General features: G+C 40.9%; 52 protein-coding genes and 1 pseudogene (2 of these 53 cut by a window edge). 21 read left to right on the top strand and 32 right to left on the bottom strand.

From position 1 onward, the window contains the following. Positions 1 to 1,006 carry the 5' portion of an NADPH-dependent 2,4-dienoyl-CoA reductase gene (locus tag QTA56_RS02245; RefSeq protein ID WP_267979332.1) on the bottom strand. It extends 1,019 nt beyond the left edge of the window, so 1,006 of the gene's 2,025 nt are visible here — the first part of the coding sequence; its start codon is at positions 1,004 to 1,006; its stop codon lies off the left edge, out of view. A 124-nt stretch (positions 1,007 to 1,130) separates the two neighbouring features. On the opposite strand from QTA56_RS02245, the gene QTA56_RS02240 reads away from it, so the two are divergent. The 3 genes from QTA56_RS02240 (at position 1,131) to QTA56_RS02230 (ending at position 3,477) form a co-directional block, all read left to right on the top strand. Then, complete coding sequence (locus QTA56_RS02240) at positions 1,131 to 1,691, top strand: PadR family transcriptional regulator (protein WP_267979331.1); 561 nt, start codon at positions 1,131 to 1,133, stop codon at positions 1,689 to 1,691. Then, positions 1,691 to 2,602 (top strand): alpha/beta fold hydrolase, encoded by a 912-nt coding sequence (locus QTA56_RS02235; RefSeq protein ID WP_267979330.1) that lies wholly within the window; start codon positions 1,691 to 1,693, stop codon positions 2,600 to 2,602. Before QTA56_RS02240 ends, QTA56_RS02235 begins: the two co-directional genes overlap by 1 nt. Before the next feature lie 86 nt (positions 2,603 to 2,688). After that, complete coding sequence (locus QTA56_RS02230; protein ID WP_267979329.1) at positions 2,689 to 3,477, top strand: HAD-IIA family hydrolase; 789 nt, start codon at positions 2,689 to 2,691, stop codon at positions 3,475 to 3,477. Between the two features lie 131 nt (positions 3,478 to 3,608). Here QTA56_RS02230 and QTA56_RS02225 read toward each other — a convergent pair whose 3' ends face one another. The 4 genes from QTA56_RS02225 to QTA56_RS02210 form a co-directional block, all read right to left on the bottom strand. Then, entirely contained in the window at positions 3,609 to 3,908 is a 300-nt protein-coding gene (locus tag QTA56_RS02225) for an alpha/beta hydrolase family protein (protein ID WP_267979328.1), read from the bottom strand. Beyond that, on the bottom strand, positions 3,887 to 4,651 hold the full coding sequence (locus QTA56_RS02220; protein WP_267979327.1) for an alpha/beta hydrolase: 765 nt from the start codon (positions 4,649 to 4,651) through the stop codon (positions 3,887 to 3,889). Before QTA56_RS02220 ends, QTA56_RS02225 begins: the two co-directional genes overlap by 22 nt. A gap of 64 nt (positions 4,652 to 4,715) precedes the next feature. Beyond that, positions 4,716 to 5,852 carry a cupin domain-containing carboxymuconolactone decarboxylase family protein gene (locus QTA56_RS02215; protein ID WP_267979326.1) on the bottom strand — a complete coding sequence of 379 codons (1,137 nt, stop codon included), beginning with the start codon at positions 5,850 to 5,852 and terminating at the stop codon, positions 4,716 to 4,718. 89 nt (positions 5,853 to 5,941) lie between these two features. Beyond that, on the bottom strand, positions 5,942 to 6,991 hold the full coding sequence (locus QTA56_RS02210; protein WP_267979325.1) for an alpha/beta hydrolase: 1,050 nt from the start codon (positions 6,989 to 6,991) through the stop codon (positions 5,942 to 5,944). A 155-nt stretch (positions 6,992 to 7,146) separates the two neighbouring features. Here QTA56_RS02210 and QTA56_RS02205 point away from each other — a divergent pair, with 155 nt between their 5' ends. After that, positions 7,147 to 8,037, top strand: coding sequence for a LysR family transcriptional regulator (locus QTA56_RS02205; RefSeq protein ID WP_267979323.1), 891 nt, complete (start codon positions 7,147 to 7,149; stop codon positions 8,035 to 8,037). Positions 8,038 to 8,206: 169 nt separating this feature from the next. Here the strand turns inward: QTA56_RS02205 and QTA56_RS02200 are convergent, their stop codons facing one another. Beyond that, positions 8,207 to 9,247 carry a 3-deoxy-7-phosphoheptulonate synthase gene (locus QTA56_RS02200; protein WP_267979321.1) on the bottom strand — a complete coding sequence of 347 codons (1,041 nt, stop codon included), beginning with the start codon at positions 9,245 to 9,247 and terminating at the stop codon, positions 8,207 to 8,209. A gap of 607 nt (positions 9,248 to 9,854) precedes the next feature. Here QTA56_RS02200 and QTA56_RS02195 point away from each other — a divergent pair. After that, the gene (locus QTA56_RS02195; RefSeq protein ID WP_267979319.1) at positions 9,855 to 11,429 is read left to right on the top strand and encodes an ATP-binding cassette domain-containing protein; all 1,575 of its coding nucleotides are present in this window, start codon (positions 9,855 to 9,857) and stop codon (positions 11,427 to 11,429) included. Positions 11,430 to 11,736: 307 nt separating this feature from the next. Here QTA56_RS02195 and QTA56_RS02190 read toward each other — a convergent pair whose 3' ends face one another. From QTA56_RS02190 to argC, 6 genes and pseudogenes are all read right to left on the bottom strand, one after another. Then, on the bottom strand, positions 11,737 to 12,099 hold the full coding sequence (locus QTA56_RS02190; RefSeq protein ID WP_267979318.1) for a YnfA family protein: 363 nt from the start codon (positions 12,097 to 12,099) through the stop codon (positions 11,737 to 11,739). 92 nt (positions 12,100 to 12,191) lie between these two features. Beyond that, the gene (gene clpA / locus QTA56_RS02185) at positions 12,192 to 14,477 is read right to left on the bottom strand and encodes an ATP-dependent Clp protease ATP-binding subunit ClpA (protein ID WP_267979317.1); all 2,286 of its coding nucleotides are present in this window, start codon (positions 14,475 to 14,477) and stop codon (positions 12,192 to 12,194) included. A 45-nt stretch (positions 14,478 to 14,522) separates the two neighbouring features. Then, positions 14,523 to 14,684 (bottom strand): annotated as a pseudogene (locus QTA56_RS18295) (ATP-dependent Clp protease adaptor ClpS); the annotation flags it as partial. 305 nt (positions 14,685 to 14,989) lie between these two features. Continuing rightward, complete coding sequence (gene clpS, locus QTA56_RS02180; protein ID WP_267979315.1) at positions 14,990 to 15,403, bottom strand: ATP-dependent Clp protease adapter ClpS; 414 nt, start codon at positions 15,401 to 15,403, stop codon at positions 14,990 to 14,992. Positions 15,404 to 15,425: 22 nt separating this feature from the next. Next, entirely contained in the window at positions 15,426 to 16,175 is a 750-nt protein-coding gene (locus QTA56_RS02175) for a DUF6776 family protein (protein ID WP_411956074.1), read from the bottom strand. A gap of 81 nt (positions 16,176 to 16,256) precedes the next feature. Continuing rightward, positions 16,257 to 17,306 (bottom strand): N-acetyl-gamma-glutamyl-phosphate reductase, encoded by a 1,050-nt coding sequence (gene argC / locus QTA56_RS02170; protein WP_267979313.1) that lies wholly within the window; start codon positions 17,304 to 17,306, stop codon positions 16,257 to 16,259. A 333-nt stretch (positions 17,307 to 17,639) separates the two neighbouring features. On the opposite strand from argC, the gene QTA56_RS02165 reads away from it, so the two are divergent. Then, the gene (locus QTA56_RS02165) at positions 17,640 to 19,163 is read left to right on the top strand and encodes a hypothetical protein (RefSeq protein WP_267979312.1); all 1,524 of its coding nucleotides are present in this window, start codon (positions 17,640 to 17,642) and stop codon (positions 19,161 to 19,163) included. Here the strand turns inward: QTA56_RS02165 and QTA56_RS02160 are convergent. Next, positions 19,160 to 19,849, bottom strand: a complete 690-nt coding sequence (locus QTA56_RS02160; RefSeq protein WP_267979311.1) for a YgjP family zinc-dependent metalloprotease — start codon at positions 19,847 to 19,849, stop codon at positions 19,160 to 19,162. The genes QTA56_RS02165 and QTA56_RS02160 overlap by 4 nt on opposite strands. Continuing rightward, positions 19,849 to 20,520, bottom strand: coding sequence for a ribose-5-phosphate isomerase RpiA (gene rpiA / locus QTA56_RS02155; RefSeq protein WP_267979310.1), 672 nt, complete (start codon positions 20,518 to 20,520; stop codon positions 19,849 to 19,851). Before rpiA ends, QTA56_RS02160 begins: the two co-directional genes overlap by 1 nt. Positions 20,521 to 20,618: 98 nt before the next feature. Between rpiA and ilvA the strand changes: the two genes are divergently transcribed. The 3 genes from ilvA (at position 20,619) to QTA56_RS02140 (ending at position 24,379) form a co-directional block, all read left to right on the top strand. Then, positions 20,619 to 22,163, top strand: a complete 1,545-nt coding sequence (ilvA, locus tag QTA56_RS02150; protein ID WP_267979309.1) for a threonine ammonia-lyase, biosynthetic — start codon at positions 20,619 to 20,621, stop codon at positions 22,161 to 22,163. Between the two features lie 227 nt (positions 22,164 to 22,390). After that, positions 22,391 to 23,041, top strand: coding sequence for a potassium channel family protein (locus tag QTA56_RS02145; RefSeq protein ID WP_267979308.1), 651 nt, complete (start codon positions 22,391 to 22,393; stop codon positions 23,039 to 23,041). Beyond that, positions 23,042 to 24,379: a TrkH family potassium uptake protein gene (locus QTA56_RS02140; RefSeq protein WP_267979307.1), complete on the top strand. Its 1,338-nt coding sequence runs from the start codon at positions 23,042 to 23,044 to the stop codon at positions 24,377 to 24,379. A gap of 22 nt (positions 24,380 to 24,401) precedes the next feature. On the opposite strand, the gene QTA56_RS02135 is transcribed toward QTA56_RS02140, so the two are convergent. The 4 genes from QTA56_RS02135 to QTA56_RS02120 all read right to left on the bottom strand — a co-directional run bounded on the left by QTA56_RS02135 (position 24,402) and on the right by QTA56_RS02120 (position 29,638). After that, positions 24,402 to 24,926 (bottom strand): cysteine peptidase family C39 domain-containing protein, encoded by a 525-nt coding sequence (locus QTA56_RS02135; RefSeq protein WP_267979306.1) that lies wholly within the window; start codon positions 24,924 to 24,926, stop codon positions 24,402 to 24,404. Continuing rightward, the gene (locus QTA56_RS02130) at positions 24,927 to 26,096 is read right to left on the bottom strand and encodes a phospholipase A (protein WP_267979305.1); all 1,170 of its coding nucleotides are present in this window, start codon (positions 26,094 to 26,096) and stop codon (positions 24,927 to 24,929) included. Between the two features lie 20 nt (positions 26,097 to 26,116). Next, positions 26,117 to 29,056 (bottom strand): insulinase family protein, encoded by a 2,940-nt coding sequence (locus QTA56_RS02125; RefSeq protein ID WP_267979303.1) that lies wholly within the window; start codon positions 29,054 to 29,056, stop codon positions 26,117 to 26,119. 129 nt (positions 29,057 to 29,185) lie between these two features. Continuing rightward, on the bottom strand, positions 29,186 to 29,638 hold the full coding sequence (locus tag QTA56_RS02120) for a GNAT family N-acetyltransferase (RefSeq protein ID WP_267979302.1): 453 nt from the start codon (positions 29,636 to 29,638) through the stop codon (positions 29,186 to 29,188). Between the two features lie 115 nt (positions 29,639 to 29,753). Here QTA56_RS02120 and QTA56_RS02115 point away from each other — a divergent pair, with 115 nt between their 5' ends. The 8 genes from QTA56_RS02115 (at position 29,754) to QTA56_RS02080 (ending at position 35,623) form a co-directional block, all read left to right on the top strand. Further along, positions 29,754 to 30,767, top strand: a complete 1,014-nt coding sequence (locus QTA56_RS02115; RefSeq protein ID WP_267979301.1) for an adenosine kinase — start codon at positions 29,754 to 29,756, stop codon at positions 30,765 to 30,767. Between the two features lie 16 nt (positions 30,768 to 30,783). Continuing rightward, positions 30,784 to 31,089 (top strand): Rieske (2Fe-2S) protein, encoded by a 306-nt coding sequence (locus QTA56_RS02110; RefSeq protein ID WP_267979300.1) that lies wholly within the window; start codon positions 30,784 to 30,786, stop codon positions 31,087 to 31,089. 22 nt (positions 31,090 to 31,111) lie between these two features. Next, the gene (locus QTA56_RS02105) at positions 31,112 to 31,723 is read left to right on the top strand and encodes an OB-fold-containig protein (RefSeq protein WP_267979299.1); all 612 of its coding nucleotides are present in this window, start codon (positions 31,112 to 31,114) and stop codon (positions 31,721 to 31,723) included. Positions 31,724 to 32,296: 573 nt separating this feature from the next. Beyond that, on the top strand, positions 32,297 to 32,488 hold the full coding sequence (gene cydP / locus QTA56_RS02100; RefSeq protein ID WP_004799125.1) for a cytochrome oxidase putative small subunit CydP: 192 nt from the start codon (positions 32,297 to 32,299) through the stop codon (positions 32,486 to 32,488). Then, positions 32,488 to 34,065, top strand: coding sequence for a cytochrome ubiquinol oxidase subunit I (locus QTA56_RS02095; protein WP_267979298.1), 1,578 nt, complete (start codon positions 32,488 to 32,490; stop codon positions 34,063 to 34,065). Before cydP ends, QTA56_RS02095 begins: the two co-directional genes overlap by 1 nt. After that, positions 34,062 to 35,207: a cytochrome d ubiquinol oxidase subunit II gene (cydB, locus tag QTA56_RS02090; RefSeq protein WP_267979297.1), complete on the top strand. Its 1,146-nt coding sequence runs from the start codon at positions 34,062 to 34,064 to the stop codon at positions 35,205 to 35,207. Before QTA56_RS02095 ends, cydB begins: the two co-directional genes overlap by 4 nt. Before the next feature lie 14 nt (positions 35,208 to 35,221). Then, positions 35,222 to 35,323 carry a cytochrome bd-I oxidase subunit CydX gene (gene cydX, locus QTA56_RS02085; RefSeq protein ID WP_002120988.1) on the top strand — a complete coding sequence of 34 codons (102 nt, stop codon included), beginning with the start codon at positions 35,222 to 35,224 and terminating at the stop codon, positions 35,321 to 35,323. Between the two features lie 3 nt (positions 35,324 to 35,326). Further along, on the top strand, positions 35,327 to 35,623 hold the full coding sequence (locus tag QTA56_RS02080; RefSeq protein WP_267979296.1) for a cyd operon YbgE family protein: 297 nt from the start codon (positions 35,327 to 35,329) through the stop codon (positions 35,621 to 35,623). Between the two features lie 64 nt (positions 35,624 to 35,687). Here the strand turns inward: QTA56_RS02080 and QTA56_RS02075 are convergent, their stop codons facing one another. Then, entirely contained in the window at positions 35,688 to 37,835 is a 2,148-nt protein-coding gene (locus QTA56_RS02075) for a TonB-dependent siderophore receptor (RefSeq protein WP_267979294.1), read from the bottom strand. 209 nt (positions 37,836 to 38,044) lie between these two features. Here QTA56_RS02075 and QTA56_RS02070 point away from each other — a divergent pair, with 209 nt between their 5' ends. Genes QTA56_RS02070 through QTA56_RS02060 form a run of 3 tightly spaced genes read left to right on the top strand, consistent with a single transcriptional unit; the run spans position 38,045 to position 40,249 of the window. Then, the gene (locus QTA56_RS02070) at positions 38,045 to 38,308 is read left to right on the top strand and encodes a hypothetical protein (protein WP_267979292.1); all 264 of its coding nucleotides are present in this window, start codon (positions 38,045 to 38,047) and stop codon (positions 38,306 to 38,308) included. Beyond that, positions 38,305 to 38,592 (top strand): hypothetical protein, encoded by a 288-nt coding sequence (locus tag QTA56_RS02065; RefSeq protein WP_267979291.1) that lies wholly within the window; start codon positions 38,305 to 38,307, stop codon positions 38,590 to 38,592. The genes QTA56_RS02070 and QTA56_RS02065 overlap by 4 nt, the downstream gene beginning before the upstream one ends. 1 nt (position 38,593) lies before the next feature. Then, positions 38,594 to 40,249, top strand: a complete 1,656-nt coding sequence (locus QTA56_RS02060; RefSeq protein WP_267979290.1) for a PepSY-associated TM helix domain-containing protein — start codon at positions 38,594 to 38,596, stop codon at positions 40,247 to 40,249. A 47-nt stretch (positions 40,250 to 40,296) separates the two neighbouring features. Here the strand turns inward: QTA56_RS02060 and QTA56_RS02055 are convergent, their stop codons facing one another. The 4 genes from QTA56_RS02055 to QTA56_RS02040 all read right to left on the bottom strand — a co-directional run bounded on the left by QTA56_RS02055 (position 40,297) and on the right by QTA56_RS02040 (position 43,094). Further along, positions 40,297 to 40,827: a GNAT family N-acetyltransferase gene (locus tag QTA56_RS02055; protein ID WP_267979289.1), complete on the bottom strand. Its 531-nt coding sequence runs from the start codon at positions 40,825 to 40,827 to the stop codon at positions 40,297 to 40,299. A 64-nt stretch (positions 40,828 to 40,891) separates the two neighbouring features. After that, positions 40,892 to 41,569, bottom strand: a complete 678-nt coding sequence (locus tag QTA56_RS02050; RefSeq protein WP_267979288.1) for a YccT family protein — start codon at positions 41,567 to 41,569, stop codon at positions 40,892 to 40,894. A gap of 438 nt (positions 41,570 to 42,007) precedes the next feature. Then, positions 42,008 to 42,169, bottom strand: a complete 162-nt coding sequence (locus QTA56_RS02045; RefSeq protein ID WP_267979287.1) for a hypothetical protein — start codon at positions 42,167 to 42,169, stop codon at positions 42,008 to 42,010. Between the two features lie 133 nt (positions 42,170 to 42,302). Further along, on the bottom strand, positions 42,303 to 43,094 hold the full coding sequence (locus QTA56_RS02040; RefSeq protein WP_267979286.1) for a DUF4198 domain-containing protein: 792 nt from the start codon (positions 43,092 to 43,094) through the stop codon (positions 42,303 to 42,305). A gap of 237 nt (positions 43,095 to 43,331) precedes the next feature. On the opposite strand from QTA56_RS02040, the gene QTA56_RS02035 reads away from it, so the two are divergent. Next, entirely contained in the window at positions 43,332 to 44,552 is a 1,221-nt protein-coding gene (locus tag QTA56_RS02035) for an MFS transporter (protein WP_267979285.1), read from the top strand. Positions 44,553 to 44,577: 25 nt separating this feature from the next. Here the strand turns inward: QTA56_RS02035 and QTA56_RS02030 are convergent, their stop codons facing one another. The 9 genes from QTA56_RS02030 to QTA56_RS01990 form a co-directional block, all read right to left on the bottom strand. Further along, positions 44,578 to 45,189 carry a DUF2238 domain-containing protein gene (locus QTA56_RS02030; protein WP_267979284.1) on the bottom strand — a complete coding sequence of 204 codons (612 nt, stop codon included), beginning with the start codon at positions 45,187 to 45,189 and terminating at the stop codon, positions 44,578 to 44,580. A gap of 101 nt (positions 45,190 to 45,290) precedes the next feature. After that, positions 45,291 to 46,274, bottom strand: a complete 984-nt coding sequence (locus QTA56_RS02025; RefSeq protein WP_267979283.1) for an ion transporter — start codon at positions 46,272 to 46,274, stop codon at positions 45,291 to 45,293. Between the two features lie 200 nt (positions 46,275 to 46,474). Continuing rightward, positions 46,475 to 46,819, bottom strand: a complete 345-nt coding sequence (locus QTA56_RS02020) for a hypothetical protein (protein ID WP_267979282.1) — start codon at positions 46,817 to 46,819, stop codon at positions 46,475 to 46,477. Next, positions 46,816 to 48,096 carry a PDDEXK-like family protein gene (locus QTA56_RS02015; RefSeq protein WP_267979281.1) on the bottom strand — a complete coding sequence of 427 codons (1,281 nt, stop codon included), beginning with the start codon at positions 48,094 to 48,096 and terminating at the stop codon, positions 46,816 to 46,818. Before QTA56_RS02015 ends, QTA56_RS02020 begins: the two co-directional genes overlap by 4 nt. A 59-nt stretch (positions 48,097 to 48,155) precedes the next feature. Next, entirely contained in the window at positions 48,156 to 50,795 is a 2,640-nt protein-coding gene (locus QTA56_RS02010; RefSeq protein WP_267979280.1) for a bifunctional aconitate hydratase 2/2-methylisocitrate dehydratase, read from the bottom strand. Positions 50,796 to 51,053: 258 nt separating this feature from the next. Next, the gene (locus QTA56_RS02005; protein ID WP_409333652.1) at positions 51,054 to 51,416 is read right to left on the bottom strand and encodes a hypothetical protein; all 363 of its coding nucleotides are present in this window, start codon (positions 51,414 to 51,416) and stop codon (positions 51,054 to 51,056) included. Positions 51,417 to 51,515: 99 nt separating this feature from the next. Continuing rightward, positions 51,516 to 52,037, bottom strand: a complete 522-nt coding sequence (locus QTA56_RS02000; protein WP_267979278.1) for a DUF4124 domain-containing protein — start codon at positions 52,035 to 52,037, stop codon at positions 51,516 to 51,518. A gap of 136 nt (positions 52,038 to 52,173) precedes the next feature. Further along, the gene (locus tag QTA56_RS01995; protein ID WP_267979277.1) at positions 52,174 to 56,676 is read right to left on the bottom strand and encodes a translocation/assembly module TamB domain-containing protein; all 4,503 of its coding nucleotides are present in this window, start codon (positions 56,674 to 56,676) and stop codon (positions 52,174 to 52,176) included. A gap of 45 nt (positions 56,677 to 56,721) precedes the next feature. Next, positions 56,722 to 57,671, bottom strand: the 3' end of a protein-coding gene (locus QTA56_RS01990; protein WP_267979276.1) for an autotransporter assembly complex protein TamA. It continues 1,774 nt past the right edge of the window; 950 of the gene's 2,724 nt are visible here — the last part of the coding sequence; its start codon lies beyond the right edge, outside the window; it ends in the stop codon at positions 56,722 to 56,724.

Genomic DNA, 57,671 nt, shown 5'->3' with positions numbered 1-57,671 from the left:
AGGTATTGATTTCATCACTGCGCCCCTCACTGGCTTTGAGGACAAACTCTGAATCTGCCAGCATTGGACGGGCCATCGAAATCATATCGGCATGACCAGATGCTAATACATGCTCTGCCATTTCAGGCGTATTAATACGGTTCGAGGTAATCAACGGAACTGAAACAGTGCCTTTTAGTTTCTCTGTCACCCAAGTAAAGGCTGCACGAGGTACTTTGGTGGCAATGGTTGGGATACGAGCTTCATGCCAGCCAATGCCTGTATTGATAATGGTTGCGCCTGCTTTCTCAATTTCTTTGGCAAGCTGAATCACTTCTTCCAGACTTGAACCACCCTCAACCAAATCCAGCATGGATAAACGGTAAATGATAATAAAGTTTTCACCGACATTGGCACGAGTACGTTTTACAATCTCAATCGGAAAACGAATACGGTTTTCATAGCTACCACCCCATTCATCATCACGGTGATTGGTACGGGCTGCAATAAACTCATTGATCAGATAACCCTCTGATCCCATGATTTCAACGCCATCATAGCCTGCATATTGGGCAAGCTTGGCACAGTTGGCAAAATCATCAATAGTTTGCTGAACTTCGGCTGAACTGAGTGCTTTAGGCTTAATTGGATTAATCGGTGCCTGAATTGCTGACGGCGCAACATTATTGGCCTGATAAGAATAGCGACCTGTATGTAAAATCTGCATGGCGATCTTACCGCCCGCATCATGTACCGCTTGGGTAATCACTTTATGTTTTTCAGCTTCTTCAACTGTATCCAGCTTGGTGCCATGCGAAAAAACCACACCATCATCATTTGGAGAAACACCACCTGTTATGATTAGGCCAACCCCACCTTGAGCACGTTCTGCATAAAACGCAGCCATCCGTTCATAACCTTGAGGGGCTTCTTCTAGGCCAATATGCATCGACCCCATCAATACACGGTTTTTTAATGTGGTAAAGCCCAAATCAAGTGGGGCTAATAAATGTGGATAAGCTGACATTGTTTCTCCTTTGGCTAGCAATCTGCTTGCTAATGCAACTTGTTGCATAAAGTTATAAACAAGATTTGATTTTTATGCAACATATTGCATAATCTAAACAGTCATTTTTTATTTCTGGATGGTTATGTCACTTGCCCATGTTTTATTAACCAGCTTACTGGAAAAACCCAGTACAGGCTTTGAATTGGCTCGTCGCTTTGACCGTTCAATGGGCTTCTTCTGGAATGCAACGCATCAGCAAATCTATCGTGAACTCAATGGGATGCTTAAAAAAGGCTGGATTTCTACATTAGAAGAACAGGCTGCAAACAGCCGAAAAAAAACCTATCAGGTGGAACAACTTGGCAGAATACAACTCGCTGCATGGATTGAACAACAAAGTGAACCTGCCCAATTGCGTGATGACCTGATGGTCAGATTAAGGGCCGAAGCACAACTTGGCGGTAACAATATCTTGCCTGAATTAGAGCGGCACTTGGTCTTACATAAGGAAAAATTAGGTCTTTATCAAGCCATTCATGATAAGGATTTTAAAAATAATCAACCAACCAACCGTGTTTTGTTTATCCATAAAATGATTCTTGAACTTGGTATCATTAAGGAAAATGAATGGATAAAATGGTTGGAACAAATGATTCCACAACTTAAAAAGTTTGAAGAAGCCAACGGAACTGGAGAAAAATAATGCCGTTTTATACCATGCCTGATCAGGAAAAATTGTTTGTCAGACGTGTTGGTGAGGGCGAACCTGTACTTGTCCTGTCAGGATTGGGCATGCAAAGCTGGCAATGGCTTCCCTTTTTATTTGCAAGCCGTAAAAAATATGAATTTATCATTCCTGACTGGCGTGGTTTTGGCGGTTCAAAGGACTGTGCCATTCCTGAAACCGATGCGATCTCAAGTCACTGGAATGATGTTGATTCTTTGATCAAGCAACTCAAGCTAGACCAGTTTATCCTGATTGGCTATTCAATGGGCGCAACCACAGCCATGCATGGCTTTAAACATGGCGGTCTGGCACACAAAATAAAAGCTTATCTTCATATTGATCAAACACCAAAAATTCCTGTGGATGATTCCTGGCAATATGGTTTATTTGGGCAAAAGCATTCCCAATTTAAATCGCTGCTACTGGATATTCAAAATGTCCTTTCAGAAAACAGACAGGCGATAAAACTTGAAGATTTAGCTGTATCCGCCCGTGATAAACTGGTCAACGCATGGGGAAATTTTCTTGAGCTACAGAGTAGTAATTCTTATAGCCCAAAACTATTTAAAGCAGCACTCAACCGCCCTTTTCTACAAAAATATTTAATGCCAATTCAGCGCCTGGATTACCTGCTTTGGTATGTGGAAAATTATTTAAACCATCATGAAGACTATAGAGAAGCCATTAGTCAGGTAAATTGCCCAACGACCTTTTTTATTGGTCGTGGCTCAACACTTTATCCTGAAACTGGACAAACCATTGTTGCCCAAAGTCTGACGAATGCCAAAGCAGTTTATTTTGAACGTTCTGGACATACGCCATTGATTACGGAACCTAGAAAATTTAGTCAGGAAATTGGCAAGTTTTTAGAAAATCAAAGCTTGTAGATTGCCTTATTGATTTTAGACAGCCTAGTTACTTAGGCTATTTTTAATTCGATAACCCACACTTCTCTATCAAAACCAAGATTTTTATGAATAACAATCACAAAATTAAAGGCATCATTTTTGATATTGATGGCACATTAATCTTAAATGGTCAGCCTCTTTCTGGAGCAGTCGAAACCATCACTCTACTTCGTAAAGCTAACATATTGTTGCGCTTTATCACAAATACCACAGCCAAAACTGCTGAGCAATTGGGTTTATCCTTAAGAACATTGGGCTTTGATATTCAAGATAATGAAATCATGACTTCAGTCACCGCATGTCTCCAGTTTATTGATAAAAACTACCCTGATCAGGCAGGATTTTTAGCCATTCCAGCAACACTTGCCCCTCAACTTATCAAGATAGAGCAAACAAAAGACAATCCAGCCTTCGTTGTGTTAGGGGATTTAGATGAAGCTTTTGACTATGCCATTTTAAATCAGGTTTTTAACTATATAAGAGCTGGTGCTCAACTGATTACATTTCATCGTAATCTCTATTTTTTCCGTGAAAATAATATTTGGCTAGACAGTGGTGCATTTACTTTTGCATTGGAACAAGCCACTGGTCAAAAAGTATTGGTTACGGGTAAACCTGCTCCAGCAATGTTCGATATTGCAGTCGCTTCTATGGAATTAAGCAAAAATGAAGTAATTGTGGTTGGTGATGATGTATTAACGGATATACAAGGCGCAAAAAATGCAGGCTTAACGGGATATTTGGTTGCCACTGGAAAATTTAAACCAGAACAGTTAAGTGAATATCATATCAGCTCTGAGCATCATCTTCACAGCATCGAAGATATTTGGAATATTCTAGGAATAGATAAGTAGAATAACTGGCAATACTCAGAAAAATCGTATCATGCCCATAATAAAAATCAGCCAACTTGCGTCACAAATTGGCTAATAGTTTTATCTTTTGATGACTTCTCATTTGTTTAGTCATATTGAGCAACAATTATTTAGTCCAATTTATTTTTATGCAACCATTGCGAAAGTAGTTCGGCAATCTGCTGATTGTTTAAATCAGAAATCGGAAAATGCGTATTACCGTAAATCCCAATATCAGGCAAATGCACCAACTGGGCTTTACCGCCATGCTGATTAATTTTATTCACCCAAAGCTGTGCCATTTTCAGACGTACACGCCAGTTGTCCTGTCCCGCATTTTGCTGTCCAGCATAGCCATTTTTTTCAGTGGGAATATTATCGCCATAATATATAATGATTGGTATTTTAGTCAGCTTCTGAAAATCTGCCATTTTGACTGAAGTTGCTGACAGTGTTCCTGTTGCACTTGGCATGGGTTCAGGCAGTTCATTTTCAGGAAAGACAAAACCACTGCCAGGTTCATACGCCACAATGCCTTTGATTTGATTGCTGTCCACCAACCTGGCCCTCCACCCTGTGAATGGGTAATCAGTACCGCATCACCTGATTTTTTCAGGACTTCAACCATCGCATCACTTATCACCTGTTCATCATAGGCCCCTGTATTCGGTGTCATTTGACGGAAATACTGACTTAAAGCGGTTGGCTCTTGTGAAAACTGTACCCCTTTAAAAAAGTTGGGATACTGTCCTAAACGAAACATATTGAACCATGCCTGATCATTGGTGGTGGCTGGTACTTCTGCGGCCACAGTCGATTGGCCTGCCTGTCCCCGACGTGGTTGATCGACCACATACACAGGGAAATGCTGGCGCAGGAAAAGTGTCTGGAATCCCTCACGTCCATCAGGTGTGGTTCCCCATGTTTTCGCGGATTGTCCTGCACCGTGTAAAAATACCAATGGATAAAGACGGGCATGTTCAGGGATTTGATAAAATACCGAAGCATGGTCACCATGCAGGGTTTGACCTTGCGGGTTAAACAGTTGTTTATCATCAAACTGTCCTGCACTTTGAATGACTTTACCCCCTGCGGCAAAATTGCCTTGCTGTGCAATACTGATAGCCGATGATTGATATGGATTAACTGAGCAGGCTGACATTGACCCAGTCATACCGATTGTTAGTAGGAGTTTGCCGAAGAGCGAGTTTATATTGATCATTTTTATTAAGTTCCCATTATTGTAATTGCTTGAAAACATTTTGCGCATTGTTAGCCAGATCACGCCCAACCGCCTGTTGTAAAGTGGTCATAATTTTTTGCATCTGGGTAGCATCCACCCCCAGATTTCGGGTAATTCTTAAATGCGAACGCAGTTGAGCATTGACATCCCCTAATGCTGAAAGTGTACTCACCACAATAATTTCACGCTCTAAAGGTGCTAAGTTATCTCGGCTAAATAGATAACCAAACAAATGCGCCTTTAAGGCATAGTCCATCGTGGGTGAGAAATTTTCAAACAGTGATTTGCTATTGTCTTGGATAGAGCTTTTATTGAGATAGGCAAGTCGTTCTATACCCAATTGATAGTAGTCAGTATCACTTGGTAACGTGCTTGGCAGTGCGCCCTGTATATCCTTAATGCCTTGTTTTTGACGTTCTTCAAGCAGACTTTTAAACGTCAACATGCCATTTAAAGCACGAGGAAAACCTGCATAGGCGTATTGATGGGCAAATACTTCCTTAATTTCATTTACGGTTAAACCATTTTCCAATCCCTTGATTAAAGCAGGTTTTAGTTTTTCCAGATCACCTATTGCGGTAAATGCAGCAATTGGGATCAGGCTTAATTGTTTGGTGCTGAGCTGTACTGTTTCAGCCTTTGCAGGTGTTTTTAAAGGTTTTGCTTGTGTAGGTAAATCCACCTTTTCTAGCCATGTCACGCTCTTGCCATCGGTTGCCACAGGGGTAATGGCGATATGTGACATCGCACGATGCTCACTTGCACCATGCCAGTGTTTAACATTCGGTGGACACCAGATCGTATCTCCCTTATGAATAGTCTGGATAGGCTTACCCCATTCCTGAGTACGTCCCTCACCCTCTGTCACAATCAGATATTGACCGTGTGGATGGATATGCCAGTTGGTGATTGTCCCTGCGTCAAAATTGACAATAGCAGGTGCAACATCCCCTTGCGAGGGCATGACTGGATAACGGGCAAAGTTTGCGTTGCCAGAAAAATTACTGGATGGGGCAGATTGGATATCTAGCTGTTCTGCCCGAGTAATCTGCTGTTGCATTTTATCTTCTGCCAAAACTGTTCCAGAAATAGCACTCATCATGAGCACTGCATTAATTTGATTTCTCGTCATATTTTTATTATCCCTATTAAAAAATAAAAATAGGGCAATGATTCAAAAAAAGCCATTCAATCATTGCCCATCATCCAGACCAGCAATCTTTATTTCAGGTGCTTGCCATAAAATGCAGTCAGTTGTTCCATCGCCTGTTTGACATATTCAGGCTTCCAATAGGTTTCAATATGGGTGGCGTTAGGAATCTTGAACAAGGTTTTATCTTTTGTACCTGTGGCTTTGGCAAAGGCATCTTCGGTCATGTAAAGACTGTCTGCCTTGCTGCCTGCAATCATGAGTAACGGCTGATTGATCAATTCAATTTGATTGGTTGCATCCCAACGCATCAGGTCAAGTAAGCTGCTCATGGTATATTTAAAGGTTGAATTTGGATGGGCATGGGTACGCCAATAGTATTCATACCCCTGTCGGTACATCTCAAATGGCAATGCAGCGATTTGCTCATCGGTCATATCGGCATCACCTGCATAAAAAATTTTACCGCCTGACGCTTCCTGCGCACGGGCATCCGTAGCTTGTTTTAAACGCTGTTGAATAGTATCCAGTTGTGAATCCGCAAAACCATTACGACGCACCCGTCCAGAATTAAACATACTTAGCGTGGCAACCACTTTAAAACGTTTATCGGTTTCTGCCGCAGCCAGTGAATAGCCGCCACCGCCACAAATTCCAAGTAAACCTAAACGGTTGTTGTCCACCCCTACATATTGGGTAATAAAATCAGCCATACCATGCACATCTTCAATACGGTTTGCAGGTTTATCAACGCTGCGTGGCTGCCCACCACTGCCACCCTGATAGGCAGCATCGGCAGTAATGGTGATATATCCCTGTTCAGCCAGACGCTGAGCATATAAGCCTGCCACCTGTTCCTTGACACCGCCATTTGGATGCGCCACCACCACCGCAGGATATTTTTTACTCGGGTCATAATTGGCAGGTGTATAGACATTGGCAACAATATCCAGTCCATTCAGTTTATAAGTCACTGGGTGGATATTGACCTGACCTTTGACATTTTCAGTCATCGCACCGCCATAGACCAAGCCAAAAGGATTTTCTTTTTTGTCTGCGGCAAAGCCCGCACCTGAGGTGGTAATGGCTGCTGACATTAAAACGGTTTGTAAAATTTTCATCTCAAAATCCTATATCAGTGTTCAATCTTATAATTAAAAAATCACTATACCCCGACCATACACCCTGTATTAGTCAGGCAATTTCGATTACATTTATATGGATTTTTTATTAATTAAATTTGATTAACAAGAATAATCGCATTTTGAGGTGAGTGATGTCTGAGAACTTAAATGACTTAAAAGCATTTATTGTGGTTGCCCAAACTGGCAGTTTTACCAAAGCCGCAGGACAATTAGGCGTTTCACAGTCCGCCTTGAGTTATACCCTCAAAATGCTAGAACAACGTCTTGGGGTTAAATTACTCAATCGAACCACTCGAAGCGTTTCTACCACTCAAGAGGGCGAACAGCTTCTGAATGATATTGCACCACTGATTACGGGCATTGAACAGAAACTTTACAACCTCAATAAATTTAGAGATTCACCGCGTGGGCGATTAAGAATCAATGGCACTGAAATCAGCCTTAACTTTTTATTGTGGGATAAATTATCTAAATTTTCGCATGATCATCCCAACATTCAACTTGAGTTAACAATGGATTATGCCTTTGCTGATATTGTGAAAGACCGCTATGACATTGGGATTCGATTGGGGGAAAATGTCCATAAAGACATGATTTCAGTTAAGGTCAGCGATGAATTAGAAATGATGACTGTTGCCTCACCTCATTATTTACAAGCTTATGGCACACCCCAAACGCCTGATGATCTCTATCAACATCGCTGTATTGGACTGCGTTTACCGAGTCATGAACGGATTCAATCATGGGAATTTAAGCAAATCAATAATACAGAAATTCAAACGATTCACCCTGAGTTTTCAATGGTGGTGAGTCATGCAAGACTACAGTTAAAAGCTGGTGTAGATGGATTAGGCATTGTATGGCTGCCCAAAATTATGGTTGAAGCTGAAATACAAAAAGGTCATCTGATTAGGATATTACAAAATTGGGACATGAAATATTCAGGTTACTATATGTATTATCCAAGTCGTCGGGAATCTTCGCCCTTGTTTCGATTGTTGGTGGATAGCCTAAAAATTTAGCTCACATTTCAAAAAAAGTGTATTTCAAAACAAAAAATTCTTTTGGATTTTGTCATAACAACACTCAAATTATTTAAATAAAAAACCGCAATATGACTCAATTGCCATCATATTGCGGTTTTTTCAATTAACCTAGAACTTTTAAAACCATCTCTTTTATTTAAATGATTTAATGGCTTCTCATCTGCTCAGCGACATCCAGGAATAACCGTTCAGTTTTATCCCAACCTAAACATCCATCTGTCACAGATTGGCCATAAGTCATTTCACAGGAAATCTTTTGATTGCCATCCACCAAATGACTTTCAAGCATAATCCCACGAACTTTGGATTCAGCACGCTCTGCAATGATCTGCTTTAAAACATAAGGTTGCTGTAATGGGTCTTTGCCACTATTGCCATGGCTACAATCAATCACTAACGCAGGTAAATGCTTATGCTTGAAATACATCGCCTGAATTGAAGCCAAATCATAGTTTGTACCTTGATTTGAACCACGCAAAATCAAGTGCGGCAATGGATTACCATCACTATGTAAAATTGCAGGTAAACCTTGTTGGGTCATGCCCAAGAATTGATGAGGATTCAATGCCGATTGAATTGCATCCAGTGCAATTTGAATTGAACCATCTGTACCGTTCTTGAAACCGATGCTATATGGCATATGACTTGAAATTTCACGATGAATCTGTGATTCACTAGTCCGTGCGCCAATCGCACCCCAAGCCAATAAATCATCGAAATAGCCCGTTGCCATTGGACTTAAAATTTCACTGGCAATTGGTAAACCCTTTTCGATCAATTGTAAATAAAGCGCACGGGATTTTTCTAAACCTAACTGCAAATCTGAAGAATCATCCAGATTTGGATCATATAAAAAACCTTTCCACCCCACCGTTGTACGAGGTTTTTCGATGTAGGCACGCATCACCAAGAAAATCTGATCTTTGACTTGTTCTTGTAATTTTTGTAAACGGTCAGCATATTCCAGCACTGCAACTGGATCATGAATCGAGCAAGGTCCTGTAATCACCATTAAACGGTGATCTTGTCCTGATAAAATATTCTGAATGGTTTGACGATGTTTTGAAATTTGCTGCGCTAAAGTTGCAGACAAGGGATACTGCGCTTTGAGTTGTGCTGGCAAGCTAAGTAAGGATTCTCTGATTTCTGTTTGTGATTTTGTCAAAGCAGTATTTAAAGCATTCATTATTGATTTCCTTTGGACTGTTGTTCAGTCCCATCATTTATTTGAGCAAGTGCGAACGAAGCGATGGTGATTTCTTTGCAAAGTAAAACCAAGAAGTCTTGATAAAATATGAAACGTTGAATGTATACATGGCATTGCTCCAAAAATGATAAATGTTAAAGCATAAAAAAACCTGATCGGGGTTGCCGATCAGGTATTAACTGGTTGGGCAACCTTTTTGCTGCCCGAAACGCATCAGGCAACTATCAATAGTGCCAGAAATAAAAATATGCGCTTGTGTTTACAGTATGCTTTAACATGTTTCTTTAAAATATCTAAAAACTGTTTCTAAGTTCTAAATTACGCACTATTTCAGCGTTTGACAAGTATTTTTTATCTTTTTTTAATGAGAACTTCAAAAGCTTAAAGTTTGACCTTTGTACCTTTCTTGCATAGAATGGTGGAAAAATATACCAATCTGAGATCACGCCAATGAAGTAAGTTCTATTTTTATCATCAAATTTCATTTTTCTTTTTGATGTGCAAAATAGACTTATCTATCGTTTAGCGATTCATATTAAAACTTAATCCCTCTCTATTTTGCATATCCTGTTTATGAGGTTTTTTTATGACTCAACAGGCATGTATCGTTTCAAACTTATCTCTTGAATTACCACAGCACAAGCTGTTTGACCGCCTGTCCTTTCAACTGCCTTTACAACAGTTTTCAGGATTAATTGGACGAAATGGTCAAGGTAAATCATTATTAATGTCCATTTTACATCATCAACAAAATAGTCAACTACCCTATTCAGGTCAAATTTTATGGCAATGCCCACATCAACATTTAGCCCAACTCCAGCGTGTTGAGACAGATACCATTGCTCAAGCCTTAGATATTGAAGATTTATATCTATGTTTTGAACGTATTCAACAAGGCATCGCATCATTTAAAGATTATGATCAAGTTGATAATTTTTGGCATTTACCAACGGAATGGCAACAGCTACTGGAAAGTGCCAAGTTACCTAGTGATTTAAGTACACCAATTCAATATTTAAGTGAGGGACAAAAAACTAAGCTTGCCCTGTGTCGTTTGTTTTTACTTAAAGATCATTATCTGCTGCTAGATGAACCAAGTAACCACTTAGATACTCAAGGACGAAAATGGCTGATTCAACAGATGGCTCGGCACCCAACTGGAGGGCTGATCATTAGTCATGATCGAGAATTGTTGGCGCATGTACAGGGTATTTTTGCGTTAAATCAATTTGGTTTGCATTATTACGGTGGAAATTATGCACTCTACTATCAACAACATCAATCACAGGTTGAAGCTTTATCACAATCCGTTCAACAAGAAAAACGTGAGTTAAAACAGCTTAAAGAGCAGCAACATCTTAGCCAGATGAAAGCACAAAAACGCAAGAAAACAGGTGAAAAATTAAAGGCTTCAGGTTCACAAGCCCCGATCTTACTGGATGCCCAAAAAGAGCAATCCGAACAATCACTTTCTCATCTACGCAAACAGCAAATCAAACAACTTGCTGATACCACAAATGAGTTACAGCAAAAGCAAGTGCAACTTGAGTATTTCAAATCACAATCTTTTGAATTTACCCAACTCACAGGTAAATCGGGAGAAATTTTACGTTGCCAGCAATTACAACTAGCGTATACAAAGACAAAGCCAATTGACCTTGCCATTACTGCTGGAGAAAAGTTACATTTAAGAGGTAAAAATGGTGTTGGTAAATCAACCTTATTTAAAACCATTCAAGGTTTCATCAAACCACTTTCTGGAGAAATTCATTGCAAAGTAAATACTGCCTACCTTGATCAAAACCTGTCATTAGTGGAAGAAAATCTTTCTGCTGTTGATTATTTATTGAGTATTGATCCAGAACTCTCTGAGCAACAATGTCGAACACTGTTAGGTAGTTTACAAATTCGTCGGGACAAGGCACTTATGTCTTTATCATCATTAAGTGGTGGTGAACGCCTAAAAGTGGCATTGCTTGCAGTAAAGTTGCAATCGTTAGAACTATTACTTTTGGATGAACCTGAAAATCATCTTGATATTGAGTCTCGTGAACTTTTGGCACATGCCATTCATTCTTTTAATGGTGCTGTGATTCTTGTTTCGCACGATGATCAATTTGTTGAAGAATGTGGAATCAAAGAGTTTTATATTTTAGCGTAGTTTTTAATTGAAGCATGAAAATTAGAGTCTGTTGACATTTCATCCATATATTGCGTTATTGGCTGAATGAGGGGTGATTAAATCTTCGTAAGATAAACAAGGCATAAGCAGACAATAGCGACTAACTTATCGAGTTTCATAGGGAAGTTTAGTCATATAGTCAAACAAGTATGAAACTCATACGTTTTTATATACACAGGCGAACATAGTTCGCCCCTACCTTTCTCGTATATTATTGATTTGTAGGGTCGAACTGTGTTCGACCATTATAATAATATGTCGTAATTTTATGTCGGTTTCACTGTAACTAACGAACCAAACCTTGCGGTTGCAAAATAACCATTGCTGCACCACACAAAACAATAAAGCCACCGAATAAATCCCAGCGAGTTAATGCCACTTGATCTACATACCGCAACCACATTAATGCCGTGAAAATATAAATCCCACCATAAGCTGCATAAATACGACCCGAAGCCGCAGGATGCAAGGTCAGCAGCCATACAAAGACCGCTAGGCTGAATGCTGTCGGAATCCATAACCAATGGGATTTGCCCTGATTTAAAATCAGGTAAGGAAAATAACATCCTAGAATTTCTGCAATTGCAGTGATAAAGAACAAGCCAAAGACTTTAAAAACGTGCCCAATTGAAAAAGACAGTTCAACCATGAGAAAAACGATCCAGAATTTTTATCAGCAGTATAAATAAAAATAACCCAAACACTTACAGCATTTGGGTTATTTAAAGAATTATTCAGCAACTAAGCAGGTTCAGCACTTGGATTGATATGATCTTCAAATACTTCCAGTTTTAAACCTACTTCTTTGCCATCTTCTGTTTTCACAGATACTGCAACATTACCGCCATGCTCAGCCAACTCACCAAACAAAATCATTTCAGCCAATGGCTTTTTCAAATGCTCTTGAATCAGACGTTGCATTGGACGTGCGCCCATCAAACGGTCATAACCATTAGTCGATAACCAATCCCGTGCGCTTTGATCAACCTCAAGCACCACCTGTTTGTCATCCAGTTGCGCCTGTAATTCTGTTAAGAATTTATCTACCACTGAATCAATAACTGTGGTTGGAAGCGCCTTAAATTGAATCACGCCATCCAGACGGTTACGGAATTCAGGTGAGAATGCACGTTTCATGGCATCCTGATTATCCGTACTATGATCTTGTTCAGTGAAACCAATACTTGAACGTACGATACTTTCTGCACCAATATTGGTGGTCAAAACAATAATCACATTTCTAAAATCAGACTTACGACCATTGTTATCGGTTAAAGCACCATGATCCATCACTTGCAAGAGCAAGTTAAATACATCTGGATGTGCTTTTTCAATTTCATCCAGCAATAAAACACAGTGCGGATTTTTATGGATAGCATCAGTGAGCAAACCGCCTTGATCATACCCAACATAACCTGGAGGCGCACCGATCAGACGAGAAACCGCATGACGTTCCATATATTCAGACATATCAAAACGAACCAGTTCCACACCTAACAATTTTGCAAGCTGCTTGGTGACTTCTGTTTTACCCACGCCTGTTGGACCAGCAAACACAAAACTTCCGACTGGTTTATCTGGTGCTTTCAAGCCTGCACGAGACAGTTTAATCGCTGATGCAAGCGCAGTAATCGCCTCATCCTGACCAAACACAACACGTTTTAGATCACGCTCTAAATTCTCAAGTACAGTCTTGTCATCTTTCGACACAGTTTTCGGTGGAATACGGGCGATCTTGGAAACGATATCTTCAATGTTTTCTACAGAAATCATTGAACCATCCATTTCAGCTTTGAGACGACGTTGGGCACCCGCTTCATCAATCACATCAATCGCCTTATCAGGCAAGAAACGGTCATGAATAAACTTAGAAGAAAGCTCAACCGCAGCCACTAAAGCTTTATCGTCATATTCAACATGGTGGAAATCTTCAAATTTAGATTTTAATCCACGCAAAATATCAATGGTTTCATTCACACTTGGTTCATTGACATCAATTTTTTGGAAACGACGTGACAAAGCATGGTCTTTCTCAAAAACCTGACGATATTCCTGAAATGTAGTTGATCCAATGCAACGTAAAGTTCCATTTGCCAATGCAGGTTTAATCAGGTTTGATGCATCCATAGTACTGCCCATACTTGAACCAGCACCAATGATCATGTGTATTTCATCAATAAATAAAATCGCATTTGGATTCTTTTTCAAGGCATTCAAAAGTTGTTTTAAACGCTTTTCAAAGTCACCACGATATTTTGTGCCCGCAACCAAAGCGCCAATATCCAGACTATAGACTTCAGCATTAGCAAGTGGTTTCGGTGCCTTACCATTGACAATTAACCATGCCAGACCTTCCGCAATTGAGGTTTTACCCACCCCAGGATCACCTACCAACAGTGGGTTATTTTTACGGCGGCGACATAAGATTTGTGCTGCACGCTCAATTTCTTTTTCACGTCCAATCAAAGGATCAGTTTTACCCTTTTGCGCTTCGATATTTAAATTAAGCGTATATTGCTCTAATGGGCCTGCATTGGCAGAAGCTGCATTTTCACCCTCAATATCCTCAACTTCTTCTTCAACCTGAATCTCATCTTTACGCGTACCATGAGAAAGATACTGAGTTAAGGTCAAACGATTGATTTGATGGCGTTTAAGCAAATAAACTGCAAAAGAGTCTCGCTCTGAGTACATCGCAACCAAAACATCCGCGCCCTCTACAGTACGGTCTCCACCACTGGATTGAACATGAAAAATAGCCCGTTGCAGAATTCGATCAAAACTTTCTGTCGGATGAGGCGCCTGTTCACTGTTGTCACCAAGTTTCGGGGTATGTTGCTCTACATATTCCTCTAACTCCTTACGCAAGGTAACGATATCAGCACCACATGCCTTTAACGCATTTACGGCCGAGTCATTATCAAGTAAGGCAAGCAACAAATGTTCAACTGTCAGAAACTCATGTCTCTTTTGACGAGCCATGCTAACAGCCAAACGTAACGATACTTCCAATTGACGACTGAGCATGTAACCCCCTTATATCTTGGGCTCCATCAAAAAAAGACCTCTCTTTTAATGAAAAAGCGAATTATTAACTTGATCCGCCAGAGCTTCTGTAATTGCCATTTCATCTATGCCTACAAAGCTCTTGACTTCATAATCTACTGTTAGCATTAGTTGAGTATCTTGGTCAAGATTCAAAACATCGTATTGTTGTAAAAATTCAATTACAAAAAGAATAAGACTTATCTAATCGTTCAAAAAGACAGCAGATTTATTATTTATTTAAAGAATCACTGGTTAATGTTAACTTTTGATAAACTTACTCTAAGAGGAATATATTCCGCAATTACTTCGCTTTCCTTAACTCGCCACTCGAGCATAGCCCCGCCTTAGGTCACTTTCCCAACGCTGCCACTCGAACACATGAGCCATATATGGCACAAGGTCTTGCGCTCGGACAATGCGTTGCTTTTTTTAACGCCTTCACTCACAGCATAGCTGTTCGTCTTGCGCTCGGAACAAAGCTTTGCTTTGTTTTATCCTCGCTCAGGTTCAATCTGGCACAATAATGGATGCCCCTGTGAACGTGCATAATTATTCACCTGATTGGCTTTGGTCTCGGCAATATCCCTTGGGTAAACACCAGCAGTACCCTTACCTTCGTAATGAACAGTTAACATCACCTGATTTGCCTGTTCGAAGCTCATTGCAAAATAGCTTTGCAACACCTCAATCACGAAGTCCATTGGTGTGTAATCATCATTCATTAAAACAACGGCATAGAGAGGTGGTCGCTTCAATTCTGGTGGGGCTGTTTGCACAACCACCTCACCCTCATGATCCTCTTGCGAATCACTTAAACGCGGATTTAAGTGCCAGTCAACATAACCCGATTGATGAAAGGAATTTTTCACTTCACTTAAATTCATTTGACGTTTGTATCTTCGCATATTAAGTTCTTAATCTAAAAATTTACTGGGCATTTGCTTCAGCTTGAGGGATTTCCGACACGAAAGCAGAACTTACATCAACAGGTTTACCACGTTGCCAGCTAAAACGTTTAATTACAGGTGTACCTGAACCTGATAAACGCACTTCGATAAATTGGGGTGTAAAGCCCTTTGGCATGGTCCATCGACCAGTCAAGCGCTCAAAGTCATCAAAATTAAAGTTTTTATCCTCTAACGGTATATCCAGTATTTCAGTATCTTTAATCAAACGTAGTTCAACTGTACCCATTGCACGGCGTTTATTGGGGCTAACCTGAACCAAATCCAGCTGATATTCAAAAGCATTTTCAGGAAGTGATTTAATCGCAAAATCCTGAACCGTTAAGCTTACACCACCACGCTGCCTAAGAATGTCACGATAAATGGTATTCATGCTTGCAAATTGTGCTTTATCCGCATTGGCCTGATTAATTCCCTTGAATAACTCGTCTGCATTGCCAACAGCCATATCTCGTTCTTGCACAGCGGCATTCAGGCTTTTGCTTACAGAATCCAGCGCGGCTTTTTGCTTCTGTACAACATCAACAAGTTGTTCCGCGTCCGCATCATAACCAACAACGGTTAATCCCTGACGATGACCGACAGTGTAACCAAGCATAAAACTGCTGCCAATAAGTAAAGTTGCAGCAATGACTAAAGGTAAATTCGTTTTGAGGAATTTATTTTTGTTAACGGAACTCTCTGGTAAAGTGGTCGGTTCAGCGTTTTCCATCATCATCTCTATCGTTATGGACTACATCAAAGCACACATTTAAATCCATATTTAAATGTGTGTGAAGTAAAAAAGCGTTTTTTATGGTAATAAACCGATACCATTCAAACCAGCAGCCTCATCAAAACCAAACATGAGGTTCATATTTTGAACTGCCTGGCCAGCGGCGCCTTTCACCAAATTGTCCTGTGCAACCAAGATAATCAACTTATTTGGCTGAGGACGATATAAAGCGATTCGTAACTCATTGGCACCACGGACACTGCGGGTCTCAGGCGAACTATTGGCTGGCATCACATCCACAAAGCGTTCATTTTGATAGAAGTTTTGGTAAAGTTCCTGCAAATCGGTTTGCTGGCCTTGCTCTGTCAAGTCTACATAAATGGTACTGAGCATACCACGAATCATGGGCACTAAATGAGGTACAAAAATAAGCTGGTCAAACTGGCCTTGTTGACCTGAAATATTCTCTAGGGCCTCAACAATCTCAGGGTGATGACGATGGCCCGCAACACCATAAGCCTTGAAATTATCCGCATTTTCACTATAGATCATGCCCAGGCTGGCTTTGCGACCTGCACCAGATACGCCTGATTTTGCATCAACAATAATGCTTTGTGTATTTATGAGTTGATTTTGCGCTTTTAACAAAGGCGCCAAACCCAATTGTACTGTGGTTGGATAACAACCTGGATTACCAATCACCTTGGCGTTTTTAATTTTTTCACGATTGAGTTCACTCAAGCCATATACTGAATCTTTCAATACCGTCGGACAACTATGTTGCATGCCATACCATTTCTCGAATTGAGCTAAATCCTGTAAACGGAAATCAGCGGCAAGATCAATGACTTTTGTACCAGCAGCAATGAGTTCTTCAGCATGTTGCATTGCAACTCCATGAGGTGTTGCAAAAAACACAACATCACATTGCTTGAGCAGATCCAGACTAAGATCGGAGAACTCAAGATCAGTATGTCCACGTAAACTTGGGAACATATCCGCTACACGCTTTCCTGCTTCAGTTCGGGAAGTTAGAACACACACTTGAGCTTGTGGATGTCTTAATAATAGACGCAATAATTCAACGCCTGTATATCCAGTTCCCCCAACAATTCCAACAGAAATCACGTGCTCTACCTCAAATGATATATGTGCCGCTAGTATGGCAGTTTGATGGAATTTTCACAATCCACAACCCTATAACTTATATAGTGTTTCTTATGTTTATGGCTTTATATGTAACAAATCCAGAAACTCATGGAATCACCACATACGGGATTTAATCACTGTAAAAGATTCGCTATTCAGCAAAAAACAGTGTAAAAGATATTTTTAAATCGTTTTACTGATGCCGATTTTACCACTGGTCAAGAAATACTATTGAATCATTGAAGTATTCGCATAGAATAAAAACCATGCGGTAATAATAAATTTCATGGATGCAAATTTTGGAGAGCGGGAATGCCTTCTTTGAGTGTAAAACAAAGAACATATCATCATATTGGTCTAGGCTTAGGCACACTTATATTAAGTTCGGTACTCATTAGCTGTGGTAGTGGTGAAAGTAAGGCGCGTATTGACAACACTCCTGTAGTTTCAGTGCCTAAACCAAAGAATTTTGACATTAAAGTTCCTGTAGAAATGCGTAATGTCGTTGTTAAAGTTCTCGACAATACCGATAACTCCATCGTTCTTGAACAGACATTAAGTACAACAACAAACTTGAGCCTTACATTACCAATAGTGCTTAACCGCAGCCATTTATATAGAGTTGAACTATCTACTCTTCCGAATTCGCTGATTTATGATTTTATCAGTGGCCAATATCAAGATTTTTCCATGACATTACATACACTTGTCAACGTTGATACCAGTAACCTAACCCAAAATATTTTTATCAATCCAAGTTCAGAAGCAATTTACCAACGTTCACTCATCCGCTCAGGACAATTACCCAATGAACCAGAAGACCCAACAGGAATTAGTTCATTACATCTAAAAATGGCCACTGCCGATATCAATTCTGCCTTATTAAATGCATTTGGTATGAATATCCATAATCTTGATCCATCCTATTTATTAAATGCTTTCACACCTCAAACAATGGATATGCCTCAACAAGCCAATTTATACACAACCACATATTTAAGTTTTGGCTATTTAAAACAATGGGCAAATCAGTTTCCAAATAATACTTTTACCGAATTCACCAAGAATCTCGCCATAGATTTACGTGATGGTTATTTGGACGCAAAAAAAATACGTGGAGATCAAGACACACTCATCTCTATTGTTCCTATAGCACCTGAAAATGTTGATCCAGCTAAAAATACATTGCTTAATATTACGATTAATCAAAAAAGCACTCGAGACCAATATGCTGCTTCTTTAAAAGAATCGGTATTAGAGCTAGCCAACATGTATCAACAACAAAACCTAAACCCAACTGGCTATGCATTATTACAGCAAAAAGATTATTCAGATAGAGAACCAACGATTGATTCCACCTCCTCTTTCCGTATTGCTGGTGCTGGTGACTATCGTCGTGCCGTTGGTTTCATAGATGTAACTGGAAGTTGTAATGGTTCAAAATATTCATGTAAACAAGGTGTGACTGGAATTAACTTGGTTAATGCCAATCTACCCTCTATTGAATATCTCATTGGTCATTACGAAGACAAAACTAATGGTTGCCAATTAAATATTCGTGCCAATGGTGCACTGGAACTGATTAAGGATTCAAAAATGTATCGCTCAGTTTTAGATGCGGATAGCACCGATAATTTATTACAAGTCGATAAAGCAAGTTCTGAATATTTACTGAACAGTAGTTCCCCAGAACCAAGCAATGAGTCTTTAAAATACACATTTGTACAGGTTCACATTAAGGCCAATCAGGTATTAAGTGCACAGGCAGGTTTGGACAGCCGTAAAGCACCTGATGAACAGTTACAAGAAACTCAGGCACAATGTAGTTTTAGCTAAATATACCACCATGCAGGCAACTGGATACTTTTCAATTGCCTGCGATGATGTAAATATTCTGGATCATGCTGACTAACTCGATGCCAAAATGCAGGACTATGATCAAAATGCTGTGTATGAACCAGTTCATGCACACATACTGCGCGAACATTCTGCTCAGGCATAAGCACCAATGCTGCATGAAGCATAATATCTTGCCTTGAACTACAACTTCCCCACCGTGTTTTAGGCTTTCGAATTGTACAACTTTGATAGGGCAAACCTATTTTCTGACTGATTTGGGCTAAATATTCAGGTAAAAATTGTTTTGCATAGCCAAGTGTTGCAGCCTGTAAAGCCTTTTCAGGTTGTTCATTTCGAATGAACAAAATATGTTGTACCCAGTCGAACTTAAAAATATTGCGTTGTTGCTGATGAATAATTTGAAATGGCTGTAAATGATAAAATAATTTAATCTGTTCTGGAAAAGCAGCTGTTAAATTTAATTGTTTTTGCTGTTTATCCCAGGTTTCAATCAGCCATTGCTCTGATTGATTTAAAAACTGCTGAATCTGTTTCTTAGTACAAAATAAAGGAACTGTTAAACGAATACCTGTCGGTTCAACACGCAGGCGCAAATTTCGCGCGCTGGCATGTCGAACCATTTTAATTTCAGGTAATTGAGCTTTTAATGAAATCAGGGCCATTATTGCGCTATACGTTCTTCAATACCGTGATCAGTCGCAACAACCGCAATACTTGCTGCATTTAAGGCAAAAATACCATTAGTCACCACACCTGGGATATTGTTGAGTGTTTTTTCCAGTTCGATGGCATTTAAGATATTCAGATTAAAAACATCCAGAATCACATTACCATTGTCCGTGACAACACCCTCACGGTAAACAGGATCACCGCCCAAGGCAACAATCTTGCGGGCAACCGCAGAACGTGCCATTGGAATAACTTCCACAGGCAATGGAAAATCACGCCCCAATTGTTCCACCCATTTTGAGTCATCCACAATACATACAAACTTCTTGGCAATTGAAGCCACAATTTTTTCACGGGTCAAGGCTGCACCACCGCCCTTGATCATGTGCATATGACGGTCAATTTCGTCTGCGCCATCCACATAGGCATCCAGACCACCCACCGAGTTCATATCAACCACGTCAATCCCAAGTTTTTTCAGGCGCTCAGCAGTTGCATTGGAACTCGCCACAGCTGCTTCTAACTGCAATTCAGGCAATAAATCAATTAAAAAATTGACGGTACTTCCTGTTCCTACGCCCAAGATGCCGCCTTTGGGCAAATGTTTCAATGCCGCTTTTGCTGCGGCCTGTTTCTTTTCATCTTGGGTTGCATATAGACTCATGACTTCACTCAACTATTTTGACATTTGCTGCAAGAAAACAGCGCAAATGCACAGGGGTTTGCTACAATGTTCACCTATTTTAAACTGTTATAGGGAAGATGAACATGCTGTCTCGTGTGGTACGACAAATTTTACAAGCAACGGTTTATGATGTTGCGATTGAAACACCGCTTGAAGCAGCTCCACGAATTAGTCAAAAAATTAACAATAACATTCGATTTAAACGTGAAGATTTACAGCCTGTATTTTCGTTCAAACTGCGCGGTGCTTATAACCGTATCAGCCAACTTCCCAAAGATCAATTAGAACGTGGTGTGATTTGTGCCTCTGCGGGTAACCATGCGCAAGGTGTGGCTTTATCTGGAAAAAAACTCGGCATCCCTGCCATTATTGTTATGCCAAGCACCACGCCAGACATTAAGGTACAGGCGGTAAAAAATCTGGGTGGTCAGGTTGTCCTGCATGGTGACAGCTTTGATATTGCCAATAAATATGCCAAACAACGTGCTGAAACTGAGGGCCTGGTCTTTATCCCTCCTTATGATGATGAACTGGTGATTGCAGGACAAGGTACCATTGCCAATGAATTACTGCGTCAATGGCGTGATGTGGAATATGTCTTTGTTGCTGTAGGTGGTGGTGGACTGATTGCAGGTGTGGCTGCCTATTTAGGTGAGGTTGCACCTCATGTCAAGGTGGTGGGCGTTGAATATGAGGAATCCGCCTGCCTAAAAGCTGCACTTGAAAGCAATGAACGTGTGATTTTACCGCATGTGGGTTTATTTGCGGATGGTACGGCGGTGGCCCAGATTGGTGAATTACCATTTGAAATGATTCGCTTAATGAAATCAGACAGCTCAGGCCCGATTGTTGAACCTGTTATTGTCACGGTTGATACGGATGAAATTTGTGCGGCGATTAAAGACACCTATGATGAAAACCGCTGTATTGTTGAGCCATCAGGCGCAATGGCATTGGCTGGAATCAAGAAATATGTGGCAGAACATCAATTAACAGACAAGAACATGGTGTCAATTGTCTGTGGTGCCAACATGAATTTTGATCGTCTGCGTTATATTGCAGAACGCACTGAATTGGGAGAACGTAAAGAAGCGATTTATGCGGTTACCATTCCCGAGCAAAAAGGCGCTTTCCTGCAATTCTGCCGTGCCCTGCAAGGCCGTAACATCACCGAGTTTAACTATCGAGCCAGTGATAGCAATCAGGCACAGGTTTTTGTCGGGATTAGCCTGAAAGGTGGTGAAACTGAACGTCACGAAATCCATGAGTTGCTCAAGCAACAATATGATGTGGATGACTTATCGGATGATGAAGTTGCGAAACTGCATATTCGTTACTTGATTGGTGGTCATGCCAACCTTGAAAATGAACGCTTATTCCGTGTTGAGTTTCCAGAGCGCCCTGGTGCCCTGCTGACTTTCCTTGAACGTTTAGGCCCAACACATAACATCACCCTATTCCATTATCGTAACCATGGTGCCGCTGAAGGTCGTGTATTGGTGGGACTACAGGCGACTGATGCCAAACAGAATCCTGATGGCTTGATTGAAACACTGGAACAGATCACCTATCCATATGCAGAAATCAGCAACAATATTGGTTATCAGCGTTTCTTAAAATAAATACGTAGAGGCGAACTGTGTTCGCCTTATGTAAAATATAAATCAATTTTACACTTGTTATCCTTTTGGGCGAACGCAGTTCGCCCCTACAACGATCAATCTGAATAATACAAATTTATTTCATAATCTCATCCACTCATCTTAACTCACAAAATCTTACATATCATTCAATTTAGAACACTTAGAATAAATAAAAAGATATTTTTATCATTTAGTTAAGGACAGATATGGCACAGTTTGCAGTGATTGGTTTAGGAAGTTTCGGTGCAACTGTGGCACTGGAACTTACCCGACTAAAACATGATGTCATTGGCATTGATACCATTAAGCGCAATGTTGAAAATATATCGGATCAGATCACCCATGCCGTTATTGCGGATGCAACCGATGAACATGTCTTGGATGAGCTGAATATTCAAAATTGCGATGCTGTGGTGGTCGCGATTGGTGAAGATATTGAAGCCAGTATTTTATGCGTTTTAAACTTAAAAAATTTGGGTGTGGAAAAAATTCTGGTCAAGGCCAAGACCAAGGCACATCACACCATTTTGTCGCATTTGCATGTCAGTAAAATTATTCATCCTGAAGAAGATATGGGGGTTCGGGTTGCACAGGCATTAAATTACCCTATGGTCAGCCGTTATATGGATTTAGGCGACGAACATTATATTGTCAAGGTGCCTGTACAGGATAAACTCAACAATGTAAACCTGTCAGGCATTCTGCAACAGGAACCACATATTAAATTATTGTTATTGAAACGGAACCAACAGGTGATTTATGAAACTGATAGCAATTTCACTTTACAGGCAGGTGACATCCTGATTTTAGAGGGTTCACTGCATCATCTTAAAAAACTCTCAGGATGTTTCCTATAAATGACAATAAAAATAAATTCACAAAAGATATTCAACCTGAGCCCACCCTCATTGTTGGCAATTGGTTTTCTTAGTTTTATTCTGATCGGGACAATATTACTAAAACTACCTTTTGCCAATAATGGTAATGTCAGTTGGATGGATGCCTTGTTTACCGCAACTTCTGCGGTAACGATTACAGGTTTATCTGTGGTGAACTTGAGTGAATCGTTCAACCATTTTGGGCAGTTTATTATCTTGTTACTGATCCAGTCTGGTGGTTTGGGTTTTATGACCTTTGCAATTTTGGCGGCATTAAGCCTTGCCCCAAAACTTGGTCTGAAACAGCAAATGATGGCACAGGACAGTTTAGGACAAACAAGCCTCTCCAAAGTGACTTTTGTCGCCAAAGGTGTGGTGATTTATACCCTATTTTTTGAACTGATCGGTGTCATTATATTAACTGCCTCATTCACGCCCATCTACGGCTTTGCACGTGGACTATATTATGCAGTTTTTTACAGTGTTTCTGCGTTTAACAACGCGGGGTTCTCATTATTTGACAATAATTTAATGAGCTTCCAGAGCCATTACCTCATTTGTCTCACCATCAGTTTACTATATACCTTGGGTGGGATTGGCTTTCTGGTTTTAATTGACATCAAGCAGAATAAACGCTGGAGCAAACTCACACCGAACAGCAAACTGATTCTCAGTACAATCGCCATCCTGAATCTGGTGGCTTTTGTTTTAATATGGCTATTAGAATCCAATAACCCACTGACTTTAGGTTCTATGAGTCTGGGTGAACAAGCCATGAATGCCTGGTTTCAGGCCACAGTTCCCCGCTCTTCTGGTTTCAATACCATTGATACAGGTGCGATGGAACATAGTACCGCCTTACTGACCATGTTGCTCATGTTTATTGGTGGTGGTTCCCTGAGTACGGCAGGCGGCATTAAAGTAGGCACTTTCGTTATTCTGGTGTTATGTGTGATTTCATTTTTAAGACGCAATGAAGAAATCCGTATTTTCAACCATTCCGTGTCACAGGAAACCACCTATAAAGCTCTCGCGGTCACCGCGATTACAGGGATGCTAGTATTTACAGGTTGCTTCATCCTGTTGCTTCTAGAACCTAAACTGGATGCGCTTGACCTGATGTTTGAGGTGGTTTCCGCCGCCTGTACGGTAGGCCTATCGCGTGGCGCAACAGGTGAACTGCATGATGGCAGTTTATTTGTTCTCAGTTTACTGATGTATACAGGTCGTTTGGGTCCACTCACCCTTGCCTACTTAATTGCAACACCGAAAAAGAGTCGTTTAAAACATGCCATTGCCAACATTCAGATTGGATAAATCGTCCAAAAATTGAGGCTAACTAGAAAGCTGATATATTTCCCTGCTCAACCACAATGACTTGCCGACAAATTCCATCAGCTTGGCGCTGTTGTTCAAATTCAGTTTTAGACATGATTTCAAAATGATCACAAAAACTGATTTCCTGATCATCTATTGAATAGATCAAGGACTGATTCCCAATACCCTGCAAGCTATCATAAAATACAATCACAAATTTACCCGCTTCAAATGCCTGTTGAATCTCTGCATAAGTCAAGGCAGCCCGAATGGGAATCTGTAGGCGTTGTGCATCAATATAGCTTTGCTGTTCTTTCTCATCAATATTTGGGTCAGGATCAGTATACAGCGACACTTCAAATCCCAATTTTTTCAGGGCCACAGCCAAAGCAATGGTAAATGTTCCCTCTTCCTGATCATGGCGACATAATTGAATCAGGTCAGCAATATCAATATGGGTTTGATATTGCTTTATGATCAACCAGACCGCAAACACCCCACAATTTGCCTCAAGCTGCAATAATGTTTCTGGAATATTTAAACTCATTTAATACCAGTTCATTAATGATACGCCTAAACCTGCATAGGTTGCACGATGGTTATAGTCAATCAGGCTTTCACCATATCCATCAAAGAGTTGTAAATGACCACGCAGTTTGCCCTTGATTGGAAATGCCCAGTCAAACTGCACCGCGCCATGTGATTTATCACCACCTTTAAGGGAATGGCGTAGCATAAGAGAAAAGTCATTTTCTCCCTTGCGGTAGAATGCGGTTAAATCACCACGACCAATATAATCCTTAATATCAGGATTATTATCATCCTTTGCTTCTTCCTCAATGCGATACCAAGGGCGAAGCATCAAAGCAAAGTTGTCTTTTTCAAAACCCAGATTAAAAATCACCCGATTCCAGCTACGCGACAATGGATCAGAACGTCCATTGGATTGATGGTTTAAGGTGACACCTAGCAAACGTGCGTTTAGACCTAAAATTTCATAATTGGTTCTAAACATTAAACTTGCTTCAGGTTCATAATTGGTCTCACGAAATGGACGTGATTCCTCAGCGTTGTAAACCTGCCAGCGTGAAGACTGGGTATAACCAACCCATAAATCGCCATTATTACCCAGAATATTTTCCCACGCCTTGGTCTTAAAGGAAATCTGGAACTTTGCCTCGCTAGAGGTTAATTCCTGTTTCTCATTGACGGTATTTTGTGGGTTTGGACTGCTTGGAAATTCATTCTTGTCACTGGTCCAAAACACTGGCAGTAAATAAACAGGTTGATAGGCACGAATATTCCATACGCCCAACTTACTTTCTTCTGACAGCTCCCAACGGCGATCCAGCAAGGAAACATTCGGATCAAACTTAGGCGCAGCACCCAACAAATGTAGGTCACTGACTTTTTGAACCACCTTATCCTTTAAAGATTCAGGCTTGGCTTTTTCATTGGTTTCAGCAACAGGTACAGATGTGGCAGCAATCACAGGTTCAGCCACCTGAACCTGCGGCTGAATAATGGTCGGCGCCTTAAAAAGCCCATCATAACAAGCCAGACGTTCAGCATTTGAAGCCAATGCCACACAGGCTTCAACTGTTGCAGGACTGGCTGGCGCCGTTGCCTGTGCATGGGTAAATGATGTGGTTAGAGAGCCTAGTATAGCCACCACACTAAGCTCCAAATGACCCCGCTCAAAAGATTTGAACGCCATAACTTTCTCCGATTCTTATTTTAATTGACCTGTTGGATACTAAATCCGAGTTGCTGTAGTTCTTCCCGTTTTGCAAATGGTGCAACCACTGCCTTCACAGGTTTCTGTTGCAACAAATACTGTTGTGCCACACGGTTTAAATCATCCAGATTCACATTTAACAGGCGTTCACGTAGCATTTTACGGAATTTTGGTGTACGGGCATGCAGCAACGCATAACACGCTGTAATTGCCTCACCAGCAGGTGAACCAGGCTTATCCATACTGGCAACCAGACCTAAAATCGCCTCTTCAAGTTGATGCGGCTGCTGTTCGGTATTCAGCAACCATTGCACACTTGCTTCAAAATCATTAAATGTTTCCGCCAATCGTGGATCACGGTAGCTATAGAAACGGAATGAGCAGGCATTGCCATCATAACTGGCTCCACCACCATACGCTCCACCTTTTTCACGGATGGCACTATGCAAAAAGCCATTACGCAAGTAGGCAGCCAATACCATTAACGGTGCTGCATCGGCATGGGCAACATCAACTGCCTGATAGGCTGAGGCACAGAACTGCACATTGGCCTGGATCAGCCATGCTTCATCATTTTCTGTATTAATGTGTTCAACCTGGGTGAGTGTTACAGGCGCTTTATTGACTTGCAACTTGTCCCAGACATTTTGCACTTCTTCCACTAAACGATCAGACTGATGCTCTTCACACACCAATAGGAACTGTTTTGGTGCTTGTAACAGCTTATGATGAATTGCCTGTAATTCAGCAATTAATACATGATAGGCATCTTCGTCCTGATCAATCTTAGTGACTAAATCACTCAGCCAGTTCAGCGCACCCAAACCTGTATTATGGTAATCACGGCGAGCCAAGGCACTCATTTGACGTGAAGCGGCCTGCATGGCATAGCTATGTCCAGAACCAGACAAACGTGATTGCCAACGGGTTTTCCGTTGCTGCAATAATTCGATGATACGGTCTTTTTCATCAAAGCGAAGTTGTTCAAATGCCAGTTTTAATAACTGAATGGCATCAAGCTTCTGCGTTAATGACTTGGTGGTTAGGGTCAGCCATGCACTGATCCGATCCTTATTATCCACCTTGCTGCGTAGCGATGCACCCATACCCAGTCCACCACTGACTGCGGTCTGGAGTTGCTGCAATTCAAGATAGTCATATTCACCCGCACCCACTTCGCCCATCAAAATCGAAAGTAAGTTGAAATACGGTGACTGTATGATGTCATCAGGAATTTGAATCAAGACCTGTTGATAATAAATACCGTTGGTGCCTGCATGATAAAGATTTAATGGTGTATCCAGACCATTACAGATAATTTCACGCAACTGACCTTGTACAATATGTAAATCAGCAGGAACATCTTCCAGTCCCACTTTTGGCAATAGCTCAAGATCATCAGGTGTATCCTGACGTTTTTTTAGTGCCTCAGTTTTTTCCTGAATCTCGATTTTCTGGGCTTCGGTTAGGTTTGCGGTAATCTCAGCCAAACGAGCCTGTTCAGCCTGTTGCTCTTTCACTGATTTAGTTGCATCAGGAACCAAAGTCATTTGTACACGGTGTGGATTATCCAGCAGATGCGTTTGAATCAGTTTGGATAACCACATTGGGTCTTTTAATTCTTCCTTAACCTGTTCAATCGCAGAATCCACATCCCAGACATGAATCGGGTCATTATGGTGAATCGCACTGCCCAAACCATTTAGGATCAGGCTTAAACCATACGGTGTGCCATCACCATTGATTTCACGTTGATGCAGTTCAATCTGATGCAGAATTGCATCGACCAAATCGGTATCTACAGGCTTGGATGCAACGTCCTGTAGAATGTTTAATACGCCATTCTTAAAGCTTTCAGCATATTCAGCATTTGAACCTTGTACGCCACAATAGAACGTCATTTCAAAATTACTGTCATCCACCCCCATTAATGGTCCTGTAGATTGTGCATAACCACAGGTTTCCAGATAATGACGCAACGGTGAAGCTGAATTTTCCAGCAAAATCCCCTCAACCAGACGCATGCCTAAACGCAGCTTAATATCGCTGGTTTCAGGTAATAACCATGACATCACATGATAGGTTTTATCTTTCAGGTCTTCACTATCGACTGCATAGGATTCAGTGACTTCAATTGGCGCAGTTAAACGCTTCTCAGGTGTGGAATATAAAGTTGTTCCTTTGGAGAATTTATGCAAGGCCAATTTTTCAAACTGTTCTTGCAGATCATATGCACTTTGATTACCAAAGGTCATAAACACCGCATTACTTGGATGGTAATGGGTTTTGTAGAACTCAACTAACTGTTCATAACTCAAATCTGGAATGTCTTTTGGATCACCACCAGAGTTATAGTGATAGGTGGTTTCAGGGAATAAATGATAGGCCAGTTGATGATAAAGCTGATCTGTCGGTGAACTCATTGCCCCTTTCATTTCATTAAAAACGACACCTTTATAAACCGCCTGATCATTTTCCAGTTCAATACGGATTCCCTCCTGGGCAAAGTCCAGAGGATTCAGGTTTGCGGCAAAGGCAGCATCTAAATAAACCGACAACAGGTTTCGAAAATCTTTCTTATTCTGCGTTGCAAATGGATATGCAGTCCAGTCTGCCGCGGTAAAGGCATTCATAAAGGTATTCAATGAGCGACGGATCATTAAAAAGAATGGATCGCGGACTGGAAACTTCTCAGAACCACATAAAGCAGTATGCTCTAAAATATGTGCGGTTCCCTTTGAATCCATCGGCTGCGTTCTAAACGCCACCAGAAACACATTTTCATCATTGTTGGTTGCGAGATGATAGTGAACTGCACCCGTCACTTTATGTTTATATTCTGAAACGTGAATATCAAGTGCTTCTACATGGTGTTGACGTAATAGCTGAAACGCAGGGTGAATTGTTTGAGTAATGCTTTCAGAAACATCGACAGTCATGTGATCTCCAATTTATCTATTTAATTAACGCTATTGATTATAGAGAGTCTACCGAAGAATATGCACGGATATCCATGTAAATTGGTATGTTTTTGTAGAAAAATTCAGCGAGTGGTGATCCATACCCATTCAACAAATCTTCCTAAAATTACTGTTTGGTAAATCTACGGGTTCATAGCCCATTTTCTGATAAAAACTGGTTGCATTTGCAGTGTCAGTAAATAAATGCAGTTCATAAAAATAAGCCTGTGCATGCTGTTCAATATACCTGAGCAAATGACATCCAACCCCTTGTCGACGATAATCAGGATGAATATAAAAACGCCGTAAACGCCCAACTTGCCCTGAATGATGAAAAGGATCTTGATTTAGTCCAGCTACGGCAATCAATTGATCTTTCGGCGTATAGACAGCAAATAAAGCTTCACCATGCTGATCAAAGCAATTTTCACCTGTTTGAAAATCCTGCTGTAGCCTATTTAGGAAGCGGAAATTTTCGCTTTGTGAATATGCAATCAGTACATCAAGTTGTGAGGGTAGTTCCAAAACTCGTTCAATTTTAAACCTGTCCAACATCATCATTTACCCCTTTAATCTTTGAATTAACCCTACATCACTTGAATTTTTTTCAACAAACTACTGTAATCCTGAGCATTGGTGTAAACTTTAGCTTTTGATTTTTACTGTGATGACAAACATGGCAACTGTTGATCTTTTTGCAATTGGAAATGCACTCATTGACCAGGAATTTAAAGTTTCTTATGAGTTTTTAACACAGCAGGCTTTGCAAAAAGGCACAATGCAGTTGACTGATGGCGACACCCAGGCCGCTTTATACCAGCAACTACAGGATACACAAACTTATAAAGGTCAAGCCAGTGGGGGGTCAGCAGCAAATACCACCGTTGCATTCAGCGCATTGGGTGGAACTGCTTTTTATGGATGCCGTGTTGGTAATGACGAACTTGGTTCAATTTATCTGAATGGTTTAAATGATGCGGATATCCAGACCACAACCCGATCAATCAGCGAAGGCGTAACAGGAACCTGTATGGTACTGATCAGCCCTGATTCAGAACGTACCATGCATACCTATCTAGGGATTACCGCTGAATTGTCTGCTGAGCAAATCGACTTTGAACCATTAAAAACAGCAAAATGGCTATATATCGAGGGTTACTTATCAACCAGTGATACGGCGCGTATCGCAGTCAAACAGGCCCGTGAGCTGGCAAAAGCGCATGGGGTGAAAATCGCCCTTTCCCTTTCTGATCCAGCAATGGTTCAATACGCGCGTCAAGGTTTGGAAGAATTACTGGATGATGGCGTTGACTTACTGTTCTGTAATGAACAGGAAGCGTTGATGTTTACCAATACAGAGAATCTTGATGATGCCATTGCAGCATTAAAATTAAACAATCAGCATATCGTGATTACACAGGGCGCCAATGGTGCGGTGATTATTGATCCGGCCCAACAGTTCCATGTAGCTGGACGGCATGTTGATGCTGTGGATACCAATGGTGCAGGTGATGCCTTTGCGGGTGCATTTTTATATGCCATCAATGCAGGCCTCAGTCTGGAAGCGGCTGCCCAGCTTGCCATTTTAATTTCCAGTGAGGTTGTTGCTCAATTCGGCCCACGTTTGGCCATCGAAAACTACGCCAAGCTATTTGAACAATTCAAATCCACACAACAGGAATGTGCATAACATGGAAAAGATTTGCATGACTGAAGAAGTCCCTGAACGTGAAGCACGTGCATATGACACCATGAAAGGAAAGACCATCTTCATCACCCAGCGTGACGGACAATTTTATGCCTACAATAATCTTTGTCCGCATTTGCAAACTGAGCTTGAGTATCTGGAGAATCAATTTCTGGATCAGGACGGTGAATATATCCAATGTTCTACGCATGGTGCCTTGTTCTCTGTAGAAACAGGCGAATGTGTTTCAGGTCCATGCTTAGGTGACTTCCTTGAAAAAGTAAATTTGGAAGTCCACTCCGATGGTGGTATTTATATTGATTAGTGCCTAAACCATGAATTCTGCGATGACTGAGTTTTTTCTCAATTATTACCTGATGCCATTTCACATGAGTGTGGTGGCACTGGTCTTGCTCAGCATTGCAGAAACCATCGGTATCTTTATTGGGTTGCGCCCAAGTCATCTAGTCAAGAAGCTAACACCTGAATGGTTACTTAATTCACCGCTACTTGATGTTAAATTTTCCAAGTATCTCATCTTTGTTTTTTTACTCATCAATTTCAGTTTTGCTGGCTATTTTCTGGAATTGTCATTCTTTGCCTTGCAGCATTACTTTATTTCACCCTATTACCTTTTTATCCCAGCATTGATCATCGATATTTTCTTTACCGTATTTATGATTCACTGTCTGGATCAGGTGATTAAGCCCAAAGTGACGCACACCCATACTAATTTGGTTGGGCGTCTGGCAACCATTTCCACGGGTAACGCAAGACCAGGATTCTCTGCCCAGGCACGTGTACGTGATGAGTTTGGTCAACTGTACTATGTTCAGGTTGAGCCTGAATATGGAGAACTGGAATTACAATCCCAGGTGTTGCTCATTAGCCAGAAATCCAACTCATACTATCTGGCAAAAAAAATATCAATTTCCAACAAGTTATTCACACCAGACTGAGCTTAGACTTGTCTTAAATCATATAAAAAGTTGATTTCCTCACTCTCTCAATGAGATCAAAAGGATTTAATCGTTAATATTACAAATTGTTACAAAAAGAATAACTGAAATTTTAAAACTTTAGGCTTCCATTTTTCTCATATTCCTGATCCAAGTTTACACTAAAACATAAAAGAGAAATGCATCACATTTTCAACAAAAACTCTACTAATACACTAGGTTTTATGGATATTTCATTGTAGTTAATATTTATTTATGTAAATAAAATCACAAGCATTTGTTAATATTATGTTTTTTATATTCATACTATTTTACTTGGTTTTATTTTTATTTAATTCATTATAAATCCTATCTTTTTAATCGGATTTAAATTTCAAAACACGACTATTTTAATCAGGTTAATTCACCAAATAAAAAATTCAGACAACAATTTATCAAAAACAAAAATAAAATTTTAAGTTATTGTTTTATATATAATAACAATATACATTTATTTAAAGTGTACAAAAGGTTTATTTTTAATTAATTTTAATTAATAATGTGTAACATCTTTAAAAATATGAGGCTGGCTCAATGAAGACAAGTTCTCAAGACCCAAACCGAAGATTAATCTGGGAAATAGCAATTATTCTAATTATTAAAGTTGCAATTCTTATGCTGATTAAACATATCTGGTTCGATGCCCCAACCATTCCAAAAGATTTTAACAATCAAGTTGCCGAGCGTATTGCTGGTGACCTGCCCAACAATCAGGAGACACGTTGATGATTTCTGAAAGCGTGGTCGATCTTTCGCGGTTCCAATTCGCAATGACCGCAATGTATCACTTTCTTTTCGTTCCTCTCACTCTAGGTCTGGCGTTTATTCTTGCCATTATGGAAACCACGTATGTGATTTCAGGTAAAGAAATTTATAAAGACATGACCAAGTTCTGGGGAAAACTCTTCGGCATTAACTTTGCCCTTGGTGTGACCACTGGCTTAACCATGGAATTCCAGTTTGGTACCAACTGGGCGTATTACTCGCATTATGTTGGTGACATCTTCGGTGCGCCACTCGCAATTGAAGGCCTGATGGCTTTCTTCCTTGAATCTACCTTTATTGGCCTGTTCTTCTTTGGTTGGGATCGCCTCTCCAAAGTGCAGCATTTAGGGGTAACATGGCTGGTTGCAATTGGCTCCAATATGTCTGCCCTGTGGATTTTAATTGCCAACGGCTGGATGCAGAACCCCGTTGGTGCGGCATTCAACTATGAAACCATGCGTATGGAACTGGTGGACTTTGGTGCATTGATCTTCAACCCTGTTGCCCAGGTTAAATTCGTACACACTGTTTCCGCGGGTTATGTCACAGGTTCAATCTTTGTACTTGCGATCTCAAGTTATTACCTGTTAAAGAAACGTGATTTACCATTTGCACGCCGCTCTTTCGCAATCGCCGCAATTTTCGGCTTAGCCTCAACCCTATGCGTCATCTTACTGGGTGATGAATCGGGCTATGAGCTAGGTGATGTTCAAAAAACCAAACTTGCTGCAATTGAAGCTGAATGGCATACAGAACCTGCGCCAGCCGCATTTACCCTGTTTGGTATTCCCAACCAGAAAGAAATGCGTACCGACTATGCAATCAAGATTCCTTTTGTAATGGGACTGATTGCCACACGTTCTACCGATAAACAGGTCACTGGTATCCATGACTTGATGAAAGAACACGAAATTCGTATCCGTAATGGTATGGTTGCATACAGTGAGCTGGAAAAACTTCGTGCTGGTGACCGTTCTCCTGACCTGCTTGCCTCATTTGAGAAAAACCAGAAAGACTTGGGTTATGGTCTTTTGTTGAAAAAATATTCTCCAAATGTGGTCGATGCAACTGAAGAGCACATTCAGGCAGCAACAAAGGACACCATTCCTAATGTAGCGGCATTGTTCTTCTCTTTCCGTGCCATGGTTGCCTCAGGCTTCCTCATGCTATTGCTGTTCCTTTTGGCAACCTGGGCAGTGGCAAAACGCAACGCAGAAAACAAGCCTTGGTTACTCAAATACGCCCTGTTCGCTCTTCCACTCCCATGGATTGCAGCCCAAACAGGTTGGTATGTGGCTGAGGGTGGTCGTCAACCTTGGTCAATCGGTGAAATCCTGCCAACACATCTATCTGCTTCAAGCGTAAGCACGGGTGATGTGTGGGGTTCAATCATCGCACTTGCAGCGTTCTATACCGTACTTCTTATTATTGAGATGTACTTAATGATCAAATTTGCTCGTTTAGGTCCAAGTTCTTTGCATACTGGTAAATATCACTTTGAGAAACTGGCTGCAAAAACTGGGGAGGCTCAATCATGATCGAATATGAACTTCTCAAAATTATCTGGTGGGTACTGGTTGGTGTTTTACTGATTGGCTTTGCCCTCACAGATGGTTTCGACATGGGCTCAATGGCACTGATGCCATTCGTAGGTAAGACCGACTCAGAACGCCGTGCCGCCATCAACACCATTGCCCCACACTGGGATGGCAATCAGGTATGGTTCATTACTGCGGGCGGTGCTCTGTTCGCCGCCTGGCCAATGGTTTATGCCGTCGCATTCTCAGGCATGTACTGGGCATTACTCTTGGTTCTATTTGCCCTGTTCCTGCGACCTGTCGGATTTGACTACCGTTCCAAGCTGGAAAATACCCAATGGCGTAACTCTTGGGACTGGGGTCTATGTATTGGTGGTGCAGTTCCAGCATTGGTGTTTGGTGTCGCGTTTGGCAACTTATTTCTGGGCGTTCCATTCAGTCTGGATGATACATTGCGTTCACAATATACAGGTAGTTTCTTTGCCTTATTGAATCCATTTGCGCTTGTCTGTGGTATCGTAAGTTTATCAATGTTATGTGCTCACGGCGGTGCATGGTTAATGTTACGCACGGATGGTGCATTACATAACCGTTCCGCCAAGGCAACGCAGATCATGGCAATTGTGTTTCTAGTCTGCTTCCTTGCAGCGGGTGCATGGTTATACTTTGGAAGTATCGAGGGTTATGCCTACGCTACTGCGGTTAATACCAATGCCGCACTAAATCCACTGGCAAAAGATGTGGTGACCAATACCAATTATGGCTGGATGAATAACTATGGTACTTATCCAATCACCATGGCCGCACCGATTGCAGCGATTCTTGGTGCATTGCTGGTAATTATCAGCGCGGGCAAGCAAAAAGCTGCCGCAAGCTTTACAGGTACAAGCCTGATGATTGTGGGCGCAATCCTAACCGCTGGTTTTGCATTGTTCCCATTCTTATTACCATCAAGCATCAATCCAGCTTCAAGCTTGACCATGTGGGATGCGGTATCCAGCCATAAAACCCTTGGTGTCATGACCGTTGCCGCATGTATTTTTGTTCCTCTCATTTTGATCTATACCTCTTGGTCTTACTACAAAATGTGGGGTGTCATCACCAACAAACAAATTGAAGAAAACTCACATAGTTTGTACTAATGAGGAGATGTGAAATGTGGTATTTTGCATGGATTCTAGGCATTTTGATGGCATGTTTTGCGGGTGTGCTGAGTGCACTCTACATTGAACACCATCAAGATTTAGATGAGGAATAAGTAATGGCTCAAGCAATGACAACACCGAAGAATAGTAAGGCACAAGTGCTTGCAATGACCGTTTCGTTTTTGTTGGCATTGCCCCTTGCTGCCATTTTATTGGTACATCCTGCATTGATGCTGGATGCCAATGGACATTATAACCATAGCCAACTGATGTTAGTTATGATTGGAATTTCTGGTGGCTTCATTCATGGCGTGGGATTTATACCAAGATTCTGGTTATGGAAATGGTTATTTAGCCCTTATATTGCTTGGCCTTTAATGATTTTAGGTTACTTTATTTGGATTGGTAATTAATTCCAAATCAGCCAAAAAAAGAAGAGGAAGCAGATTTGCTTCCTCTTCTACTTTTTAAAGTTAATTAGAATTTAAAGTTTAATGATGCCGTTACATTACGTGCCGTTCCCCACGTATTAATCGCATTGGCTTTATATTCTTTATCAAGCAAATTATTGACGTTAAGACCAAGTGCCACATCATTTGTAACTTGATAGCGTCCCATCAAATTCACTAAATAATAGCTTTCCTGACGATTCAGTTTAGATGCCAAACCACCTGTTTTTGCTGAAGTGGCATCATAGATTTCACTTTGCCAATTCACACCGCCACCTACAGTGAGTTTATCCCATTTATAAGTGGTAAAAAGCTTAAATGTATCTTCGGGTAAGATACTGTTTAAAGTATTTCCTGTCTGGTCTTTGGCATCGGTATGCGTATATCCACCCTGCACATTCCAGTTAGGTAAAATTTCTCCACCAATACTTAACTCATAGCCCTTAACTTCAGCCCCATCAACAGCAACATAGGCCTGACCACCATTTGGTGTTAAATTCTTGCCATCGGCAATGGCATAATTATCCTGCTGCATTGAGAAATAGGCTGCACTGGTATTTAAACGACCATCATAAAAGTCAGCCTTTAAACCCGCCTCAAAGCTGTTACCCTCTTCAGGATCAAGATAATCTCCCTTAATATCCTGACGGGAAGATGGATTGAAAATTGTGGTGTAGCTTGTATAAGCAGACAAGTTATCAGTAATATCAAAGATTAATCCAGCATAAGGCGTAAATACGCCATTCTGCTTCTGCTCATTTTTGGTAACACTACGTTCCCAATTACTTAAACGACCACCCACGACCAATTTCAATGGATCCAGAAGCTGTAACTTGGCAGCAGCAAATGCACCAATTTGCTGTTCATCTACAATTGTCCGTCCTGTAACTTTCATATCTGGTCGAGGACTATTACCATTCCAGCCTGCAATTGGTGCTGCGACATAATAGCGACCATAAGATGGATCATCAGACTTAATAGTGTAACCGTTCAAACCAAAGCTGACATCATGCTCATGACCCAGTACCTGAAACTTACCTGATGCATATACATCCAATGAATGCACATCTGGTGTACTTTCAAAACGCCCACTGGTTACAAGCATCTGACCAGGCTGGAGCTTGTTGACAGGTGCAGATACGGGTATTTCCTTGCCATATGCAATACCACCAGAACCAGCCACGCCATATTCGCGTTTATTGCTGGCTTTGGTAAATGCATAGTTGGCAGTCGCCTGCCAGTTGTCATTAAACTGATGTTCCACACCTAAAAACAGGTTGAGTTTCTCAGTATCACTAAAGGTGAAGTTTGCTGCTGGATTATCATCACGACCAAACGTCGTCTGCTCTTGCCCATCATGCGTAATAAATGGGAAACCATGTGCCGTTGCGCCATCAATTTTAACCTGTTGCGCGGTTAATGCTGTGGTCAATGTAGTTTTATCTGTGAGATCAAAATCCACAGCACCATATATAACAGCATTTTGACGGTGATAACGATCCTGTTGACTACCACCCTGCTCATAAGCTGCCATCGTGCGACCACGGATTGAATTGTCCTGATTTAATCCACCACTGACATCAATCTGGCTGCGGTAATTCCCCCAGCTTCCGCCCTGTACCTTGACTGCCCCCTGTAAATCAGCCGTTGGGCGTTTACGCACATAGTTGATACTCGCACTTGGGTTGCCTGAACCACTGGTCAAACCTGTTGAACCCTTGGTGACTTCAATACGATCATAGATCGCTGAATCTTCAAGACCAAACATATCCGAGCCACCAAAGGAAGCCGTTGTCGTTGGCATTCCATCCCGCTGCACATTGGTAATTGCAAATCCGCGTGAATAATAGGTATTGTAACCCGCACCCACCTGGCCATACTGCACCATGGTCACACCAGCCGTTTGCGCCAAGACATCATTGGTACTTGTAAGATTCTGATCATCAATTTGCTGTGCTGTAAATACAGTAACACTCTGTGGTGTTTCCTTAAGGGATAAATCCAGTTTAGTCACCGCCTTGGTCTTTTTAACTGTATAAACTGGCGTTTCCTGTTCTGCTTGCACGGTAATGGTTGGTAATGTTGTGTTTTCTGCTGATTCCACTGCTTGAATTGTTCCAGATGTTCCCCCAACAATGATCATCATTATTGCACTATATAAATTATGGTGTTTCATCTTTACCCCTCAGTAAGTTAACAATTACTTACATTTTACATAAATGAGAATATTTATCAATATTATTATCATCATTGTACAAATTCTCCATTAAATATCCTGATTTGATTGATAGTCCGAATAAATACAATCTTGCCTAGATATTTAATGCTTTTATTTTTTACGAATATAAACAATAATTATTATCATTAATGCTATTTGGGGCAATTATGCTTTTTAAACTATTGGGGATCCTACTTACCCTACTGGGCTGTATTAGCCTTTATCTCTGCCATCCCAATCAAATTTTACTCAAATCCAGCCTTTCTAAAACGTTCACTTATTTGGGTGCAACTGGGTTGGTTGCAGGTCTGCTGATTTTATTCTTTTCCATTCCAAAATTAGTCGCTGTCCTGATCTGGCTTGCTGTGATGACACTGGTCTGGTCATTTATTCCTTTCCTGAATTTATTCAAAAGGAGCAACACCCAATGAATATCTCAAAACAAAAAATTCAACCAGACTGGTGGACAAAAACACTGGTGGGTTTATTTCTAGGATTAAGTTTTGCCGTTGCAATTGGCGCACTGGTATTTTTACTGACACTGCCTCATGTGGAACGTTCCCTGCCAGGCCAGCTTGCCATGTGGAGCATTCCATGGGTTTGGTTATTCGTATTCTTTATTGCCTATTTTATTCCCAAAGGTTGGCAAAGTCTGGTGATCTTTAGCATTGCCAATATCATTGCTTATGCACTGCTGTTCTGCTTAAGAGGTTAAAATGAAAGTTCGCGCAGATATCATCAAACATGGCAAAAACCTACATACATGGGTTGGAATCAGTGCAGGCATCTTGTTGTTCATCTGCTTTTTTGCAGGTGGCCTCAGCATGTTTCAGCATCATTTAAGTCAATGGGCATCACCACCCCTACAAAAACTGGCGCCAATTCAACTCAATCAATATAACCAGTTGGTCACACAGGCACAGGCAAAATATCCTGAAACGCAAAAAGCCTTTACGCTTAGCTTTAACTCACCAGAAGCACATAATTCGCCGATCTACTGGGAAGCTTCACATGAGGGAGAGGAAGATGACCATCATCTCGATATTGCCCAGACCAGTATGATGGCAACGCTGGATCAGAATGGTCAACTCATTGCGAAAGAACAGAATGTCTCCAAACTTGGTTGGCTAATTGAGCAACTGCATGAAACAGCAGGCATCCCTGGCATGATTGGTCATCATACTGCGGGTGTAATGGTAATGGGTGTCGTTGCAGTCCTGTATTTTCTTGCAATCATGTCAGGCCTGGTTGTGTTGCTGCCAACACTAGTAAGTGATTATTTTGCTGTCCGCAAAGGGAAAAATAAAAAGCGTTTCTGGCTGGATACGCATAATGTGATTGGAATTACCAGCTTGCCATTTCATATCATTATCAGTGTGACTGTGGTGGTATTTGCATTCCACGATATTTTATACGGTACACTGGCTAAAGTGATTCAAAAACCGATTTTTGAACGTCCTGCACCTACACAAATTGCTGAACCTCGGCCCGAGCTGAATGTAGAACAGATTTTTGCCAAGGTTCAAAAGGCAGCACCTGAATATCGTATTGATGCCATTCGTTTCGGTAATCTGGACAATCCTGAACGAGCCTCGGCTTTTGTGGCGTTGTATCATCCTGACCGTATGATGCGGGGCGATAATTTTGATTACATGAGCTTTAACCCCTACCAAGCCAAACCTTATTCAACAGAGACATTGTCGACAGAAGAAAGTAATGTATCTTCATTGATCCGTTCCATGTTTGCCTTGCATTTTGGTAATTATGGGGGTGACTCTATTCGCTGGATTTATGTATTTTTTGGATTGGGTGGTGCTTATTTGTTCTATTCAGGTAACATTCTTTGGATCGAGACGCGTTTGCGTAAACAGAAGAATCCAAATTTACCACCACCGCAACAACGTAAAGATGTGATGTTTATTGCAAACTTAACCATTGGTGCATGTTTAGGCTGTATGTTGGCCGTGTTTAGCAGTATGCTGGTAGGACGCTGGGGATATGTCATTACACCACAATTACAAAGTCATAACCATGTATTCATGTATAGTTATTATCTGGTGTTTATCTCAAGTTTAACTTATAGCTTTGTCATTGGTGCAGCCCGTGCATTACCACAGTTCTTCCTTGCGATTGCGATTGTACTGTTATTAATTCCATTCACATCAATTGTCGCTTATATCTTTCCGATTCAAGGACTTTGGTATTCAACAGGTCACCTGATCTGGATTGATATTATTGCGATTGGTCTTGCTCTAGTATTTCTGCGTTTCTATCAACAAGCCAATGATCGTGCTCAAACCGCACCGATTGGTTCAATCTGGTCAATACAAAAATCTGTTGAAACAGTCTCAATGACTGAAAATCAGGCTTAATTTAGTTTGAACGAAAATGCCATGACTGATTTAAGTTGTGGCAATTTTTATTGCTGTCTTAAAATGTCTTTCCTCATTTCAACCAGTTGAATAGGCACTAAAGGCTGCCCTACATTGGCCGCAACAGGATAAGCCTCTGTTTTTCCTGTAAGCTGGTAGCCCCGACGTTGATAATAAGCCATCAGTTCAGTTCTCACATCCAGTACATACATGAGGAAATGCGTAATTGATGGATGGTTTTGCATAACAAACTGTTCAGCATAGGCAAGTATCTCTTTGCCAAAACCTGAATTTTGGATAGAGGGATCAATGGCAAACGTACCGATTTCAACACTATCTTGTTGATAACTCAGTCCGATACAGGCAACCAGTTGCTTTGATTGCGCTTCACCAATAAATAATTCAAAATTGATTTGACCAAGTTGGTTGATTAACTGGGTTTTATTGATTCTATCGCCTGCTACAAATGCCTGTTCAGTTGTCCAGCTTCGTCCCGACTGTCTTCGGTAAGCAGCATTGATTAATTCAACAAGCTGTTCCAGATCATCATTTTCTACTTTTCTAATATTTAAAGACATTCTATTTCATAAAGTGAATAAAAAACCGATGATAACATCGGCCTTTATCAAATCAATGACTGAATCAGTTGGTTTGACCTGCTAACCATGCCATAAACTTTTGACGTTCAGCTTTGGACGCTTTCTGCCATAACTCAGCCAACTGCTGGTCTGTGGTTTTGGCTGTTCCAGTTGTTGTGGTTATGGCTACGGGTGCTGCTACAGTTGCAGAGCTTGTGGTTGCCGCATATACAGGCGCAGGTTGATTCACTACATTGTTCTTATTCTTCTGAGTCAAATCCAGGGTACGACCTAATAAACTATTACCTGAAAACCAAGGCTGCGCTTCATTGTTTGCCCCTGTTTGCTGAACGATTAACTTTTTGGTTTGATCATAGAGGGCTACCGTAGGCTGTTCAGCATATTTTTTTGCGGCATCAAAGTTTTTAGGCGCATTTACCAGCCCCAAGCTATAAGACTGGTTGTCTTGTAGATCAGATGCCTGAATGGTGACAACACCTGATTTAACAATGTCATGTTCGCCATTTAAATGTTCAAAATACTCACGGTAACGTACATTAAGTGTCAAATTACCTGGATCGACCTGATAGTTATTTTTGCTGGACGGAATCAAGCCATTATTGACTTCCTGACCATTCACCGCAAGAATCACAATTTCCTCAGGTGCAGTGATAGTAACTGCCGAAAAAACTGAACTACTTAACAATAACCCAAAAGCAGCAACACCAACTCTTAAAGACATTAGACTCTTCTCGATATAAATAACTTATAAAACCGTATGCACTATGCTATGCGATTGTGACCATTTTATGACATAAAACCAAACTGTCTATTCCATCAATTTGGCTTTTTTAAGATATATACATCATATATATGGTAAAATAAAATGACTTAATCTAACATTTTGTTTTCTTTAAAGAATGGGGATTAACAGACAGGCTATAGGTAAGTCCAGAGCCAGGATGACCACCAAAATACTGGCTTTGGTCGATAGTCTTGTTAATTTGATTAAATTTCGCCCGATGCCTGAACAATATCATGATATTGCAGGGGTTATGCCACTAATTAAAGATATAGGCTTCAAGGCTTTATTGGGAGATAGCGTATATTTTACCAGTGTATGTACAAGTAACGACATTTGATTGAGAATTACTTTGCACTCTAGTATAGCTCCATTTTCTTACTGGATAATAATGTACTCGACACGAATTGCCTCATCCACCAAATAATGGTCTTTAACCAGATAAAAATAAGGTTTATCTCTGATCCATTCATCCATTTCTAAAATGGCTTGGGTGTATCCTGTGATCGCTAAAAAATCTTTTGTGACGATTGCATCCATAGGCTTATCCTTTTTTCTTAAGCCTACCATAAATGCAAATCCTACAGATAGTTTAAATATCGACCCTAATAGTCATTTCCCCTATCATTTTGTATGAAAGAGTCAACCCAGCTTGGATCAACTCTCAGCATTATTAGTTTACAAATAAACTAATAATGCTATAGAACTGATTTTCTGGCTTCTGTTTGCCATCCACAATTTCACTCACCTCAACAAGATATTCACCTGATGCTGGGAAAACGAGTTCCGCATTTCCATTTGCATCCGTTTTTAAGCTTTTGGCCTGATCATCCGTTGCACCCTTGGCACGAATGACCACACTGGCATTTGCCAAAGTATGGTTGGCTTTAGATATCTTAACTTTCACAGCCTGATTGGCTTTTAACTCGTTTGGATGAATCGAGAACTCAACCTGAATCGGTGCAGAATTTACCTGAACGGGTGAACTCTTATCTTTTGTCACATAGGTCAATAAGGTCCATTCACGGATAATTTCAACAGGCGTGAACTTTTTACCTTTTAAATCGGCAGGAATGACGTAGTCACGTTCACTTTTTGCTGGCGCCTTATCTGCTGCCATGTCAAAGAACAACTTCCATTCCTTTTGATCTTGTACATATTTCAATGGGTAAGATGCTTTGGTCTGAATATTATAAGTGCCCGCGTCTGGCAGTTTTAAGTCAAATACTGTGGCGGAGTTTAATGTAGATGCTGCTTCAATTGTTGTTTTTTTCTGGTCTGGCGCAGTAATTTCAAACTTGGCATTTTTTAATGCATATTCACTGTTCAATGCCTCTTCCGCATAGCCAGAGACCACAGTCACCTGAGTTTGCTCAGTTTTATAGGCAATAGGAGCAACATAAGGTTCATGTGCCAAACCATAGCCTGAAACCAATACAAATGATGCTATCAATAATCTTTTCACGAGTTTTCCCCCACCTTTGATTTTGCTCAATACAGGCATTAACCAATCTGAATTGTTTAGCCTCAAGTTTTATAAGCCTGATTATACACAAATGAAAATAATTATCATTATAATATGGAATTTTTCTGTACAAGAACACCATTTATAGATATCTATAGATATAAAAATTACGTTATCTTTCATTTTTCTAAAAGCGACTCGAATATAATAGACTGGTATCTTTATTCCAGAGTTGTTATGTCTGTGCCAAGCCCCATTACACCATCCCCTCAACCACAGAAATATTCCTTATTCTTTGTCATTTTTTCATTGGCAATTGGCAGCTTCTGTATTGGTACAACTGAATTTGTTGCAATGGGGTTGATTCAGGAAATTGCGACAGATTTAAATGTCAGTGTTCCACATGCAGGATATTTTATTAGTGCCTATGCGTTAGGCGTGATGGTGGGTGCACCAATTATTGCCATTTTAGGAGCAAAGATACCACGTAAAACCCTGTTGTTGGGATTGATGCTTTTTTATGGTCTGGCAAATGCGGCGACCGCCTTTGCCACTACGCCAGAAGCCATGCTGATTTCCCGCTTTATTGCAGGTTTTCCACATGGTGCCTACTTTGGAGTTGCTGCATTGGTTGCGGCTGAACTGGCAGGTAAACAACGTCGCGCAACCGCAATTGCACAAGTGATGATGGGCTTAACCATTGCCAATGTAATTGGTGTCCCAATCGCCACATGGTTAGGTCAGCAGTTTGGTTGGAAAGCAGGTTTTGAATTCTCTGCGGTGATTGCATTCATTACCCTGATCGGGGTAAGCCTGTTTGTACCGAATATTCCTCTACAAAAAACTGCCAGCATCAAGGCTGAATTAGCAGGCTTAAAAAATATTAATATGTGGCTAACACTGTCTGTTGGTGCAATTGGTTTTGGCGGGATGTTCTCGGTATATAGTTATGTGTCGCCAATTTTGACTGAATATACCCATGCAGATATTCGTGTGGTTCCAATTGCCCTGGCGATCTGGGGAACAGGTATGGTGATCGGTGGTTTAGTTGCGGGCTGGTTGGCAGACAAGAACTTATTTAAAACCATTATTGGTATTCTGATCAGTTCTGCACTCGCTTTTGTTGCAGCCAGTTTTATGATGACAAACCTCTATACAGCGATTGCCGCTTTATTCCTGATTGGCTTTACCGTAATTGGACTAGGTGGCGCATTACAAACCCATCTAATGGATATTGCAGGTGATGCACAAACTTTGGCAGCCTCGCTCAACCATTCCGCATTTAACCTTGCCAATGCGCTTGGTGCATTTTTAGGTGGATGGGTACTCAGCCACAATATGGGCTGGTTGGCACCGATTTGGGTAGGTTTTGTTTTAAGCCTAGGTGGATTGGCAATTCTGCTCATTGCATTGGCGTATGCAAAATACTCACAGCAAAAAGAATCTGTCGTTTCTTAATGGCAGATTCATGAGTTGATTTAGATTAATTTATCAGCTTTTCAATTTGTTGGTCATGCCATTTGGACAGCAATAATAAGGCAGCCATTGCTCCAATTAAGGCAAAAAACATATCGGACTGGGTATCCCATTCATATCCCTGAGTTCCTAAAAACTCCTCAGCACCTTGTCCCATTACTAAAGCAGCAGCCCATTCAATCAGCTCATAGCTTGCACTAATCGCCAACACAATACAGATCACAATAAAAGTGAGCATTCTTCCTTTGGTCAGAATCTGGTTTCTAAGCAGGATTTCACGGGCGGCAATTGCAGGAACAAAGCCCTGCATAAAATGTCCAATTTTGTCATAAGGATTGCGATCCATCCCCAACCATTCAGCCATTTCAAAACCAAAAGGCACACGTGCATAGGTATAGGCACCGCCTACAATTAAAACAATGGCGTGCAAAAAAATTAAGCTATACAAAAGATTGGTGAGCGGAAATGTTTTATAGGTGTAAATCAATAATGGAACAGTAATTAAGACAGGTAAAACCTCCATCACCCATGTACCACGGTCAAATGGATGAATACCTGAAATGATTAAAATCAACATAAGAATAAATGCTGCACAACACAACATCAGTTTTTGACTCATATCAACTCCTCTAATTTTTATTATTTTGTCTTAACATGACTCGATTCTTAAAATTGATCCTCAACTCTGTTTTTCATTGAATTTGAGAATAAACTTGAGGTTTATTCGGATAATTTTTCACCACAATGCGGACAGTAATGATACTTCTTTTTTTCCTGTTCCTGATCTTCAAGTAACTTCTCCCTGACCAGTTGGATGATAATTTCATGGGTCTGCTCTTTTGGTAAACCGACTTTTTTTCGAATTCGTTCAATTTCAACTTGGTCATGTAACAAGTCTAGCCCTTTGGCTTGCAAGGCTTCACGAAACTCCTGTTCCAGTCTTTGATTACGCTGGTTTAATTCATTGGCAAGGCCTGAAGCTAAAATACCTGCGGGCAAAGCTGCAATACCCACACCCAGAATTGTAATGAATGCACCCAGGATACGACCCAAATTGGTTACAGGTGTTACATCACCATAGCCCACTGTTGTCAATGTAACAACCGCCCACCACATCGCTTTTGGAATTGAGCTAAATGCTTCAGGCTGGGCTTTATTTTCCACCACGTAAATTGCGGATGCCGTCATCACAATCATAATGACCAAAATGAAAATAACCGCCTGAAATGATCCTTTTTCCCGTTGGATAACACGTAGAAGAATCTGTAATGACACAAAATAACGGGTTAGTTTGAGTAATCGGAATAGTCGTAAGACCCGTAGGAAACGTAAATCGAGATGCACAAAGAAGTTTAAGTACGCAGGTAAAATCGCCATTAGGTCAATAATCGCCCCACCACTTTTCATCCAGAGAAACCGCTGCTTCCATGCTGATTCCTGTGGATTTTTCTCAACAATGCTCCATAGCCTTAATAAATATTCACCGCTAAAAATAAGGATTGAGAGATTTTCAAAAATATCGAAATAAGGCTGATACAGCTTATACAAGTCATTTACCGACTCCAGTAGCACCGCTGCAACGTTGGCAATGATCAGGGAAATCAATACATAGTTTACACAGGTACTCACCTTACTTTTATAGTCATCATCATGCAGATTGTTATAAACAAACCGTCTTAGCTGTTGCCATGAAAATTGAGCCATACCATATTTATCGTTATATAAATCAGGCTAAAATGTATCATGTTGCCTGAGCGTTTGATACGTTATTTCTATCTTTGGGTCAGGTTATTAACTTTTGATGGATAGGGGAAAACTGGATTTATTATAAGTTTCATTGAAATCTTTATATTTATTGTGATTGACAAGAAGTACTGGACATATTTCTTATCAACCTGTACTTGCTATTTGATTGTATAGTAATGTGGATCTTTTTTCCATTTTACTTGTTCAAAGTCTAAATCAAAAAAACTTGCAACTTTTTGAGCAATTGGTTTCTTGAACAGTTTTGCATCCATATAAACAAGGGTTTGATTCATTTGGGTATTAAAAATAACTCGGCCTCTTGGTATTTCCTCATATTCAAGATACTTGAAATGGTCAAATTGGCATCTTAATATTTCCCAATATTCAATGTGCGTATAAGAACTATCAATCAAGCCCAATGAATCTACATCAGACAAATCAAAGTTATGGGCAATCCCAATGACTTGATTTTTGTCATACCAGAATATACCTATTTTCATCATTTAGCTTCATCTAATTGTTTAAATTCTTCAATAACAGAATTAAAATTAGCAATAACCTCACCAATCCAACTATCAAATAGTTCATTATCTTGAGTAACTAATAAATCAAGTGTTATTGAATCAAAATTACGGATATTACATACTAATTTACTCATCCAAGACATCTCTAGTTTATTTTTATTGCTCTGAAATGACCATAAAGAATCATTAATAATATCTTTTAAATTTATATTGTTATCTTCACAAACCACACCATAATGTAATCCTTCAGTTACGACAATAATCATAAATTTTAATAAAGGTACTGATTGATGCTCAAAAATACACCCTATAAAATCTCGACTCATTCGCCTTGATTTTTGTACATTTTTAAACCATCTTTTACATTTTGACAAATCATGCCGAACATTATTATATTTACCATCGAGTGAAATTGAATATCCTTGATAGTGATTGAAACTTTTATCAATTTCACTAAAAAATCTCTCTAATAATTCGCCACGAAATTCTTGACTCTGAAATATATGATTAATATCTGAAATAGCTTTAAACTGTTTCGAATCAACAGAAAGTAATAATTCCTTGATCGCACTTTTATTCGACATAATATTTCCTGTCATTTGTAGAACTAAATTTTTATATTGCTGTATAGCAGCCAAGATATTCGTCTGATCATTTAAATATTGCTCTATCTCACTTAACCAACCCAGCAAGTCATTTTGATAATTCAATATTGAAAGATCAACTGGTTGTGTAATATCACCATTCAAATAGTAACAACCATCCTCCTCATTTCTGAGAATATGACCTAAAGATTTTTTACTTGGTTGAGCATCCAATAGAGATAAATAAATCAATATTGGCTGTTTATTCTTTGCTATACAATATGAATAATAACGATTTAATTGTTTACTCTGATCTGAGGCATAAATCTTATTTTCAATAATCATTATTTGATGATCATTTCTTATTAAAATATCAATTTGATCTTTTCTTTCCCGCTTTTCCCTTTCGACAATTACTTTTGTATCTATATCAAAATTTAGTGAGAAATATTCGACAAATATTTTAAGAAAGATACTTCCCTGTCCATGACTCCCTTTAGGATTTAGTAGGTCAGCAATAATTGGAGTATGTGTATGTACTTCACTTGTTGCCATTCCCATTATTTTAATAAGATTAAAATACTCACCCTTAGCTTTATTTTTTACAATATTTTCTTCATTAGTCTCTACAACATGATCGATCAAACTTAATAATTGATTTTTTATATCCACAATATATCCAAAAAATAAGGGCTGATTACTCAGCCCCTATTATTAGCAAAAACAATTGATTAGGTCAATTGAGCAGCCTGAATCTTCTTGGTATCAACTTGATCAGCTTCTTTTGTATATTCGCTCATCTTGTCGAAGTTTAAGTATTTGTAGATGTCAGCAGAAGCGCTGTCAATTTGAGACGCATACTGTTGATATTCTTCTGGGCTTGGTAATTTACCAAGTACCGCAGCTACAGACGCAAGCTCAGCAGACGCCAAGTAAACATTTGCACCTTGACCTAAACGGTTCGGGAAGTTACGCGTAGAAGTCGATACACAAGTCGTGTTCGGTGCTACACGTGCCTGGTTACCCATACACAATGAACAGCCTGGCATCTCAGTACGCGCACCTGCACGACCATAGATATTGTATAGACCTTCTTCCATCAATTGATGCTCGTCCATACGCGTTGGTGGAGCCAACCATAAACGAGTAGACAATGAACCACCAGGAACTTTGTCAAGCAATTGACCAGCAGCACGGAAGTGACCAATGTTGGTCATACAAGAACCGATGAACACTTCATCAATTTTGTCGCCTTGAACATCAGAAAGAAGTTTCGCATCATCTGGATCGTTCGGGCAGCAAAGAATTGGTTCTTTAATGTCAGCAAGATCGATTTCATACACTTTCGTGTATTCAGCATCAGCATCAGCTTTTAACAGGCTTGGGTTGTCTAACCACTTCTGCATGTTTTCAGCACGGCGCGCCATTGTACGCGCATCGCCATAACCTTCAGCGATCATCCACTTCAACATGGTAATGTTAGAACGTAAGTATTCAGCAACTTTCTCTTCAGAAAGTGTGATTGAACAGCCAGCAGCAGAACGTTCAGCAGAAGCGTCAGAAAGTTCAAATGCTTGCTCAACAGTCAAGTCATTTTCCATTTCTGATAAATCAATCTCAAGGATACGACCAGAGAAGATGTTTTTCTTACCTTTCTTCTCTACAGTCAAGTCGCCTTCTTTAATTGCATAATAAGGAATTGCATGTACAAGGTCACGTAAAGTGATACCAGGCTGCATTTTACCCTTGAACTTAACAAGTACAGATTCAGGCATATCCAGTGGCATAACACCAGTCGCTGCTGCGAATGCAACAAGACCAGAACCTGCTGGGAATGAAATACCGATTGGGAAACGAGTATGTGAGTCACCACCAGTACCAACTGTATCTGGAAGTAGCATACGGTTTAACCAAGAGTGGATAATACCGTCACCTGGACGTAAAGATACACCACCACGGTTCATGATGAAGTCAGGTAATGTATGGTGAGTTGTTACGTCAACTGGTTTTGGATACGCAGCAGTGTGACAGAAAGACTGCATCACAAGGTCAGCTGAGAAGCCCAAGCACGCCAAGTCTTTTAACTCATCACGCGTCATAGGACCAGTTGTATCCTGAGAACCAACAGTTGTCATCTTAGGTTCACAGTAAGTACCTGGACGGATACCTTGACCTTCAGCAAGGCCACATGCACGACCGACCATCTTCTGAGCTTGAGTAAAGCCTTTACCCGTGTCAGCAGGTTGTTTTGGTTGACGGAACAAGTCAGAAGCAGGAAGACCTAATTCTTCACGTGCTTTAGCAGTCAAGCCACGACCAATGATCAGGTTGATACGACCACCAGCACGTACTTCGTCTAAAAGTACAGGTGTTTTAAGTTCTGATTCAGCGATTTGAGCGCCGTTTTTGAACGCCGTTACTTTTGCAGCAGCATGGTCGATTTTAAGAACAACTTCATCGCCCATGTTCATTTCAGCAACATCGATTTCAACTGGTAATGCGCCTGCATCTTCCATTGTGTTAAAGAAGATTGGAGCGATTTTAGAACCTAAGCACACGCCACCATCTTTTTTGTTTGGAATGTGTGGAATTTCGTCGCCGAAGAACCAAAGCACTGAGTTAGTCGCTGATTTACGGCTTGAACCTGTACCAACAACATCACCCACATAAGCAACCTGATTGCCTTTTGCGATCAATTCGTTGATTTGAGTGGTAGGACCAACTTCACCTGGTTTTTCAGGGTTGATACCATCACGCTCGTTTTTCAACATTGCAGTTGCGTGCAATGGAATATCTGGGCGGCTCCAAGCGTCTTGTGCAGGTGACAAGTCATCCGTGTTGGTTTCGCCAGTTACTTTAAATACAGTGATCTTGATTTCTTCTGGAACGTCTGGACGGCTTGTGAACCATTCAGCATCAGCCCAAGATTGTAAAACTGCTTTTGCATTGGCATTGCCAGCTTTTGCCTTGTCAGCAACGTCATGGAATGCATCGAATACAAGAAGTGTCTTTTTCAATGCTTCAGCAGCCAAGCTAGCTAATTCAGCATTGTCAAGAAGTTCAACAAGTGGCGCTACGTTATAACCACCAAGCATTGTACCAAGTAGGTAAACAGCACGCTCTTTGGTTACAAGTGGAGAAGTTGCTTCGCCTTTTGCGACTGCAGCGAGGAAAGCCGCTTTTACATAAGCAGCTTGGTCAACACCTGCTGGAACACGGTTTTCAAGCAAATCAACCAAATATGCTTCTTCACCTGCTGGTGGATTTTTTAATAATGCGACAAGTTCAGCAGTTTGAGCATCATCAAGTGGCTTCGGTGGGACTCCGAGTGCGGCACGTTCTGCAACGTGTTGGCGGTAAGCTTCTAGCACGGTGTTATTCCTCTTTTTTAAAAAATTACCTGTAAGTTCCAGCTTTCTGTAAGCTTTACAAGCAATATGGACAGCAAAATTTTACTAGACTTCGAGTTAAAAGTTAATGCAACAACCGTATTTCTACGTGATGACCATTATTTTATAGCGAAATGCCCATCAGTTTGAAATACCGCTTTGGTATAAAGCCAAAGTCCAGTAAAACAATCATTTAGTTCCACAAAAAAAGACAACTGTGTTGTCTTTTCGGTTAATACATTAAAATAGTTTATAGTTCGGCAGCTTTTCATGTGGTGTTGCCAAACATTGTTCAGTAAATTGTTGCTTCAGTTTTTCACGTAATGCATCTGGATCAGCCTTAAGTTCTTCGGCTGGGATTGCGTAGACTTTTTCAATAATACCGAAAATAAACTTACGCGTGGTTTCATCCTCAATTTTACCCGCATGTTCTGTTGCCTGTTTTTGCTCAATTCCATTTTGACGATCCAGCGTAATCGAACGCGCGGCATTTCCCACACTTACACAATAGCCATGCCATTGTTGTTCAGGTGTAAGTGGCTCTTTTTTGCTACAACCGACCAAAACCAAACCTATTGCAATCAACAAAACTTTATTCATCATCATACTGCGACTAATTTGATGCACACATCATACTGAAACTGGTTTATTTTGCAAAAGGAAGTATTTAAAACCGCCCTGTCCGCAATAAAAACATACAAATCATTTGCTGCACTGCATATTATTGCCATTCTTTTGGCATTTACTACCTGTTGCAGAAAGATAGGTATTACCTGCCACCAGATTATAATGCCTGCCTTTTGAATCCCAGCATCTGACACCATTACAGTTTTTTACAGGGATCAGGGCTTCTACAGCCGCCGCTGTAGATGGACTGGAAGTGGCCGCACCAGCAGCTGGCTTAGCTGAATTTGTTGTAGAAGCGGTGGTGGTCTTAACCGCATTTGCACTAGTCACCGCTACAGTTGTTTTTGCTTCTTTGTTTACTACTGGCGGAGGTGTTGTTGGATGAGTTGCTGTCTGGGTTGTAGCGGTATTGGGATTTCTCTTTGCAGGGTCGAGTTGAGGCTCCTGTTTCTGAGTTGGAGGTGGTGTTGCTGAATATGTTGTTACACCACGTGCGTCCACCCACTTATAGTATTCTTTAGCATTTGCTTGAAATGTACAGCCCAGCACCCCAAGGCTGATGATTGCCAAAAGCTGACTAAAAGTGACAGATTTCATCCCTTTCCTCCCAAAAATATCATAAATATTTTATTTTCAATAACTTATTTTAATTTTAGCATATTTCCTTATTTAAAATAAATGTCATTAAAAAAACCTGTTTTATCATTGTAAAACAGGTTTTTATTTTTACATACTAAAAACGCCAGTTATAGAAAATATCTATCGCGCGTTCCAAAGACTGACTCGCTTCCAGATATAAACGGCGGTTCATTTGATAACGTAAGGTAAGTTTATTCACAGGGGTAAAGACACCAATACCATAGCGGATAAATAAATCTGGTGTGATATACCCTGTCAGGCTGACTTGAGTATCATCCCCTGTACCCTGTGCATCCAGTGCCAAACCACTCAGACCAAAGGTTCGACCAATCTGGTTGGTTAAAGCCCGTGTCCCGCCCAAGCCCATACTGATACCAGCGGCGGCAATGGTATTGTTTACGTCTGACTTAAAGCCTTCAGTATTGCTTAAACCACTGCTGCCTTCATTGATACGCCCAGTAAGCAATGCATTCAGTGCCTCTTGTTCTGACAAGCCCGCATCATTATAGACCTGAACATTCGGCACAGTTGCCGTACCTGTTACCCGTACCCCAACCATACTGCCTTGAACAGGTTTATTGGCATCAATATCCAGTGTTGGGTTAGCCAATGGCCCATTAAAACGGGCAATGGCTCGGTTCAAGTCCAGACTTTGACCATAGGCCTCAATTTTCACTTTCTGGCTCACCCCAATCGCACCATTGGCACGCATTGCGGTTTCGAGACCACGCTGAGATAGATGCAAACGTCCAACGAGTGGGATATTACTTTCAAAGCCCTGGAAAATAACCTGGTTGCCTAATGTCAGAGTCATATCAGCACGAATGTCCCACGGTTTTGCTGACTTTAAGGTCGCCAACAAATCCTGTCCTTGCTGAACAACACGGACATCAGGCGAAACGTTAATCACGGTTGCGGTGGTTTCTGGCATTGAAATGCGCGCGCGAGGAACATCAATTGACCCTTTCAAGCTTAAGCGCTGATCAAATGGATAAACATCGAGGCTTAAATCAGGCTGGACAATTGCAGTAATCATCGGTGCCTGACGAATCAACAGGTTGTCACCTTTTAAGGTCAATGCCAGATGTGGTTCTTCTTTCCAGTCAAAGCTACCTTTTAAGCGGCCCACACCTTGCCCACTGTTAAACGCACCATCAATACTGGCTGAATCCTGACGTATTGAGGAATACAACTGGATATTGGTGAGATTGACAGGCAATGAAATCATGCTGATGGCACCATTTTTCAGACGCATTTCACCTGTGAATTGAGGTTGAGTCAAAGTCCCATTCACCTTACCAGCAAGTGCAAGCGTACCCGCCATTGAACGGACATCCTTAATAAATGGTTTAAAGACTTTTAATTGAACATCATCAAACGCCACTTCGCCACGCATTGGCATATTGTCCTGAAATGGATTGACAATCACATTCGCATAACCCGTTCCAATATCTGGGGTTTTCATGTCTACACGGAACAACAACCCGTCACTGACACTTTTGGCAATCAGGCTTAATTCATCATAAGTCATGGTGGTGGCTGGGTCTTGTGGATCGTCCGCGGCCAAGCCAATCTCACCCTTGCGTGTCACCAGGCTGGCATCAATTTTTGGACGGCTACCCTGAACCCATGAGGCCTTGGCATAACCATTCAACTGACCCGTAACCGCCAATCCTTCTGGCATAAAAGCGGTGAAGTCATTTAAGTCGATATTTTTGGTGATGACAGAGACATTACCCTTGGCCTGACTAATACGTGCAGGCTGATCCAGACATAACTGGCTGTGCGCACTCTGCCAGCAATGCTGTCCAACATACAGTTCGGATAATCGGGTTGAATACACAATCGCCGCATTTTGATTTTGTACAAGATTGATACGTTGCGAAGCAAAGTTTCCTTTTTGCAGTTGCCCTAGCCAATCGTTGTTTGAGTTAAAGCCACCTGCAAGCTGCACATAGAAATTCGATTGTCGATTTTTGCTTTCAACCTTTAAGACATGCGCCTTACGTGTTCCAGCCAGATTGACCGTAGCATTTTCGATTTCACGATTGCCACTGCGTAAATGATCAATTTTTGCGGCTAATAACGTTGGGGTCGTTTCTGAAGTTGGTAACTCACCCTGAATACGCAGTGATTTAACGCTTGCCACATCCTTGAATGCGAAATTATCCACGGCAATATTTGCAGTTGCCTTTAAGCGTGGCTGGGACTGCACATTCAAGCTGCCATAAGCAAGACCTTGCAGACCTGGATATAATTCATATAGTGCAGGCGCATTGAGCTTAATTTTCAGGCTTTGTGCATTACCCGTTGCCTGTAACTGATTTTGTGCATAGGAAAAATATAAATCATTCGCTTCAAACTGCTGCGGTAAAAAGCCTTTCTGGTTGGAATCCAGCAATAGCGTCAGGTTGCCGCGTCCCCTGATTGGCTTGTTATTAATAAAACCAGCGGCATTCAGTTGACGGATATCAATACGTTTGAGCTGTTCAGACCAGACACCCTGTGTTTTTACGTGACCAGATACTTCACCCTTAACACTGGAAACGAAATATTGGGGTTTAAAACGTACCAGTGAGGCATCCAGATCCCAACCCAATTTATCCTTAAGATTGACTGCACCAGTGGCATAGACTTTACCCGCCACACCATCATGTTTTAGCTCATTGATCTTGATGTATTCAGGTGTACCTGCAACATTGATTTTTAACAGGCCATTGCCCTGATTTAAGGCGTTGAGTGAACCATCATAATTCACGGCAAAACTTTTAAAGCCGCCACCCGCTTTTTGATCATGGAAGATAAGTGCCGCTGTACTTTTCCCTTTTAAGGCAACCGTTTCAGTTTTACCTGCCTGAGCCAGTTGTCCCTTGAGATCAATCTGGTCAAGTTGAATGATCTGCTGGTTGGGTTTGGCAAAACCAGTCGCTTTAATCTGACCATTGAGTAGATTAACGGGTGCTGTTACAACCACAGTCTGCGGATTAAAGTTTTCTGCCTGTAGCTGTGCCTGCCATGCAAGCTGTTGCTTTTCATTTGGCAATTTCACCTTGGCCTGACCTGCTAGGCTACCTTTCTCAGCCTGATAATGGAAACGTTCCACATCTAAAAGATCACCTTTTATGTCAAAGCGTGCATCATACTGTCCTGTTGGTAACAGTGTTTTCTCATGCGGACGTACCTTGGTTGAAACATAGATATCCTGTTGTCCCTCTTTCAGCGTAACATCGGTATGCCCTTCGGCACTACTCAACCAGCCAATATAGGGTACAGCCCGATCAATTCCTTGCCATGCAACATTTAACAACATTGGTTGGGCTTTGTGATCTTTTGCCTCAGCCTGATTTAGCTTGATAGCCCAGCTTTCATATTTATCGAAGTCAAGGTTGGCTTTTAAGGACAGCCCTTTTTCCATTGCACCTGATGAACTTAGGTTTGCGTCCAGATTGGGTGGCAAGAAATCCTGAGCCACTTGCGGAACAGTTTTATCTTTCGGGTTTAATTTTTCCAAACGCCCCTTAATATCCCATGACACATGATTATGCCAATTCACCATACCTTTAAGACCAACCGTACCACCCATCAACTGACCATTAAAATCATTGATATTGAGCTGGTTTTTCAGGTCAGTATCCATCAGGGCATTATATTTGCCCTCAGGAATCTGTTCACCTTTTAAGTCGGTATCCAGTGTTAGAAGTAACTTTTGAATATCACCGTTAAACCGCGCCACGCCATCTTTTGCAAATAATTTCTGTTCTTTTAGCAAGGGTAAATGGTAATTTTTAAAGAACAACTCACCGTTCATTGGTACATGGTCACGTACAGGATGAACCACAACCCAACCTGTGAGTAGATCAGGAGTACGGGTTGCAATTCCTGCCTTTAAGGTATCAAGCGTTCCTCTGGCGGCAACCTTGATAATCTGGATATCCAGACTTTTTAATGAGGGAATAATCAGGTCAGTTTTGAGATTCAATGGGTATTTACCAATAAAATCCATTTCACCTGTTGCATGCTGGAGCGCCAGATAGCCCATATCCATGCGGGAGTCTTCAAACTTAAGCTTTGTTCCCGACCACAAGGCATCCTTTAAATAAATATCCTTAAAATCAACCTGGGAAGTGGCAGTCTTGATCTGGAGATGGTCTACAGTCGCCTCATCCACCCTTAATACAAATGGCAATTTAATCGCATCAAAGGAAAATGGTTTACCTGATGGCGGTTTTTTATTCACAATCCTTAAGTTACGCACATCGGCATGGCTTAAGTGCAGTTCCTTGTTTAACAGGGCACGCCAGCCTAAAGACACATCGGCTCGATCCAGTGACACATCCACAGCCTTGACTTGCAGCAACACATTTTTCAGGATAATCCCTGAAAGCAGGTTTCCACTTTCATATTCATATTTAATGACTTTCTGGCTTTGCAGCACACGATCCAGTAAGAAACGGCTTCCCTTATCCGTAGACATCATCACCAGTAACGAGCTAACCAGCAATAAAAGAATGATCAGCACAATCAGCGCAATGCTTCGAAGAATGCGCCGTTGCTGTCTTGGTCTTGTTGGAGGTAACTGCTGTTGTGCTTCCGTCATAATCAACCTGAATTGTTTGACCTTTTAAAGGTTTTTTTAAAGTTATTAAAGCTGTGGACCAATAAAGAAATGGAGTCGGATTGGGTTGTTGTCATTCGAAATACCTGAAGCAACGTCTAGGCGAATCGGCCCAATCGGTGATCTCCAGCGTATGCCCACGCCAATACTGTACTCGGTTGGATTGCTAAACTGTTTATCATAGGCATTACCAAAATCAGAAAATATCGCTGCACGCCAGCCGTCTTTAAATTGATAGTTATACTCAAGTGATCCCACGGCCAGAGCCTGTCCACCGATTTTATAGCCATCTTCTTCTGGTGATAGGCTCTTGTAGTCAAAACCACGTAAGGACTGATCCCCACCCGTGAAGAAACGTAAATTATAGGGAACCTTGTTGAAGTTGTCGGTAAAGATATAGCTGGTGTCGCCACGCCCCACAAACTGGTGGTTGTCATTTTCACCCATTGAATAGATAAAACGCCAGCCTCCCGTCACGATGGCCATATTGGCATCTGACAATAATGATTCTGTACCCAGCTCAACCTTGTAAATCTGTTTAAAGCCTTTGGTTGGGTTTAAACGTGAATTGGCATTGGTTTTTGACGCTTCATAACCGAGCAGCAAGGATTCCTGTTCGGAGTCAATTCCTGAAACCTTAAATGCATCAGGAAGTTCATCGACATCAATATCGCCTTTTTTGGTTAAGCGATCCAGACGATAACGTAAGCCAAAGGTATGTTGCCAATCACCCAACGGATTTTTAATCACCCGTTCGCCCCCCATGACCGCTGACTCCACCAGCAGGTTCACACCTGGACCAATATCATCACGCTCTTCACGTTCATAACCACCCACAAGGTTAAAATAGTCATTGAGTGGATGTTTGTAGGGAATACTGTAGCGTCCATCAATAGACTGACGAATCTGTGACAATTCAATGTTGGCATCAAAAGAATGTCCATATTTATTGACAATGGCACGACGATACTGGCTAC

The sequence above is a fragment of the Acinetobacter thutiue genome (genome assembly GCF_030385805.1).
GTDB lineage: Bacteria > Pseudomonadota > Gammaproteobacteria > Pseudomonadales > Moraxellaceae > Acinetobacter > Acinetobacter corruptisaponis.
The sequence above is the reverse complement of the archived record's forward strand: the minus strand, read 5'-3'. Positions and strand labels throughout refer to the sequence as shown.

Coding starts and splice junctions, on each gene's coding strand:
- QTA56_RS02160 (WP_267979311.1), bottom strand. CDS start 19,849: ATGGCCCTGATTTCATTAAAAGCTCAATTACCTGAAATTAAAATGGTT.
- QTA56_RS02050 (WP_267979288.1), bottom strand. CDS start 41,569: ATGTCTTTAAGAGTTGGTGTTGCTGCTTTTGGGTTATTGTTAAGTAGT.
- QTA56_RS02220 (WP_267979327.1), bottom strand. CDS start 4,651: ATGACTGGGTCAATGTCAGCCTGCTCAGTTAATCCATATCAATCATCG.
- QTA56_RS02145 (WP_267979308.1), top strand. CDS start 22,391: ATGGCACAGTTTGCAGTGATTGGTTTAGGAAGTTTCGGTGCAACTGTG.
- QTA56_RS02045 (WP_267979287.1), bottom strand. CDS start 42,169: ATGGATGCAATCGTCACAAAAGATTTTTTAGCGATCACAGGATACACC.
- QTA56_RS02130 (WP_267979305.1), bottom strand. CDS start 26,096: ATGGCGTTCAAATCTTTTGAGCGGGGTCATTTGGAGCTTAGTGTGGTG.
- QTA56_RS02135 (WP_267979306.1), bottom strand. CDS start 24,926: ATGAGTTTAAATATTCCAGAAACATTATTGCAGCTTGAGGCAAATTGT.
- QTA56_RS02080 (WP_267979296.1), top strand. CDS start 35,327: ATGGCTCAAGCAATGACAACACCGAAGAATAGTAAGGCACAAGTGCTT.
- QTA56_RS02190 (WP_267979318.1), bottom strand. CDS start 12,099: ATGGTTGAACTGTCTTTTTCAATTGGGCACGTTTTTAAAGTCTTTGGC.
- QTA56_RS02115 (WP_267979301.1), top strand. CDS start 29,754: ATGGCAACTGTTGATCTTTTTGCAATTGGAAATGCACTCATTGACCAG.
- cydB (WP_267979297.1), top strand. CDS start 34,062: ATGATCGAATATGAACTTCTCAAAATTATCTGGTGGGTACTGGTTGGT.
- QTA56_RS02140 (WP_267979307.1), top strand. CDS start 23,042: ATGACAATAAAAATAAATTCACAAAAGATATTCAACCTGAGCCCACCC.
- QTA56_RS02020 (WP_267979282.1), bottom strand. CDS start 46,819: ATGATGAAAATAGGTATATTCTGGTATGACAAAAATCAAGTCATTGGG.
- QTA56_RS02230 (WP_267979329.1), top strand. CDS start 2,689: ATGAATAACAATCACAAAATTAAAGGCATCATTTTTGATATTGATGGC.
- QTA56_RS01995 (WP_267979277.1), bottom strand. CDS start 56,676: ATGACGGAAGCACAACAGCAGTTACCTCCAACAAGACCAAGACAGCAA.
- QTA56_RS02125 (WP_267979303.1), bottom strand. CDS start 29,056: ATGACTGTCGATGTTTCTGAAAGCATTACTCAAACAATTCACCCTGCG.
- QTA56_RS02110 (WP_267979300.1), top strand. CDS start 30,784: ATGACTGAAGAAGTCCCTGAACGTGAAGCACGTGCATATGACACCATG.
- QTA56_RS02200 (WP_267979321.1), bottom strand. CDS start 9,247: ATGAATGCTTTAAATACTGCTTTGACAAAATCACAAACAGAAATCAGA.
- rpiA (WP_267979310.1), bottom strand. CDS start 20,520: ATGAGTCTATATGCAACCCAAGATGAAAAGAAACAGGCCGCAGCAAAA.
- QTA56_RS02070 (WP_267979292.1), top strand. CDS start 38,045: ATGCTTTTTAAACTATTGGGGATCCTACTTACCCTACTGGGCTGTATT.
- clpS (WP_267979315.1), bottom strand. CDS start 15,403: ATGCGAAGATACAAACGTCAAATGAATTTAAGTGAAGTGAAAAATTCC.
- QTA56_RS02175 (WP_411956074.1), bottom strand. CDS start 16,175: ATGGAAAACGCTGAACCGACCACTTTACCAGAGAGTTCCGTTAACAAA.
- cydP (WP_004799125.1), top strand. CDS start 32,297: ATGAAGACAAGTTCTCAAGACCCAAACCGAAGATTAATCTGGGAAATA.
- QTA56_RS02035 (WP_267979285.1), top strand. CDS start 43,332: ATGTCTGTGCCAAGCCCCATTACACCATCCCCTCAACCACAGAAATAT.
- ilvA (WP_267979309.1), top strand. CDS start 20,619: ATGAACATGCTGTCTCGTGTGGTACGACAAATTTTACAAGCAACGGTT.
- QTA56_RS02005 (WP_409333652.1), bottom strand. CDS start 51,416: ATGATGAATAAAGTTTTGTTGATTGCAATAGGTTTGGTTTTGGTCGGT.
- QTA56_RS02075 (WP_267979294.1), bottom strand. CDS start 37,835: ATGAAACACCATAATTTATATAGTGCAATAATGATGATCATTGTTGGG.
- QTA56_RS02120 (WP_267979302.1), bottom strand. CDS start 29,638: ATGATGATGTTGGACAGGTTTAAAATTGAACGAGTTTTGGAACTACCC.
- QTA56_RS02095 (WP_267979298.1), top strand. CDS start 32,488: ATGATTTCTGAAAGCGTGGTCGATCTTTCGCGGTTCCAATTCGCAATG.
- QTA56_RS02165 (WP_267979312.1), top strand. CDS start 17,640: ATGCCTTCTTTGAGTGTAAAACAAAGAACATATCATCATATTGGTCTA.
- QTA56_RS02195 (WP_267979319.1), top strand. CDS start 9,855: ATGACTCAACAGGCATGTATCGTTTCAAACTTATCTCTTGAATTACCA.
- QTA56_RS02210 (WP_267979325.1), bottom strand. CDS start 6,991: ATGAAAATTTTACAAACCGTTTTAATGTCAGCAGCCATTACCACCTCA.
- QTA56_RS02240 (WP_267979331.1), top strand. CDS start 1,131: ATGTCACTTGCCCATGTTTTATTAACCAGCTTACTGGAAAAACCCAGT.
- QTA56_RS02225 (WP_267979328.1), bottom strand. CDS start 3,908: ATGGCAGATTTTCAGAAGCTGACTAAAATACCAATCATTATATATTAT.
- QTA56_RS02030 (WP_267979284.1), bottom strand. CDS start 45,189: ATGAGTCAAAAACTGATGTTGTGTTGTGCAGCATTTATTCTTATGTTG.
- QTA56_RS02025 (WP_267979283.1), bottom strand. CDS start 46,274: ATGGCTCAATTTTCATGGCAACAGCTAAGACGGTTTGTTTATAACAAT.
- QTA56_RS02105 (WP_267979299.1), top strand. CDS start 31,112: ATGACTGAGTTTTTTCTCAATTATTACCTGATGCCATTTCACATGAGT.
- QTA56_RS02060 (WP_267979290.1), top strand. CDS start 38,594: ATGAAAGTTCGCGCAGATATCATCAAACATGGCAAAAACCTACATACA.
- QTA56_RS02215 (WP_267979326.1), bottom strand. CDS start 5,852: ATGACGAGAAATCAAATTAATGCAGTGCTCATGATGAGTGCTATTTCT.
- QTA56_RS02205 (WP_267979323.1), top strand. CDS start 7,147: ATGTCTGAGAACTTAAATGACTTAAAAGCATTTATTGTGGTTGCCCAA.
- QTA56_RS02235 (WP_267979330.1), top strand. CDS start 1,691: ATGCCGTTTTATACCATGCCTGATCAGGAAAAATTGTTTGTCAGACGT.
- QTA56_RS02065 (WP_267979291.1), top strand. CDS start 38,305: ATGAATATCTCAAAACAAAAAATTCAACCAGACTGGTGGACAAAAACA.
- clpA (WP_267979317.1), bottom strand. CDS start 14,477: ATGCTCAGTCGTCAATTGGAAGTATCGTTACGTTTGGCTGTTAGCATG.
- QTA56_RS02000 (WP_267979278.1), bottom strand. CDS start 52,037: ATGAAATCTGTCACTTTTAGTCAGCTTTTGGCAATCATCAGCCTTGGG.
- cydX (WP_002120988.1), top strand. CDS start 35,222: ATGTGGTATTTTGCATGGATTCTAGGCATTTTGATGGCATGTTTTGCG.
- QTA56_RS02055 (WP_267979289.1), bottom strand. CDS start 40,827: ATGTCTTTAAATATTAGAAAAGTAGAAAATGATGATCTGGAACAGCTT.